Raw genomic sequence first — 57,671 nt, forward strand, 5'->3', positions numbered from 1 at the left:
TGGCGGAGGGGTTCCACACGTACCCATCCCGAACACGACCGTTAAGCCCTCTAGCGCCGATGGTACTTGGACCGCAGGGTCCTGGGAGAGTAGGATGCCGCCAAGCAAAGAACCACTGCCGATGATGTTCGGTGGTGGTTTTTATTTTGTTCATTTATATGAAAGTATAAAAGATAGCTCCTATCAAAGCGTAAAGCTCTGACAGCTTCGTTATGGGAAGGTAACATTTTTGTTACGGATGGCAGGGATAAAACCAGTATAATAGGACTATGTTAAATATGCTAAAAGTACCTGACCGAAGAGCTGGATTGTGCAGCTGTGAAAAGGAGGGTGTGTGTGTTAAGTTGGCGGAGAGTTGGACTCCACTCGCTTCTGTTGCTTTGTCTGGTAATTGTTCTTGCAGGATGCGGTGAAGCTTCAGGATCTGTATGGATCTCATATGAAGGTGCAGTTAACGAAAAGAGTTTCCCTGTACCCAAAGTAGCAAATAAATCTGACCAGTCCGAAAACAATTCGGATATGGATTATGTTCGATATACGTTGTCTGGAATCAGTGAAAGCACAAGTTTGCCTGAGGTATATCTTAACGAGATTAAAAGTTGGGGTTGGACAGAAAGGCAAGCAAAGCGTTCATCGAATGCTTCAAGTAACGTTCATGTTTTCTCAAAGGATGGCCATATTGTACAGTTGGCTGTGCATGATGGTTCGTTTACTTTAATGGTTCCCAGAAATGAAACGACCCAGACGACAGTAAAGTCACTGGAAGAAGAGAACTAACGTATTGTTTGAAAGCGTACGAGTTAACATTGTGATGTTCTTATAAAGTGAAGTTCTCATCAATACGATGAGGGCTTTTTTTGTGTTACTACAAGTTGAAAGATTCCAGTACATGCTAACTTTGTTAGATATAAGTTATATTGAAGGCTAGAGTGAGTTAGCGGAGCTGAGTAATCATTCAAAATGGATAAGGATGAACACACTTATATTTGTGGATAGAAGAGAGGAGAGAATAAAAAGGTTATCCACAGTGGATAACCTTTTTGGAGAAGGACAACGAATAGAACTATTTTACTGCAAGTAATAAGAGACATCTTGATCATTTAATTTAATAAGACCATCTTTACGTCCACGAGATAGAATGAGTATTACGTATAGGCGTGGTCCAAGCAACCACAGATGCCAAAATATAAGGGAAAGTGTAAAGGAGACTGGAGACCATAGCATGCACACGGTAATGATACACAATCCAATCCAGCTCATATTCAGATGAACTCGGACAAACATGCGGTAACTAAAGTGCTGATCTGGTATATAGCCAAACCAAGGCATACGCAGGTTCCAGTGCCAACGCTTGGCATACGAGGTGCGAACGAGTAACAATATAGTTCTGGCAATGACATAATGGATCCAGACGGTAATCGGCCCTGCCAGTAAAAAGAAGAAGAGGCCGTTCCAGGAGAAGGCAAGCAGATTAAAGATGAGCATGATAACAGGTAGACACAGGTAGCTGTATATAACGCTACGAGCGATAGCTTTTTTTTTCAGAAGGCGATACTGATAAAAGGTTGCCTTATTCTCCGGTTCGGCGATCATACGATTTTAAATCCTCCTTCAAATTTACGAGTACGTGATAGATTGGTGTATACATATGTATGGAGAGAGATAAAGGTGTTGATGAAATAATTAGTGTTGCAGATAGGACTTTGTTATCGTTATCATATCTTATTTATCGGCTGAGTTTCCAAGTTTTTTTAAGGTTATTATATCGTAGTTTTAATCAGTTTGAATCTGCATGGAGAAATCCCTTGTTGTTTCATGGAAGCGGGAGAGGTTGCAGGTCAAGAATAAACGTGACTTGGGACAGTACTATGTATATTTTCTGTACAGACACCTATTAAGGGATAGGCGAATATATATATTTTATAGAAAGAAAGCACTATGAAAATGTTTAAAATAATAGAAACTGTGCAATACTGATAGTAAACGTAAAACAAGGTGGGATGGTTCATGGAAGAACATGCCGAACACACATGTATCATTTGCGAGCAACGGAAGAGAGAAGGCATTTTTATTGTATCTGAATTCATATGTGATGCTTGTGAAGCAGAGATGGTTCACACCGATGCGCAGGATGCGAAGTATAACTTTTTTATTCATCAGATGAAACAGATTTGGGTGCAAAAGAACGCTTAAAGGACGTTATATGCTTCACTGTGAAGTTAGAAATTTATATGATCAATATGAATGATTATATAGGGGCCCGAGAGGCCTTTTTTTGTTGGAGAGGGGATTACCTTGTCTGACTTGTGCAGAAAGCGTATGCTGAAATAAAGAGTGGAGATTTATGTTTTACGAAAATAACAGTTACAGGATGGATATCTTATGAATGAACATAATACATCAGGTGTAGGAAAAAAAAGGGCTCCTCTATATGAAGCACTGCTTGCATATCGTGATTCGAAGCAGCGTTCATATCATGTGCCAGGACATAAAAATGGACAAGTCTATTACCAATGGATGCAACAATTCAATACAGTTGAAGATGTTCAAAAAAAAGAGATAGGAGATATTATAGAAACCGGTAAAGAGGGAGAGCAGATCTCTGTTGTTGCAGATTACTCCTTGAAGGATACAGATCAATCCAGACATGTTGTACCCGTGCGTGCTTATCTGGACATGATGGAGATGGATGTTACGGAGATTACGGGTACGGATGATCTTCACCATCCTGAGGGAGTGATCAAGGAAGCACAGGACTTGGCGGCGGATTGTTTCGGTGCAGAGGAAAGTTTTTTTCTAGTTGGAGGAAGTACAGCAGGCAACCTGTCTTTATTACTAACGATCTGTGATGAGCCAGGTAGTATTGTGCTGGTGCAGCGTAACGTACATAAATCGGTTATTCATGGACTGATGTTAGCTGGCGCAAGGGCAGTATTTCTGGAGCCGTGGGTTGACCCTGAATCTGGACTTGCTGTCATGCCGTCTATTGAGACGATCCAGGCTGCTGTCCAGAGGTATCCTGAGGCAAAGGGTGTATTCGTCACGTTGCCAAATTATTATGGCATGGGTGCGGATCTGACACCCATTGCCGAGGTTTGCCACGAGGCAGGCATGCCACTACTCGTGGATGAAGCGCATGGCGCCCATTATGGGCAGCATCCGGAGCTGCCTGTATCTGCACTGTCCTGCGGAGCGGACGGTGTAGTGCAGTCGACGCATAAGATGCTGGCCGCATTCACCATGGGAGCCATGTTGCACATTCAGGGGCCGCGATTGAATCGGTCCCTGCTTCGGCAACGTCTGGCCATGGTGCAAAGCTCAAGCCCATCCTACCCGGTGATGGCTTCGCTTGATCTATCGCGCCGGCTATTGCATGTGCACGGCGCTGATGCCTTCACGGCAGGGCTTGCTGCCGTGCAAGCATTGAAGCGCGGTCTCGCGGAGCTACCGCGCTTCCAGTTGTTGCAGCCTGCGGATTCGCTGCAACAGGAGCCGGCCTACGGCAATGAAAATCCGGCGGCGATGCCTGGCCGCCAAGGATACACCGCTCAGGACCCATTCAAGGTCGTCATATATGACGACACAGGTATACTGAGCGGTTATGAGCTGCAGCAACAGCTGGAAGCTTGCGGCTGCGTGCCAGAGATGAGCGACGAACGGTACGTCGTCCTGCTCTTCAGTCTTGGCTCCACATTGCAGGATGCGGAGCATGTGTTACAGGCTTTACGGCATATTAACGTTTCCTACAAGCTACAGCATTCACTGGAGTCAACTGCGTCTGTTAGGACGGCTTCTCAAACTCAGACTGATCCTCCAATCTATGTTTCCACGTGGAACAATATAGAAGATCGTGAACGCTTATCAGAGCCTGTTGCTTTCTCCCTGCAACCGATAATAGAGAGGGATACGATCGGAGTTCCAATCGAAGACTGCGCAGGATATCGGTCGGCGGAGATGGTTATTCCATATCCTCCAGGTATTCCGCTGGTGTATCCCGGCGAGCGAATAAGTTCAAAGATTGCTGAGCGAATTCGAATTCTACGCGATGGAGGAGCCAAATTTCAGGGGATCTCAGATCATATGTATCAGAAAATAAAAGTCATGAAACCTGAGTCATAGAAAAAGTAATCTTGCAGCTCCCAGCGAGCAGTGCCCTGCTTGACAAGGGGGGTCTTGAAACTAAGTCGTATGGTTGAAAAAGGACTAACGTTTCATGTTGGAGGAAAAGCCACCTTATAGTATGATAGAAAGAAAAACTAGCTTGGTTTATTTTTGTGTTATTAAATGCAGTTGTTTAACAATACACCTCTGGGCGAAGGAAATCATATCTTGAAGCAAGAGGGTCTAGGCACATGCATAATAGCCATGAATGGATGCAGCAATGAATACAGAAAGCAGGGAAGCATATGCAGGGCAGAGGTAAATTCATTACGCTGGAAGGAGGAGAGGGATCGGGGAAAACAACGATGATCGGCAGGATCGGTTCGTATTTTGAAAAACGGGGTATACCCTACGTAGTTACAAGAGAGCCTGGCGGAATTGAGATTGCAGAAAAAATACGTAGCATCATCCTCGATCCTCTTCATACGGCGATGGATGCACGAACCGAAGCACTGCTCTATGCTGCGGCACGCAGTCAGCATCTGGCGGAGAAGGTAGAGCCTGCACTGGAAGCTGGCAAAACCGTGATTTGTGATCGGTTTGTAGACAGCAGTCTTGCTTATCAAGGGTATGCGCGCGGCCTCGGAATTGAGAATGTATGGGCAATTAATCGTTTTGCTATTGGAGATCTGATGCCGGACATGACACTTTATCTGGACATTGAGCCAGAACAGGGGCTTGGTCGAATTGAAGCTCATGATGGTCGTGAAGTCAATCGTCTTGATCTGGAGAACCTGGAGTTCCATCGTAAAGTACGTGAAGCTTACTTCTTGCTTCAGAAACAGTTTCCGGAGCGTATCCAAGTTATTGATGCTTCACAGACCCCGGATGAGGTAGAGAAAGCGATGATTTTGTCGCTAGAAGCCGGGATTTTGAAGGATTTTGACGAGTAATTGTCTAATATATAGACAGGGCATGTTGTTAGAAGTGCTTATTATAAAGGAGGTTATGCAGGATGAAACTGATTGTTGCGATTATACAGGATAAAGACAGCAACCGATTATCCAGTGCATTGGTCAAAGCGAATTTTCGGGCAACCAAGCTTGCCAGTACCGGTGGATTTTTGAAGGCAGGCAACACGACGTTTATGATCGGTGTCGATGATAGTCAAGTCGAATCCGTTATGAATGTCATTCGCAGCAGCTGTAAGGTTCGTGAACAGCTCGTAACTCCGGTTACACCGATGAGCGGAACGACCGACTCTTACCTGCCGCTGCCTGTTGAGGTCCAAGTTGGTGGAGCAACTGTATTTGTTCTTCCAGTAGATCGTTTCGAGCATTTCTAATCCGGTTTCGCAGATGAACTCCATGAGTGTTTTTCATTTATCGATAGCATGACTGCATCTTGCATGATGATAACGAAGGATGTAAAAGGACGTATCCGGTATGCATACGTGCCACTTATGGAGCGCCCTTCTTGATGACAAGAACCGGCACACTCTCTCCCAAAGGAGACTTTATTCCGAAATAATATGCTTCTTCTGGGAGAGGCGACTTAGAATACAATCGTAGATAAGACTATCTTTCTACCATTATATATACAGTGTATCTCAACCTATAAGGTCCATCTTACGCACAGGCGCAATGCGCTCTGTGCTGATGTGCGATTGGCCTAACGATGATAGAAAGCAGGCGTGTCCATGAAAATCAATCCTGGATTCAGACCGCTACAGACTGGAATCAATACGAATGATTCAGGCTCAAAGCCGGTTCAATCCAAAAACTTCTCTGATATGATGAATCACCAGGGAGAACGTGCTTCCCAAGCAGAGCTCAACCGCCGATTAAGCGAAATCCAGCTTCAGGGTGATCGTTTGGCTCGATCCATGACGATTCGTGAACTGAAAGCATATAAACAGCTTGTCAAAAGATTTCTGGAAGAGACGGTCCGCCGTGGTGTATCTATGAAAGAGACAAGGGGTTGGGATCGCCGGGGCAGGGGTAAACGATATAAGCTTATTGATGAGATTGACTCTGCTCTGTTATCTATGGCAGATGAATTACTGGATACAGAAGAGGGGAAAATCTCTCTTTTGCAACAAGTAGGAGAAATTCGGGGAATGCTTATTAATTTAAGCTTCTGAGGAGGAAGTATGTCCTTTCAACAGATTATGGGTCAGCAGGCAGCCAAGCAATTGTTACAGAGCAGTTTGAGACGTCAGGCCATCAGTCATGCATATTTGTTTAGCGGTCCATCTGGAAGTGGGCAGTTACAGACAGCAATGGCGTTTGCCAAGGCAATCTTCTGCACAGAGCTTGAGGATGACGCTTGCGGGCAATGTCTTGAATGCCGCAAAGTAGAACATGGAAACCATCCAGACCTGACGATGCTTGCGCCGGATGGAAATAACATTAAAATAGATCAGATTCGGGATTTGCAACGCATTTTCTCTTACCGTTCAGAGGCGGGGCATCCCAAAGTATATATTATAGAGCAAGCTGAGAAAATGACGGTTCAAGCGGCAAACAGCTTGTTGAAGTTTCTGGAGGAACCTCAAGTTCCGGCGGTTGGAATTCTGATTACAGATAATGGACAAGCCATGTTGCCTACCATTCGCTCACGTTCTCAGATGGTGCCGTTCAGTGCACTGAATCCGGAGGAAATGCTTCAATCGTTGATCGAGGAAGGTTATCCTGCGAATCTTGCACGGTCTGCCGTCCATTTAGCGTCAGGATTGGAAGCATGTAGAGAAATTCTCCAGCAGAATTGGTTTGCAGAAATTAGAAACGTAATGTTACAATTAGGGAAGGAGTCCCTGGGCAGAGGAAGTACATCTTTGATCTCGGCACAGCAGAAGCTTTTCAAAACAGGACTCTCGGAACACCTGGACATGCTGCTTAGTTTGTTCCATTTGTGGTTTAGGGACATGCTGTATGTTCAGTATGGTAGGCATGAACATATCGTTTTTATAGATCAGTTAGACATGCTGTCTCAGTTGGCAAATACCCGCAGCACAGAGCAGTGGGTCTCCTATATGGATTTGGCCGCGGCATGCAGAAAAAAATTGCGTTTTAATGTCAATGGCCAGCTTTGTCTGGAGCAATTTTTGATCGGTTTGGCATAAGAGTGGAGGATCGCGTGAGTTCCAATCCTATGCAAACGGTTATAACTTCGGCGGGTTCCCTAAGAAGTCAGGGCTTCAGACGAAGTGGGGTTGGCTTACAAGGGGGTTAATTTTTTGTACAGTGTAGTGGGTGTCCGTTTCAAAAAGGCGGGCAAAATTTATTACTTCGATCCCCTGGACCTTCCCATTGAGAAAGAAAACTGCGTGATCGTGGAAACGGCGCGAGGGGTTGAGTATGGTAAGGTTGTCGTGGGCAAGAAGGAAGTGGGCGAGGCTGATGTGGTTTTGCCGCTCAAAAAGGTTATCCGCGTTGCAGGCGATACAGATGCCCGTGTGGTGGATGAGAACAAGCGTGCAGCCAAAGAAGCATTCGGCACTTGTTTAAATAAAATCAGAGACCATGGCCTCAAAATGAAGCTGGTCGATGTAGAATTCACGTTTGATCGCAATAAAATTATTTTTTATTTTACAGCAGAGGGCAGAGTCGATTTCCGCGAGTTGGTCAAGGACCTGGCAAGCATCTTCCGGACACGAATTGAACTGAGACAGATTGGTGTTCGCGACGAAGCAAAAATGCTTGGTGGAATAGGGCCTTGCGGCCGTGTGTTGTGTTGCTCCTCTTGGCTGGGAGATTTTGAGCCTGTGTCTATCAAGATGGCTAAAGATCAGAGCCTGTCACTGAATCCGACGAAAATTTCAGGGTTGTGCGGAAGACTTATGTGCTGTCTGAAATTTGAGCATGATAATTACGAGAGCGTGAGAGAAGAGTTGCCAGCTGTAGGCAAACTGGTCGTCACCTCAATGGGTGAAGGCAAAGTTGTCGGAATTAATGCCGGTAACCGCACGGTGCATGTTCAACTGTTCGACATCAGTAAAGTCAAAGAACTTCCGCTGGATGACGTCGTTATCAAGTAAACCATAAAGGTTGCTTCGGGGTGGAAACTTGGAAAAGAAAAATCTGTTTACGCACATTCATGAAATGGAAACCCAAATGGGTCAGTTGCACGGTGATTTAGCAGAATTAAAAATGATTGTGAAAGAGTTGCTGGAAGATAATCAGCGGCTTACCATCGAAAATGAGCAGTTACGCAAACTGCTTAAGCGTGAAGCGCCAGCAGATCTGCCGATCTCATCTGCTCTTGCTCCTGTCGCAAGACCTGCGGGTCCAGCTCCAGGTGAAGATGTAGTGGGCGAGGGTTATGACAACCTGGCTCGGCTGTATCATGAAGGATTCCATATCTGCAATGTCTATTATGGACACTTGCGGACGGAAGGCGATTGTCTGTTCTGCCTGTCTTTTTTGAATAAATGAAGTGACCGTAGGGATTCCCTACGGTTTTTTTTCAAGGTTATAAACGTTTAACGTACCGGAGGATGAGAGTACCCTATGACAGACCAAGAAGTAATTTTAAAGGAATCGGAGCGGGTCGATGATCTGCTTTCTCATAATTTGCGAATTATTCAAAGTGATGAAGTATTCAGTTTTTCTATGGATGCTGTATTGCTGGCCCGATTTGCTTCTGTGCCGAAACGAGGACGTGTTCTGGATTTGTGCACAGGAAATGGGGTCGTGCCTATATTACTGACAACACGTACACAAGCAAGCCTGGAAGGCATTGAGATCCAGCCCAGATTGGCCGATATGGCACGCCGGAGTGTGCAGCTGAATGAATTGGGTGAGTCCATCCATATTCGTGAGGGAGATTTGCGCGAATTGGTTAAAGAAACAGGACATGCAGTATATGATGCCATTACGGTGAATCCCCCGTACATGCCGCTGAATGGAAGTGACCTCAAGATGAACACCCATCAGGCTATGGCACGTCACGAAATCGGGTGTACCCTAGAGGAAGTCATCCAAGCATGCAGTCGTCTTGTGCGTAATGGTGGCAAAGTATCCATGGTTCATAGACCGCAACGCCTAGGTGAGATCATATCATTAATGCGTGAATACAAGCTGGAACCCAAACGTATTCGTATGGTGCACCCGCGTGCTCATCTGGAAGCGAACATGGTGTTAATTGAAGCGATGAAAGATGGCAAGCCGGAGGTACGCATGTTGCCGCCACTTATTGTTTACAATGAACAGGGAAGCTACTGTGATGAGATTATGGAGATCTACTATGGTCAGCAGGTTGTTGAACGCTCGAAGGAAGGAGGAAACTAGATGTCTTTACAAGTGCAGAAAAGCTTTAATGAGCAGGCCGAACATGCAGGTAAGTTATATCTGGTTGGGACACCGATTGGAAACTTGGAGGATATGACCTTCCGGGCCATCAAGACGTTACAGGCCTGCGATATTATTGCCGCTGAAGATACTCGTCAGACGCGAAAGTTGCTCACTCATTTTGAGATTACACCTTCAATGTTGTTCAGCTATCATGAGCACAATAAGGGGGCAAGTGGCCCTGAACTGATACGCTATATAATAGAAGGAAAAAATTTGGCACTGGTAAGCGATGCCGGTTTACCGGCTATTTCTGACCCAGGTTCTGATCTGGTAAAGCTTGCAATTGAAGCCGGAATTACGGTCATACCGATTCCTGGTCCGAATGCAGCATTATCCGCACTGATCGTATCCGGATTACCTACGGAAAGGTTTACCTTTGGTGGTTTTTTGCCACGAGAGAAAAAGGACATACGTAAGGTGCTGGAAGCTTTCAATGAGTCCAATGGTACGTTGCTTTTCTATGAGTCCCCTCACCGGATTCGTAAAACGTTAATGCATCTGGAGGAAATTTTGGGCGAACGTTCCATTGTACTGGCTCGTGAGTTGACCAAACGGCATGAGGAATTTGTTAGAGGTAGTCTGAAGGAATGCATAGAGTGGCTCGAAGAGCACCCGCCTCTAGGTGAATATTGTTTGTTGGTTGAAGGAATCAGGGAAGAGGAACGTAAGGCTGAACGGGAAGCTTGGTGGCAGGTTTTGTCGCTGGAAGAACACGTGGAACACTATGAAAATGAAGGAAACAGTCGTAAAGATGCGATGAAAAAAACAGCAGTAGATCGAGGTTTGGCAAAACGGGACGTATATAATGCGTTAATTGGGTAGTCTAAAACTTCAAAAATACCAAATTTAGTTGTAATTACCTTAAAGAGAGATTAAAACCAAGCTTAATATAACCTTAAAATGTAAAAAGAGCAGCACACCAAAATGTGAAAGATATGTGTCTGCTCTTAAGGTTAGAAAAAAACCTTCCAAGGTGATATTACACCAGGAAGGCGATAAGGAAATATAAAAAGGTTAGAATTAACGATTTGAATAATTCCAGTATACTTGTTTTTCTTATTTTGCTACAGGTGCAGGGATTTCAGAAATACATTCGTTACAAACGATTTTACCTTTGAAGTAAGTTACGTTCTCAGCGTTACCACAGAAGATACAAGCTGGCTCGTATTTTTTGAGCATGATGCGCTCACCATCAACGTAGATTTCCAAAGCATCTTTTTCGCCAATACCGAGTGTACGACGCAATTCGATTGGAATAACTACCCGTCCCAGTTCATCCACTTTTCTTACAATACCTGTTGATTTCATCATTATAATCAGTGCTCCTCTCAGCTAACTATCATTGTCATTATTCGACATTATTTTATGTTTTATGATACCCATCATACCAACGATTCCCAAAACAGTCAACCTTAAAATTAGCTTAAAATAAAGGGTGTTTTTCTTAAGTTTGCTGGTGGTAAGGGATTGAAAGCAATTTTTCGTATTTAAACATCCATGTCAGCTTTGTCGATTTGGAAAACGACAAAAGTGCTTTATTCGACAAAATTCGTCATTACATGTCGAATTGTTGGTGAAAATTGAAGCTGGACGCGCTATTCTTTATGGCAAGAGAACAATTTATAAGGAGTGAATCGAAATGGAACATCGTCTGACGGAAGAAAAAGTATTTAAAGATCCGGTACATAATTATATTCATGTGCAAGAACCGATTATATGGCAATTGATCAATACACCTGAATTTCAGAGGCTACGCCGCATTCGTCAATTAGGGACATCTTATCTTACTTTTCACGGGGCAGAGCACAGTCGGTTCTCCCATTCGTTAGGTGTATACGAAATTACCCGAAAAATCATCTCTCAGTTTGAACGTAGCCACTATTCGGACTGGCCCAAGGAAGAAAAGCTGGTGACGTTGTGCGCCGCCTTACTTCATGATCTCGGACATGGACCATTCTCTCATTCAATTGAAGAGGCTTTTGACATGAATCATGAGGATTGGACATGCCGCATTATCAAGGGTGATACCGAAGTAGGGGCGATTCTAAGACGGTATGCTCCTGATTTTGATGAAAAGGTGGCTTCCGTTATCCAGAAGACGTATGATAAACCGATTGTCGTGAACCTGGTAACCAGTCCGCTTGATGCAGACCGAATGGATTACTTGCTCAGGGACGCCTACTTTACAGGAGTAAATTATGGCACGATCGACTTGGATCGTATTCTGCGCATGCTGCGTCCATTTCATGGACGAATTGTAGTTAAAGAGTCTGGTATGCATGCTGTGGAAGACTATCTGATGTCACGATACCAGATGTATTGGCAGATTTACTTCCATCCTGTGACGCGTAGCTCCGAGATTATATTGCGACAAATCTTTAAGCGGGCAAAAGAACTTGTGAAGCAAGGCTTTCCATTCCGTTTCATGGTAGAGCCTCTGCCCAAACTGTTTGAAGGAGAAATTTCAGTTCATGAATATCTGCAGCTTGATGAATCGTTAATTCAAACAGCCTTTATGCAGTGGCGTAAGGAGGACGATTCTGTTCTAAGTGAGTTGTGCGAACGTTTTATGGATCGCAGGTTATATAAGTATGTGGAACTTGAACAGATCGACTTGGACATCATTGAAGAGATTCGGGAAGCATTTGTACAAGCAGGATTGAATCCCGAGTACGATCTTGAAATTGATTTTCCGACGGATAATCCGTATGATGTGTTTCGTCCAGATCAATCCACAGATAAGCAAATTCTTCTGCTCGATCGGCAGGACAAGTTGCATGAGCTGTCAGAAGTTTCTGATATTGTTCGTTCCATCAGTGGACTTCATCTGGGCAAACATCATCTGTACTATCCGCAAAACAAGGTGGATGCCATCCTTCATGAATTACCGTCCCATATACGCCCCTATTTTCTATAAGCTTGAGTCGATGCAGCAGGGTGAAACACTTTGATATCAAAAGACTTTCTAAGAGAGCTATTTTACATGATACAGTAATCTGCTTTAATGGGGAGGATGTGTAGATCGACATAATTTTGTAATTCGAGTGAGTAATTATACAGTTTCTAACGCCTTTCTTGCAAGATGTTGATTTGACTTTTTATTTTCCTTCTATATATAGTAGCTTGAGTGCTAAAACTGAAAATACTGAAATTGTTGCTTGTCCCAATCATTTAATGATGCAAAAAAATAAATTTGAAATTCAAACGCAAGAATTCCTGTACAAGAATAAGGGAGTTCCCATGAAAAAATCATCGGCATTTGACTTTCGACATGAAGGGAGAACGAGAAAGCATGTTATTCGACACACATACTCATCTGGATGCACCACAATTCGACGAAGACCGAGAGGACATGATTAAACGGGCCGTTCAGGCCGGAGTTACTCGCATGATTAATATCGGCTTTAACCGGGAGACGATTCCAACAACGATCAAACTGGCCGAAACGTATGATTTTATCCACGCAGCTGTAGGCTGGCACCCGGTGGATGCCATTACGATGCAAGAGGGAGATCTCGAATGGATTGCATCATTGTGCAAACATGAGAAAGTGGTAGCAATCGGAGAAATCGGTCTAGACTATCATTGGGACACTTCCCCTAAGGAGGTACAGCACCGCGTATTACGACAACAAATTGCATTGGCACGTGAATTGAGTATGCCTATCGTCATCCATAATCGGGATGCTCATGAGGACATTGTGCGTATTTTACGTGAGGAGAAGGCTGGTGAGGTTGGAGGTGTGATGCATTCTTTCTCCGGTAGCTGGGAAACGGCGAAAATGTGTCTGGATTTAGGGTTCCATCTGTCCTTCGGAGGACCGGTCACTTTCAAAAATGCCAAGCAACCGAAAGAGGTGCTCGCCAAGGTTCCGATGGATCGATTTTTCTTAGAAACGGACTCCCCGTATCTCACACCGCATCCTTATCGTGGAAAACGAAATGAGACAGCGCATGTACGTCTGGTTGCTGAAGCAGCTGCGGAAATTAAAGGCATTTCGGTAGAGGAAATTGCTGCAATTACCACCAAAAATGCCATGGAACGATTTGGGATTCGATAAGAAAATGAGTAAATCGGGTGAAAAAGGGAGATACAGAGAGGTAATTTGCTCTTTGTCTCGAATAATTGCAGAATATTACAATATTTTAACCAAATATTTAGAAAAACGTACTTGATCCGTGCTTTACAACATGCATCAAAACAGGATATCATCTTTTCAGTGAATTGTTGCGCGGAAAATTGGACAGATGTTCGGGGGATGAACAAAGGGACACTTTCCGATGAGACAACATTACTTTCATGAATCAATCTCGCTGAGTCTCCGTTAACGGAGAGCGGGGGAACCAATAGGGCTTAAACATCGGTGATTCTAGCCGGTGCGCATCGTTCGCTGACCCAAAAGCAGCGGAATGTTCTGCGAAGCCGTATTTGATTTCTTCTTTGGGTCTCGGGGTGAATTCAAGGGCGTCCGCCATGAGCGGGTGACCTAAGATAGGGCGGCTCTCTTTCGCCCGAACCCGACAGCTAACCTCGCAAGCGGAAAAAGAGAGGCAACCTCGTGCATGAATTTCCGATATTCAAAATCATTCGGAAGCCACGAAAGGGTCTCTTACACTCTTTCTTTGGCTTTTTTTGTTTTGAATAAAAGAAATATTGTCATCATACGGTATGTATTCAGGAGGATGACATCATGTTGCGAAGAGGGGTTCATGGTGCAGAACCGGTCATTATCTCTGATCTGTGTTCTGTAGAAAAATTGTTATAGTCGCGTCAAAGACATCATGCATTACTTTAGACGGCGAGGCTATGAAGGAGGACGGAGAAGTGGGCATATTCCAACCAGAAGAGACCCATGAGTCACGATCATCCAGTAAGTCTTTCGCGTTGCGGTGGAAGCATGAGAACTTGCGTCAAATGGCATTGATCGCGATATTCTCAATTGCGCTTGCAATCATGATCTTGTTAGTCGTTTACGGTCAGGCCGGGAAGCAGGTTTCACTGGTTATTGACGGCAAAGCTCAAGTGGTAGAGACTCGTACAGGAATGCTTCAGGAAATGCTGGAGGAGCAGTCAATCACAGTCAGCCCTCACGACAAGGTATCCATGCCCATGAATGGGGCGATTACCGACGGAGACCGAATCGTTATTGAGCGGGCCGTTCCAGTTAAAATCACGGCAGACGGAGACACCAAGACTCTTTATACAACCGATTCATCGGTACAGGGTGTAATTCAGCAATCAGGTATTCAAGTTGAAGATCATGATAAAGTGTATCCAGCGCTCGGAACCGCAATTAAAGCGGATATGAAGATTCGTGTAGTGCGTGTAACAAAGCATACAGTGGATGTGAAACAACCGATTGCTTACAAGGTTGTAAAAACGGCAGACCCAAGTTTGTTCCAAGGGGATAACCGTGTTGTAGTGAAAGGCAAGGAAGGCACAATTGTGCAACATATCGAAAAGGTATTTCAAGATGGAGAACTCGTCTCCAAAAAAGTGGTAGGTAAAACGGTCGCCACCAATCGTGTAGATAAAGTGATTGCGGTAGGTACGAAGGCTAAGCCGGTTGTGAAGGAACCTGAGGTTCAATTGGTATCTGCCAAAACTTCAACGACCAAAAAAGCTGTAACAACGAACTCGAAGAAAACATCTGCCTCGGGCAGCAAGGTGATTACGGTCTCCGGGAATTCTTTTAAATACTCTAAAGTTTTGAAAAATGTATCGATGACAGCCTACTCTTCTGAAGAGCCGGGTATTGGTACAAAAACAGCTTCCGGTACTCGTGTAACGGAGGGGCGCACCATTGCAGTTGATCCCAAGGTCATTCCAATCGGCTGGTGGGTATACATTGAGGGCCTCGGCTTCCGTCGTGCGGAAGATACAGGCGGCGCTATTAAAGGCAACAAAATTGACGTTTATTACGACAGTGTGAAGCACGCCCTGAATTTCGGACGTAAAAAAGGCAAAACGGTCTATGTGATTGGTCCAGTTAAGCCGGAAGCGAACTAAAATCGTTTTACTTTGAAATGGGAATGCTATAAAATAGTTGCATGAATGATTCATGCGGAATATGCGGCGGAGGGGTCTGAATTCAGTCTCCTCCGCCGTTTGGCAGAGAAGAGGATATTCCTCTTCTTTTTGCGTTAGAAAGGAAGAAAAGGAACATGATAAAAGAAGTGATTGTTGTGGAGGGTCGTGACGACACGGTAGCGATTCGTCGGGCGGTCGAAGCGGATACGATTGAAACCGGAGGCTCTGCCATTAATCAGCGTATTCTGAAGCGAATTGCACTTGCTCAAGAGAGACGTGGCGTCATTATCCTGACGGATCCGGATCATGCGGGAGAGCGTATCCGTAAAATTATTGCCAATAAGGTTCCTGGTTGCAAACATGCCTTCATCCCAGAAGCGGATGCAACGCGCAAAGGAGATATCGGAGTAGAGAATGCTTCACCGGAAGCGATTCGTCATGCACTTGCTCGCGTACACACATCCTATGAGGGCGCACCTAGTCTAATCGATTGGGAGGACCTCATTGAAGCAGGATTGATCATACACCCGCAAGCAGCCGCACGACGTATGGAGATGGGTAATCTGCTTGGTATTGGGTATTGTAACGGCAAGCAGTTCCATAAACGGCTGAGTGTATTTCAGATTACAAGAGAAGAGTTCTCCACTGCATTAGCGCAAATCGAACGTGAAGGAATGTGAGCATATGAAGGATATAGAGCAAACCATTGAAATAGCAACACCCAAACGTACCAAAGAAATTATTCAAAGGCATGGATTCTCCTTCAAGAAAAGTCTGGGTCAGAACTTCTTGATCGATCAAAATATTCTGAACAAAATCGTAGGCGCGGCTGATTTGGACGAGTCCAAGGGAGCGCTGGAGATTGGTCCGGGTATTGGAGCACTTACAGAGCGCCTTGCGCGTATAGCGGGTCCTGTTACAGCGGTTGAGATTGACCAGCGCCTGTTACCGATTCTTGGAGAAGTGATGGAACCCTACCCTAACGTACGCGTTCATCATGGAGATGTACTTAAGCTGGATCTGGCAGAACTGTTTGCCACGGACTTTGCCTCCGTTAATAAGGTAAGCGTAGTAGCGAACTTGCCCTATTATGTAACGACTCCGATCATGATGAAGCTCTTGGAAGAAAAGTTGCCAGTGGATAGCATTGTGGTCATGATACAGAAGGAAGTAGCTGAACGCATGGCGGCTGCACCAGGTTCCAAAGATTATGGTAGCCTAAGCATTGCCGTGCAGTATTACAGTATGCCCGAACTGGTCTGTGTGGTGCCGCCTACGGTATTTATCCCACAGCCGAATGTAGAGTCTGCAGTAATTAAGCTGAAGGTGCGTGAGCACCCACCAGTACAGGTTCCGAACGAAGCACACTATTTCGAGGTAGTACAGGCTTCTTTTGCCCAGCGGAGAAAAACAATCTCCAATAATCTCAAAGCTCGTTTCTTCACCAAGGAGAACAGAGAACAGGCAGACATCCTGTTAGAGCAGGCAGGTATTCAACCTTCACGGCGTGGTGAGACATTGAGTCTACAGGAGTATGCAACTCTTAGCACCGTAATGTGGGAAGCTGGGGTTCGCGGCGAGCTTTAATTTCGATGAACCAATCCGGGTCTCTGCCCATACGATGGGGTAGAGGTGATAATGGTGATGAATATCGGAGACTTGGTCGTTCGGAAGTCATACGGCGGCGATGTGACTTTCCGGGTAGAAGGACTCCAGTCGGACGCTGCGGTCATTAAAGGGACTGAGTTCCGGTTGCTGGCAGACTCCCCGGTGAACGATTTGATACAGGTTCCTTATGAACCACAGAGCGCTAAGACACGCCAGGCACATATTAAAGCTCATCAGACGCTCTCACGCTTGCAGCAGAATCGCATGGAGCAGGCTGAGCGTAATCGGGAAGGCCTGATGCAAGAATGGACTGCACAGCAAGAGCCCGCCTATTTTGAAATGCCAGGTAAGGTACTGCATTTGGATGGCGACCCGAATTATCTGAAGAAAAGTATGAATCTGTATGAACAGCTTCGTGTTCCCGCAGAAGGGCAGTATGTACACGAGTCAGCGATGGCTGATACGTTATATCGTCTGCTACCCAAAGTTCGTCCGGATATCGTTGTGATCACGGGTCATGATGGTGTGTTAAAGACACGTCAGCCCTATGACCTCTACAGTCTGGGGAGCTATAAAAATTCACAAAACTTTGTCTCGGCTATTCAGGTTGCAAGGCAATACGAGCGCCATTTGGATGCGCTGACGATTATTGCAGGAGCATGTCAGTCTCACTTTGAGGCATTGCTACGCGCGGGTGCGAACTTTGCTAGTTCGCCGGGGCGAATTCTCATTCATGCGCTTGATCCGGTCTACGTAGCTGCTAAGGCTTCCTTCACGTCTGTTCGTGATACCTTGAACATGAATGATATACTGCATAACACGATTAGCGGCATCCAAGGTGTAGGCGGTGTGGAAACGAAGGGAAGTTACCGGGTAGGATTGCCGGGACTTAATGATCTATCTACGTTAAAAGTGAATCCATCCGCAGTATGATTTATTCATGTGGCAGTACAATAATGAAGTCATATGAAGTTCACATTGCGATTCGAAAAAGGCCCTGAAAAGGGCTTTTTTATTTTGCGAAAAAATTCATTGACAATGACTTTTTAGTGCTGATATAATATTTAGCTTTGATTTGACAATGACTGTAAAATACAGTATAATGGACAAGAAAAGAGGTGGACGTCCACAATGGCTAAAAATACGCTGTTGGATATCAAACGCAATCTCGATGCACATATTGGTCAGAAAATCACGCTGCGGGCTAATGGTGGCCGCCGTAAGACGATTGAGCGTACGGGTGTATTGGAAGAAACGTACCCTTCTGTTTTTATTGTAAAGCTTGATGAGGAACAAGAAACCTTCAAGCGAGTATCATACAGCTATGCGGATATACTTACGGAGTCTGTGGAAGTCATGGTCTTTGACCCGGGCAGTGAGACTAGCTCTTACAACATGGAGACGTAAGCATTGGTTTACGGGCGATTCACCTATAGGTGGGTCGCTTTTTTGTATGCAGGAATGACTACGGAATGCAGGCGGCATACTATGTGGACAGGTCCTGGGAAAGCTCCCTGTTAAGACGGGAATGTTAAACCAGGATTTGGGGCTTGGGGATGAACAATCCCGAACTGCAGGGACTCATTGTGTCTTGAATAAGATCTGGAGGAGGATGGTTCATGAGTCGAAGAAGAAGAAGTGTCATGTCGGAGGAACTGAAGTACGAGCTGGCGAAGGATCTGGGTTTCTATGATATCGTTCAGCAGGAAGGCTGGGGCGGAATTAAAGCCAAGGATGCCGGTAACATGGTGAAACGAGCGATTCAAATGGCTGAGCAAGCAGCGCGTAAATCATAATCAGGTTCATCCAGTTTGGAGAGCGGGGCAATTCTCAGGAATCACCCCGCTTTTTCCCCATAGATGTGGAATACAAATGACTTGACAGCCCCATTTTGATATAATATGTTAAGTTGTCTTAGGGAAAAGGTGAGGACGGGTGAACGTCTTGAAAATTTACGAAAAAGCGCCTGCTAAAATTAATTTGATGTTGGATGTTCTACATAAAAGAAGTGATGGATTTCATGAAGTTGAAATGATCATGACGATGGTTGATCTGGCGGATCGACTGGAGATGTCGGAACTTCCTCGAGATACAATTGTCATCTCAAGCCAAGCGGGTTATATTCCGCTGGATGAGAAGAATCTGGCCTTTCAGGCGGCAAGACTAATTAAAGAACGTTACAACGTGCGTACAGGGGTCCACATTCATCTGGATAAAAAAATTCCGGTAGCTGCTGGCCTTGCCGGCGGTAGCAGTGATGCAGCCGCAACGTTGCGTGGATTAAACCGTCTATGGCGGCTGAATATACCGGATCAGGAGTTGCAAGAGCTTGGTGCAGAACTGGGCTCGGATGTTCCGTTCTGTATTACAGGCGGCACTGCACTGGCAACAGGGCGGGGGGAGAAGTTAACCCCGATTCCTAATCCGCCTCAATGCTGGGTTATTTTAGCCAAACCCCCAATCAATGTGTCCACAGCAGATGTATATGGACGATTCCGCAGTGACAAGATTGTTCGGCATCCAAGTGCATCCCGAATGGAGCAGGCGATTCGCAGCCAATCCTTTACAGAGGTGTGTAGTCAGCTGGGTAATGTGCTGGAGGATGTGACGCTCAAGCTGTATCCGGAAGTGCAGCATCTCAAAGATGCGATGATTCGTCTTGGAGCAGACGGAGTGTTGATGTCTGGGAGTGGACCAACGGTATTTGGACTTGTGTCCAAAGAAGCCAAAGTTGCACGTATTTATAACGGACTTCGGGGGTTCTGCAAAGAGGTATACGCTGTACGGTTGTTAACGTAAATTTACTATTTATAATGTACAAACACGTATAAAGGTGGTATATTTTTAAATAATTATTCGGATTTGGATGTTTCCGTGATCGTGAGGATGGATCTCTGTGAAGAAGTTAAAACGAAGCGCAAGGCTGGTTGAAATGACGCAATACTTATTATCCAGACCACATACGGTGATTCCGCTCACCACATTTGCCGAACGTTATGGTGCTGCCAAGTCGTCCATTAGCGAGGACCTGGCTATTATCAAGGAAGTGTTCGAAGAAGGTGGGTCGGGAGAACTGCATACGCTGGCAGGAGCTGCTGGTGGGGTCAAGTGGATTCCGAAAGTATCGGAAGAACATGCTCTTGCTTTTGCTGAGCGGCTGTCTACACAGCTTGCGCAGCCGGATCGGATTTTACCGGGAGGGTATCTGTATATGTCAGATCTTCTTGGACAGCCGGCCCTGATGAATGAAGCGGGCAAAATCTTTGCAACGGCTTTTGGCGATATGAATATTGATGTAGTCATGACGGTGGAAACCAAAGGCATCCCGCTAGCTTATGCGACTGGAGCCCAGCTTAACCTTCCTGTTGTACTCGTTCGCAGGGACCATCAGGCTACGGAAGGATCGGCCGTAAGTATTAATTATGTATCGGGATCGCACAAAAGTCTGCATACCATGTCCCTATCTCGCCGGGCGATGAAAGAGCATTCCCGTGTACTGATCGTGGATGATTTCATGAAAGCCGGAGGTACCGTTCAAGGCATGATTGATCTGCTTGCTGAGTTCAATGCAATGGTGGCGGGAGTTGGCGTGTTGGTGGAATCGGGTTCTGTAGATTCAGAGGAGCGTCTGCTGACGGATTATGTATCTCTCGCGAAGCTGACAGCGGTTGATGCCAAGAGCAGACACATTTCTGTCTCGCCGGGTAACTATTTCGACCTGTAGAATAATGACGAATTACATGTCGGGAAAGGTTCTTTTCCATCGACCTGGCACTAACGTTGTCGAATTGTGTATTAAATAAAAAAATTCCTGAAATTAGGATATTTTTATGGTCGTGAAAAGAAGGAGTTCGTATAGGCTGTGTGGAATTATACACCAAGTTCTGATGGAAAAAGGTGGTGAACACACACATGCAAATTACGGATGTCAGACTCCGCCGCGTTAACTCGGAAGGGAGAATGAAAGCTATCGCATCCATTACCATCGATAACGAATTCGTCGTTCATGACATTCGTGTCATCGATGGTAACAACGGAATGTTTGTTGCAATGCCGAGCAAGCGGACTCCTGACGGAGAGTTCCGTGATATCGCCCACCCGATCTCTTCTGGTACGCGTGAGAAGATTCAGGCAGCAGTATTAACTGAGTACGATCGTGCAGCTACTGAGGAAGAAGTCATTGAAGAAGGTGCCTGAGAACATTATTGGGGTTCGAAGGAAAAGAGAGCCATGTCTTATGGCTCTCTTTTCTTTTTGATCGGAATAAGATATATTCAGTATTGAGTTTATTCAAAAGAGAACCGGAGCGCATCCTGCGTTCGGTAGCAGAGCGGCATCTTAGGAATCGTGGGATTCAGTTAAGCTCACAGGTACACGGCGTTACTTATGAGGTCATGGTCCACTCGTGACTATGTTGTTACGCGTGATTACAGAGACAGCAGGCGATGAACAAGACCGGCTTGAAGCCGGCTGAATGATTCTCATTGGAGATGAATGTGTAAGGAATTCAATGGGGTTTTCAGAACAGGAGGTCGTTAATTTTGAAACGCATGGCAATTGTTCTAGCCGCAGGGCAGGGCAAACGAATGAAATCCAAATTGTACAAGGTACTGCATCCCGTATGCGGTAAACCGATGGTCGGACATGTGCTGGATGCAGCGCTTCGCGCAGGCGTTGAACGCAGCGTAGTTGTTGTCGGACATGGGGCCGAAGCGGTGCAGTCATTTTTAGGTTACAGAGCGGAGTACGCTCTTCAAGCGGAACAGCTCGGTACTGGTCATGCCGTGAAACAGGTCAAATCCCTGCTCGGTAATGAACATGGGTCAACGATTGTAGTCTGTGGCGACACACCTCTCGTTACCAGCGAAACGTTGGAAGGTCTGATGAAGTTGCATGAGGAAAGTGGCGCAGCCGCTACAGTACTCACAGCTGAGCTCGATAATCCTAAGGGATACGGACGCGTAATCCGCGGGCAGGATGGTTCCGTACAGCGTATTGTTGAACAAAAGGATTGCACACCGCAAGAAGATGCCGTAAAGGAAATTAATACAGGCACGTATTGCTTTGACAATGCAAAGCTGTTTGCGGCACTGGAGAAGGTTACGAACCAGAACGCGCAGGGCGAGTATTATCTGACAGACGTTGTCGGCATTTTCAAGAGCGAGGGCGAAGTCGTCGAAGCTTATATGTCTGACGATATCGCGGAGTCCATTGGAGTTAATGACAGACTTGCTCTTTCACAAGCAGAAGCATATATGCGGGAACGTCTGGCTGTGCGCCATATGTTGAACGGGGTAACGATTATTGATCCTTCATCGACATATATCGGAGCAGATGTTACGATTGGAACAGACACTGTGCTGTATCCGGGAACCGTTCTTAAAGGCACTACTTCGATTGGTGAAGCATGTCATATCGGTCCTCATGCAGATATTGAAGACAGTATCATCCAAGATGGTGCTGCGATTAAACATTCGGTGCTATCCCAGGCAGAAGTTGGTCCTGATGCAACCGTAGGTCCTTTTGCCAATCTGCGCCCTGGCACCAAGTTAGGTCGTAACGTAAAAATTGGTGACTTTGTTGAAGTGAAAAATGCTACAATTGATGAAGGATCTAAAGTGTCACATCTCAGTTATATCGGGGATGCGCAGGTAGGTAAGAACGTAAATGTTGGTTGCGGGGCAATAACGGTCAATTATGATGGATATAATAAAGCTATAACAACCATTGAAGATGATGCTTTTGTAGGTAGCAACGTTAATTTGATCGCACCGATTACGGTTGGTAAAGGCGCTTATGTCGTTGCAGGCTCTACCGTAACACATTCCATTCCTGAGAATGATCTGGCGATTGCTCGTCCACGTCAGGAAAACAAAGCAGGTTATGCGGAGAAAATCCGCGGACGTGCAAAAGCCAAGAAACAAAACGCCAAACCCGAATAAGGGGTTTTGATAACCAATTGCCTCCCGTTACCCGGGAGGTGCCGACATGTCGCAGACGCTTATAGATTCCAATGAACCAGCACGGAGGGTTTTTATTTTATGACTTATTTTGACTCGAAATTAAAAATATTTACTTGCAATTCTAACCCCAAGCTTGCTCATCAAATTGCTGATTATATCGGGATTCCTATGGGTGAATCTCATACAACCAGCTTTAGTGATGGCGAGATTCAAGTGAAACTCTCCGAGAGTGTTCGTGGCTGTCACGTATATATCGTGCAGTCAACTTGCTTGCCGGTTAATGACAATCTGATGGAAATGCTGGTCATGATTGATGCATTGAAACGTGCATCGGCCAAAACAATCAACGTAGTTATTCCGTATTACGGCTATGCGCGCCAAGATCGCAAAGCACGTTCACGTGACCCGATTACGGCAAAGCTGGTTGCCAACCTGATTGAAAAAGCAGGCGCAACACGTGTAATCGCAATGGATTTGCATGCGATGCAGATTCAGGGATTCTTCGACATTCCAGTCGATCATCTGCTGGGTGTGCCGATTCTGGCGCAATATTTCCGCTCGAAACAGATCGAAAACCCGGTTGTGGTGTCACCTGACCACGGTGGTGTGGTTCGTGCGCGCAAACTGGCTGATTTCCTGAATGCACCGCTTGCGATTATCGACAAACGTCGTCCTGAGCCGAACGTCAGCGAAGTTATGAATATTATCGGTAATATCGAAGGTAAAACAGCGATTCTGATAGATGACATCATTGATACTGCCGGAACAATTGTACTGGGAGCGAATGCTCTCATGGAAGGCGGCGTGAAGGAAGTATATGCATGCTGTACTCACCCGGTATTGTCTGGCCCTGCGATGGAACGTTTGGAAAATGCACCGCTGAAGGAAGTCATCGTGACGGATACAATTCCAATTACACATGCAAATCCAACAAGCAAACTTAAAGTGCTTTCTGTAGCACCATTGCTTGGGGAAGCCATCATCCGGGTTCATGAGGAATTGTCAATCAGCAAGCTGTTTGAAATTGAATAGGATGTCTGCATAAAGTAGTAGAGGGGTTACGTCTTCCGGTTGAACGGAAAATGTAACCCCTGTCGGCGTGCCGTTTTTAATGTGATAGAAAACCGCCTGGCGCATTAATATCCCGGGCGGGAAATAAAACGGAAGCGGCGTCTGTGAAAGAGTGTATCGGCAATTTCGACAAATTGACTATCGAAACGGGTAATCACACCAATCTCGATATGGGTATCACGGTCGTACACCTGCACAGGCACGTGATGTTCCAGATGATAAATAAAGTCACTATGTTGAGTCAGTTGTCCGTTATCTTCGCGCAAAACCCGCTCACCTTCCTGGGTGGATAAATGTTCAATACGTACTTTCCTGATATTATATGAAATATAACATTCGAAGTCTATGCCTCACCTAATGGATGCTCGAAGGAGGGAACAAGATGAAGTGGATTGTCGGACTTGGGAATCCAGGTTCAAACTATGCCAAAACCCGGCATAATATCGGTTTTATGGCACTGGATCGATTGGCAGATCGCCATAACATTTCGGTTACACAGAACAAGTGTAAAGCACTGATCGGAGAAGGCAACATTGGAGGCGTCAAAACAGTACTGATCAAACCGATGACCTATATGAACCTCTCGGGTGAATCGGTACGAGCTTACATGGATTTTTATAAAGTGAACCTGGAAGATCTAATCGTTGTATACGACGATATGGATACAGAAATAGGCAAGGTAAGATTGCGTTATCAGGGTAGCGCCGGTGGACATAATGGAATCAAGTCCATTATTCAGCACACAGGTACACAGCAGTTCAACCGGGTTCGTATGGGGATATCAAGGCCTGATCCGGGACATGCCATTGTAGACTACGTACTGTCAACGTTCATGAAGAAAGAAAAAGAAGCGCTGGAGCAGACGATTGAGCAAACATGTGATGCACTGGAATATAGTTTGACGAATACGTTCGAGCAAACGATGGCGAAATTCAACGGCTGATGCATTCCAGTAATATGGCATTTACACTGAAAAAAAGATTAAAGTGACGACTTTGATTCGGACAACCTGGGCATACTGGATGTATAAACCATGTTCAGGAGGCATAACTATGTCAGTGAATTATGTATGTCGGCATTGCCGTACCTTTATTGGCCAGATTGATTCGGCTAAAATTACGGAAGCACAGCTCGGTTTTCATTTCTTGACCCCCGACGAGCGGAGGGATATAATAGCGTATAATTCCGGTGGTGATGTTACCGTTCGGATTACATGCGATTATTGTAAGGAAGCGTTGGAACACAACCCCGAGCTGAGCCTGCTTGCAAATCCGCTCCAGTAGCTATTGCCTGTAGGGATTTAATTAATCTATTGAATGGATAAATGTTGAAAAATGACAGAGAGGATGACCGCGGTTACAGCGGTTTGCCCTTTTTATAGCCTTGGCAGCCTGCTGAGGCTTCTTTTCAGTTGGGACAGAATCAAGGGTGTATTCAACTTTGTAATAGAACTCAGAGTGGTCCTGTAGGAACAGATGTGGAAATATTTGGAGTAATCCTTTATGATGAAACAGGACAAAAAGGAATAAGTATCCAGTTTTAAAAAAATTCCAATGACCGAAGATGCTGCACATCGATGTGCAATAATCTATAATCAAGAAAGTTATAAGAGAGGTGCCCCTTTTGTTACAAGCACTCATACAGGCTTTTTCCAAAGATCCGGACTTTGCGTCCATTACAGCCGGGGTTAAATCCGGCATGAAGGAGCAATTGGTTTCGGGCCTATCCGGTTCGGCTCGTCAGATCATGCTGGCTACGCTGCACCAAGAGATGGATCGACCACTGCTCGTCGTGACACATAATATGTTTGCCGCACAAAAAATAGCGGAAGATTTACAGGAAGCGCTTTCATCAGATCAGGTGTTGATCTATCCTGCGAATGAACTTGTTGCTGCTGAGGCAGCGGTATCTAGTCCGGAGACACTTGCTCAGCGCATTGAAGTATTGGTTCGTTGCGCCCAGGGTTTCAGGGGCATTGTTGTCATTCCTTTTTCAGGGGTAAGACGTTATGTTCCGCTCCCGGAAGTCATGGCAAATGCACATATCCAGATTAAGCAAGGCAGCACGCTTCAACTGGATTCGTTCTTGCTTGAGATGGTAACGCTTGGCTATGAACGGGTTGAGCGAGTTGAATCTCGCGGAGAGATGAGTGTACGTGGAGGCATTATCGACTTCTATCCAGTGACTTCATCGATTGCATATCGGGTGGAGTTATTTGACGACGAAATCGATTCCATTCGTACATTTGACCCTGCGGATCAGCGTTCCATTGAACGGATAGAGGAAATTACTGTTTTGCCATGTAAAGAATTAATCGCTGATCAGGAGCGTATGGAGAAGGCAGCGGATACGGCGGCAATTTTGCTTGAACAGCAGCTGGAGAAAATGACGGATCGCCAGGCCAAGTTGCGCCTTCGGGAAGAGATGCATCGAGAGATTGAGTTGCTGCGTCAGCATGTCTACTTTTCAGAAATGTACAAATACATCTCCCCGCTTTATCCTGAAAATAAAACGATTTATGACTATATGCCAGAAGATACCATTCTAGTGATGGATGAGCCGGCGAGATTGTCGGAAACCTCGAAACAACTGGACAGAGACGAATCGGAGTGGAACTTGCATCTGATGCAAAATGGTAAAACCTTGCCGGATCTGCCGTTATCGGCAGATGGGGATGATTTGCTCTATGAGCGTCCATTCCAGACCATCTTTATGTCGATCTTTTTGCGTCAGGTTCCGCATACCCAGCCACAGAATATTCTGAACTTTATCAGCCGGGGCATGCAGGATTTCCACGGACAGATGAACGTGCTGAAGGCGGAGATGGAACGCTGGCAGAAAGCCGGTGTTCAGGTGTTGATGCTTGCGAATGGTGAGGAACGGATGGACCGGATGCGCCGGGTATTGCAGGATTACGACATTCCTGAGCCGGAGATGCTGAATGGCAATTTGCAAACGGGATTCGAGATGCCGTCCATTCATTTGGCGGTGATCACAGAAGGTGAGATGTTCTCACAGAAGCAGCGTAAAGCCCGTAAACCGATTCGAAACATCGATAATGCCGAGCGTATCAAATCCTATAGCGAGCTGAAAGTGGGCGATTATGTCGTTCACCAGAACCACGGAATTGGTAAATACCTCGGGATTGGTACGCTTGAGGTTGCTGGTATTCACAAAGACTACATGCACATTCTGTATGCAGGCGGCGACAAATTGTCTGTTCCGATTGAACAGATTGATCTCATTCAGAAATATGTGGGTTCCGAAGAGAAGGAGCCGAAAATTTACAAGCTGGGCGGTAACGAGTGGACACGGGTTAAAAATAAGGTTCGTTCATCCGTTCAGGATATCGCCGATGATCTGATCAAGCTGTACGCAGAACGTCAAACATCTAAAGGCTATGGGTTCGACAAGGATTCCGCAGAGCAACAAGAATTCGAAGACATGTTCCCTTACGATGAGACACGTGATCAGATGCGCGCGATTGAAGAAATCAAAAAAGATATGGAACAAAACCGTCCCATGGATCGTTTATTGTGTGGAGACGTTGGTTACGGGAAAACTGAAGTTGCGATTCGGGCTGCATTTAAAGCGGCAATCGAGGGCAAACAGGTAGCGGTATTGGTTCCGACCACAATTTTGGCTCAGCAACACTATGAAACGTTCCGTGAGCGGTTCTCCGGTTATCCGTTTAACATTCATGTCCTTAGCCGATTCCGTTCCCGCAAGGAACAGAATGAGACCGCCAAAGGTATCAAAGCCGGTACAATAGACATTGTTATTGGTACACATCGCTTGCTGTCACAGGATCTGGTGTTCAAAGATCTGGGATTGCTTATTGTCGATGAGGAGCAACGTTTTGGCGTAACACATAAAGAGAAGCTCAAGAAGCTCAAAACCAACGTGGATGTGTTGACCCTCACGGCAACCCCGATTCCGCGTACTTTACACATGTCCATGTTGGGTGTACGTGACTTGTCCGTTATTGAGACACCGCCAGAGAACCGTTTCCCCGTTCAGACCTACGTGGTAGAGCATAGTCAGGCTCTTGTTCGTGAAGCGATTGAGCGTGAGTTGGCGCGTGGTGGTCAGGTATATTATCTCTACAACCGGGTACAAGGCATTCAGGAGATGGCAGCCGAAATCTCGGATCTGGTGCCAGAAGCCAAAGTGGGTGTTGGGCATGGGCAGATGACAGAAACCGAGCTGGAGAAGACGATTCTCGACTTCCTGGACGGAGAGTATGATGTACTGGTGAGCACGAGTATCATTGAAACAGGTGTGGACATTCCGAATGTAAATACACTCATTGTGCATGATGCAGACAAAATGGGACTTTCCCAACTGTATCAGTTGCGTGGAAGGGTAGGACGGTCTAACCGGATTGCCTACGCGTATTTCACATACCAACGGGACAAAGTGCTTACGGAAGTTGCCGAGAAGCGTCTGCAATCCATCAAGGAATTCACAGAGCTTGGTTCAGGCTTCAAAATTGCAATGCGAGACTTGTCCATCCGTGGGGCCGGTAACCTGCTCGGAGCAGAGCAACATGGCTTTATCGCCTCCGTCGGGTTCGATCTGTATTCACAGATGCTGGCGGAAGAGATCAACAAACGTAAAGTTACAATGCTGGGCGAAGAGCCTGTACCTTCCGATCAGTGGAATACAACGCTAGATCTCAGTATCGATGCCTACTTGCCATCGGATTATATTTATGACAGTATTCAGAAGATTGAGATCTATAAAAAGGTCGCAGTTATTGCTTCCTTCGACGATGCAATGGAACTGGAAGACGAACTGGTTGACCGCTTCGGTGATTTACCGGAAGCTGTAATTAATTTGATGGCAGTAGCCCGCCTCAAAGTGTATGGCAAAATCTATGGTATTGAGTCCATCACACAGCGTGGCGATGATCTTACAGTCAAGTTCTATGAAGGACGTGAACATGCCTTCGAGTTGTCAAAAATCGCACACATTGGAAATCAGTTCGAAAGACGTGTACAATTTGAACAAGGACCCCATATGCTGATTCATGTCAAAGGCAAGGGTCTTGGGGATAAGCAACTGATGGAGCTGGTAGAAAAGTTTCTGGAATCCATGAAGACTGCTTTTAAATCAAAGGGGGAACTAAAAGATGTTAGCAAAGTATAAAAAAGTGGGAAAAGTGCTGTCCGTAGGTATGGTAGCAGTACTGTCCCTGTCCTTGCTTGCTGCATGTGGCAAGAAGGAAGAAGCAAAAGCACCGGAATCAACAGATAAAAGTGCTGTTGTAGCTACGTATGATGGTGGCACAATTACAGCGAATGAATTCGACATGGAACAACGTGTCATGAAATTCCTCTATCCGGAATATGCACAAATGATGGAGATGGATGATTTTAAAGAATATCTCGTGAAGCAAGAGATTGCTTATGAATATTTGAGTGGCAAAGCAAGTGAAGAAGCCAAAACGGCTGGAGCCAAAACAGCATCTGAACAATTCGACAAAATGAAGGCTTCCGTGAAGGAAGAGCAATGGACTGAAATGTTAAAGACTCAGAAATTGACTGACCAAAACATTAAAGATTACATGACTCGTATTATGACGGTAATCAAAGATAAAGAAACAGGCGTAACCGAAGATGCCATGAAGGCAGAATTTGAGAAAAACAAAGATCAGTATACAACAGCTTCTGTACGTCATGTGCTGATTACTTTTAAAGATCCTAAAACGCAAAAAGATCGTAAAAAAGAAGACACGTTGAAGCTTGCAAAAGAAGTAAAAGCGAAACTGGATGGCGGCGCTGATTTTGCCGAGATTGCGAAAAAATATTCCGAAGATCCGGGATCTGCTGAAAAAGGTGGACTTTATGAAAATACACCTGTTGCGAATTGGGTAGATTCTTTCAAGGAAGCTGCAAAAACATTGCCGCTGAACAAAATCAGTGATCCGGTTGAAACAGAGTACGGTTATCACATCATGAAAGTGGAAGCACGTACGGAAGCAGATTACTCCAAGTTGACGGCAGAGCAAAAAGAGACACTGAAAAGCCAACTGGCGGCTGCTCAAATCGATACGTTTATGCAAAAAGAGCTGGATAAAATCATCAAAGAAGTGAAACTTCCAAAAACGGAGAAAAAAGAGGAAGGCACTACTGAAGGTTCGACAGGTACTGGTACAGAAGGCACGAAAACAGATGGATCAAAAACCGATTCTAAAGGTACGGATGCGAAAACAGATCAAGGTACAACAGGAACAGACAAAGATGCAAAAACCGAAGAAGGTACAAGCAGTAAATAGTTTGACTCACAGTGATTTTAACATGCGTTTCAGAGAAGCCTGAGAAGCTTGCTGAACCGGGTTATATTCACCGTAATATGGACAACCTATAACGAAGTACAGGGAGAACTACGGTTCTTTCTGTTGCTTCGTTTTTTGGTTTACATGGAGCGTAAACGACTGGAGATACAATTTTTATTACTTTATAAAAAAGTTAATTCACGATATTCCGCAAAGCATGTATAAGGATATGGGAACAGATGAATACTATGGTCAAGAAATCACACTAAACGTTCTGGGACTTTCCTCTACCCATTAAGGAACAGTAGTTGAAAAATCTTCTCGAGAAAGTGGGGCAACATGTAAATGAAAGCTACTGGTATTGTCCGCCGTATAGATGACCTGGGTCGTGTGGTCATTCCTAAAGAAATCCGTCGTACGTTGCGTATTCGTGAGGGAGATCCGCTTGAAATTTTTGTGGATCGGGATGGAGAAGTTATTCTTAAAAAATATTCGCCCATTGGGGAACTTGGTGATTTTGCCAAAGAATATGCAGAATCGCTGTATGAGAGTACAGGTCACGTTACGATGATTTCTGACCGGGATACCATTATCACGGTGGCAGGCGGATCCAAGAAAGAGTATTTGGATAAACAGGTTGGCAGCCTTGTGGAGAGTTGCATGGAAAACCGTAAGACAATTATGGAAGCAACCAATGGTACTTATGAGCTTAGCAAAGATCATGACGAGACGTTATCCTCTTTTGTTATCGCGCCAATTATCTCTGGTGGTGATCCCATCGGAACCGTTATCCTGTTCAACAAGGATGAATCCGTGAAGATGTCTCAGATGGAGACTAAAATGGCTGAGACGGCTGCTGGCTTCCTTGGCAAACAAATGGAACAATAGATAGCAGATGGACTCCTGTGAGCCTGAACCGGGCATACGGGAGTTTTTGCTTTTTACATATAAGTTGAACTATAAGTGTTTACACAAGTACTCCGATGACAGAATAAACTTTCAATCGCTGTTATCCCCAGATTTTTTTGGATTCCCTTTTCCAAAGGGGAAAATCCGGTGATAAAGGCGAGGCATATGCTTCCGATGCAGCTTTCTTTCAGGGAGGCTAGAGGTTTTGATCTGATCACAGGTTGTGGCTCAAAGGATGTTCGTATTGTGTGCCTTCTGGCAGGTATAATAGCAAAGGAAGCTTTATGCTTCGTTTGAATGCCAGAATACACATGGAAGGAACCGGGAAATTGATAAAACAGCCATCTTCAGGAACAAGGCTGCTACAGGGTGCTTTTATCCTTGGGCTTGCCGCCATTATCTCCAAAATCATTGGTGCTTTTCAAAAAATTCCTCTTCAAAATCTGGGGGGAGACGGTGTCTTTGGTATCTACAATACGGTCTATCCGTTATATATGCTCATTATTACGCTGGCTGCGGCTGGGTTGCCCTTGGCTGTATCCAAATTCGTAGCTGAACAGAATGCCCTCGGCAGACCAGACGAGAGCCGAAGAATTATACGATTATCTTCGATGTTGCTTGGCGGATTAGGTATGATTACCGCGATGGTGATGTATGGAAGTGCACCGTGGATCGCAGGTCTGATTGGAAATCAGCATGTGATTCCTTCCATCCGTGCAGCATCCCTGGCCTTGTTATGTGTACCGCTGATGACAGGTTTACGTGGATACTTCCAGGGGATGCAGCAGATGGTGCCTACAGCCGTATCTCAGGTGGTCGAACAGACGGTGCGGGTCACGGTCATGATTGTGGTGTTATTATGGCTGATCCGCCAGGATGCTTCGCTTGAAACGGTTGCTTCCGGGGCAATGTTAGGCTCGGTAGCCGGAGGATGTGCAGGGCTCATCGTCATGTTGGGATTCGTAAATAGACATCGGCGGAAAGAGCAGGAAGTACATTCGATGGATAGAGAGCCGATGTACACAGAAGATCGCAAGAAAAAGGGAGAGACAGTATGTGAAGAGTCTTTGGATTCAGGGGCAGATCGGCATACTGGAGTAGTGGAACATGATGTTGCAGTAGTTGGAGGAAGCGGTCAAGCTCGGAAGATCAGACGCTCAAATACCGAATGGATGCGTACTTTGCTTGTCTATGCCATTCCGGTTTGTCTTGGATCACTGGCAGTGCCCCTGATGAATCTGGTGGACACCTTTACCGTTCCACGTCTGCTACGCGGTGAAGGGCTGGATGATATGCAAACGATGGTATCCTTCGGCATATACAACCGCGGATTGCCACTGGTGCAGCTGGTGACGATGCTTGCCACGTCACTCTCGGTGCTGTTTATTCCGGCGATGGCCGAAGCGCGCCTGAAGGGCGGGCCAGAAGCCGTCAGGAAGCAAGCGGGCATGGCGCTGCGCTGGTTCTGGCTGATCGGTCTGGCAGCCTCTGCAGGACTTGCGGTGCTGGCAGACCCGATTAACCGCATGCTGTACGGGGATGCCGCAGGCACCGAAGCATTGCGGTATATGGCGCTGACGGCTGCAGGTAGCACCGTCAGCATCATCGCGGCGGCGCTGCTGCAAGGCCTCGGCGCCGTGCGTGCTCCTGCGTTCAGCATGCTGGCCGCCGCAGGCGTCAAGGTGCTGCTGAACGTCATGCTTGTGCCAGCGCTAGGCATCAGCGGCGCGGCACTTGCAGGTGCAGCCGCCTATATGCTGGCGGCTGGCCTGAATGTGGTGCTTCTGGCGCGGCTCACCGCCATGCGCCCTGCTCTTGGCGCCGTCTTGGCGAAGCCGGCGCTGGTGATCGCCGCCATGAGCCTGGCGGCGCTAGGCATGGCCTGGGCCGCCGAAGCAGTGCTCGGCGGCTTGGGCATCGCAGCCACGCATCGGCTGGCTGCGATGGGCGTGAGCCTGCTGGGCATTGCCGCAGGCGCAGCCGTGTTTGTGCTGGCCGCGGCCCGGACAGGGTTACTGACCGCCGCAGAGCTGGCGGCCTTGCCGAAGCTGGGGCCGCGTCTGGCGCAGCTGTTGCGCAGACTGCGTGTACTGCACTAGCCAAATCATAGTTGCTATGGTGTCTAGATGCTGCCGCGCATGCTTATGGTACCGTTGCGCCTGTGGATACCTTTACAGTCTGTCTAGCAACCTTACAAGTTGATAGAGAGCCAGTACGATTGAACAGCGATGAAACAGCTACGCGGATGCAATTATAGGATGTAGACAGATTCTGGTATAATACGTTTAATTATTGAGCGCCATCCTGTTCAGATAAAAAAGAGAGATGCTCATGCGCACATTGAAATGGTACATGAGTTAGAGGTCGCTCGGAAAAGCAGGATGGTTCGGATGGAGGTTAAGTGTAATGAGTGCAGCTTTGACAGTGGTAGGTCTTGGATCTGGAGATGCGGACCAACTGACTTTAGGTATTATTAAAAAAATGAAACATGCGGCTACATTGTATGTACGCACATTGGATCATCCTGTCTTGAATGATTTACAGCAGGAAGGGCTAGAGATGACGTCGTTTGACACAATCTATGAGTCCAAATCCTCCTTCCCGGAGGTTTACGATGAGATTGCGAACCAATTAATCGACGCGGCTCGTAGCAGCGATGCAGGCACCGAGATTGTCTATGCTGTACCAGGCCATCCAATGGTGGCCGAAGCCAGTGTACGACTTTTGAAAGAACGTTGTCCGCAGCAGGGCATTTCCTTACGTATTATGGGCGGAGAGAGCTTCCTGGATGAAGCCTTTATCCGACTTGGATTCGACCCTATTGAAGGCTTTCAACTGCTTGATGCAAGTAGCCTCAGCCCCGAATTGATACAACCCCAGCTGCATACGTTGATTGGACAAGTCTACGACGGTTTTACTGCATCCGATGTGAAGCTATGTCTAATGGAAGTATACCCGGATGATTATCCGGTGTTTGTGGGTCATGCACTTGGTGTACAAGATCAGGAAGTCATCCATAAGGTACCACTGCATGAGTTGGATCGTACCCCCGGATATGGGAACCTGTCGCTGATCTATGTGCCGAAAAATACAGATGATGCACTACGCCGCCGTTCTTTCGCGCGATTGCACGAGATCGTAAACATTCTTCGCAGTCCGGGTGGCTGCCCATGGGATCAGGAGCAGACACATCAGTCGATTCGTAAAAACCTGATTGAAGAGACATACGAAGTGATTGAAACTATTGATGAGGATGACCCGGATCACATGAAAGAAGAACTGGGTGATCTGTTGTTGCAAATTATGTTGCATTCTCAGATGGAGGAAGAGGTTGGCACATTCAACGTATATGACGTTATAGAAGGACTTAATGACAAGTTGATTTTCCGTCACCCGCACGTATTTGGCGATAATCAAGCCGAAGACGCGAATGAAGCCCTGCAAAACTGGGAACAGATGAAAGCAGAGGAGAAAAAACGTAAAGGCCAGGACGTAGAAAAAACTTCCGTACTGGACGGTATCCCCCGTGATCTGCCTGCACTTATGAAAGGATATAAGCTCCAGAAGAAGGCCGCCAAAGTTGGCTTTGACTGGGATGATGTGGAGGGCGTTTTTGCCAAGATCGAAGAAGAACTGGCTGAACTCAGAGAAGCGGTACAACAAGGGCATGATGCAGAAGCACGCAAGCTTGAACTCGGTGATGTGTTATTTGCCACGGCGAATGTGGCACGTTTTATTGACACAGATCCGGAGGAGGCTCTTGCCGCCACGAACCGCAAGTTTGTGGCAAGGTTTCAGTACATTGAGGATCGGTTGCGTGAACAGGGCAAAACACCTGCGGAAAGTACGGTAGAAGAGATGGAACGGTTCTGGCAACAGGCAAAGAAGGCCGGGCTCTGATTTTACTGATTTGTAAAAATACCCAGACACCGTATTCCATCAGGCTCGGCAGTGTGTTATGATGATACGAACGTGTGTTCAGCATTATATTGAGTCTGGTGTTTGAAGAGACATCATATCGGGTACTGGACTAAGATGATTCTCTGTCATGCAACGGCATAAGTTAAAAAAAGTCGTTGGTCAAGGCAGGAATTTAGCATGAAAGCCAGAATACATGTGTAGTAACCGTGCGAGAATCAACTTGGTTATTTTAAAACAGCCAAGGCTCGCAGATACTTTTTTTTCAATTTGGGAGGCTTTTAACATGAACAAAACAGACCTGATCAACAACATTTCAAACAAAAGCGGTTTGACAAAGAAAGATGTCGAGTCCGTATTGAACGGCTTTTTAGGAGAAATTACAGATGCACTTGCCAGCGGAGACAAAGTACAATTGATCGGCTTTGGCACTTTTGAGACCCGCAAACGTTCTGGTCGTACGGGACGTAACCCACAAACAGGGAATGAGATTGTGATTCCTGAGTCCACTGTTCCTGCATTCAAAGCAGGTAACAAACTTAAAGAAGCTGTAAAATAATGCGTCTTGATAAATTCCTGAAGGTATCTCGGTTGATCAAACGCCGTACTGTAGCCAAGGACGTTTCTGAACAGGGACGTGTTCTTGTAAATGGACGGGAAGCCAAGCCCAGCGCTGCTGTAAAGGTAGGCGATGAGCTGACGGTTCAGTTCGGTCAGAAGCTAGTCACCGTGAAGGTGGAGCGTCTTGCTGAGAGTACCAAGAAGGATGAGGCAAGCAGCCTCTATACCTTGGTTAAGGAAGAGCCGATTGCCAAGGATAACGGGATGGATTGGTAACAGAAATTTCTGATACATCTTTAGATCATTTAAATGAAGCGTTCTCCCAGTAAAGGGAGGACGCTTTTATGTTTTTTCCCAGAGACAAATGGAAAGATCAAAGAGACAGGAGTTCTAATCTGGGTATCTCATCCATAAGCTAGGTACAAAAGAAGGAGGGGTACATGCCATGGCTGAGCACGGAAAAGCTAAACAACACTATCTAAACATGCAAAATAGGAAACTGCTGGATCTAACAGGGGTTTCGAATGTGGAGAGCTTTGACAGTGAGGAGTTCTTGCTACAGACCGAACTTGGGCATCTGACGATCCGGGGGCACAATTTACATATCAAGAACCTGAGCCTGGAGGAAGGTCTTTTATCCATTGAGGGTACGGTTAGTTCACTTCAGTATCTCGATCCCGGTTCCCAGTCCAAAAACAGTAAAGGCCTGTTTGGCAAGATGTTCCGATGATTCTGGATGCGCAGTGGATCACACTGACCTGGATGGTGTTATCGGGAGTTGTGATGGGTGTAGCTTATGACAGTTACCGGGTACTGTCAGGACAGCTGCGATTTCCGAGGTGGAGCATCCACACGTTAGACCTGTTGTATTGGGTCGCTTCCGCACTGTTCGTTTTCCGGATGTTGTATGCCGGAAACCACGGACAGTTGCGGTTTTATGTCTTTTTGGGGCTGATTATCGGAGTTTGCTTCTATTTTTGGCTTTTAAGTGTTACAACCCAGCATTTTGTGGTAATGTTAATTAAACTCGCGAGAACACTCATCCAGTGGTGTGGACATATCCTTAACATCCTGATTGTTGTGCCAGCGAAGGGAATATACAGATTGGTTCGTGTAATATTTGGTTTCATCATCGCGATCCTGCTATTCCTGGGCAAGCTGGTGTTGCAATGTTTAATCCCTTTCGGCAAGTTGTTCCGCTGGATGTTTAGGCCGCTACTGAGATATTGGGTAACGCCTCGATGGATGATCCAAGCGGGTACAAGAATTGCAGCGATATGGAAACGCTGGTTTCAAGGAGGTCGTCCGGGGAATGAGTAGAACACCTGTGGGTAGTAAGAAGAGCCCAGCTAACCAGGGAAAATCTGCTGGTGCACGAAGGCGTCTGATGCTTTGGTTGACATTTGTTGCTGTATTCGCGATCTGGGCAGGATATACGTTTCTTGTACAGAATGCGCAAATTTCGGACAAGAGTGATTACTTGGCCACACAGCAAACTTCGCAGCAGGATACGCAGAAACAGCTCGAGCAGCTGAAGTATGAGGTCAGTCGGTTGAAGGACCCTGAATACATAGGACAGCTGGCACGAAAAAAAGGTTACTATCTTCCTGAAGAAACACCAATTCAGGTCGAAGGGTCAGGGAACTGATGGAATCCAGTCTTTTGCTAAGCAAGGTTTGTTTTCCATGAGTCTTATGCGCGTAAACCGGAAAAAATAGGCGTTACAATGGGGTAGTGCTCAGTTGACCTTGGTTTATGGCATAAGGTATAATTACATTTAGCACAGCATGATTTTGGCATTCAAAAAATCGGGTTGTATATTTTTAAGGGAGGATCATTTTATTCTATGGCAATTGAAGTGGGCACCAAGTTAGAGGGCAAGGTGACAGGAATCACGCATTTTGGAGCATTTGTGGATCTGTCAGGAGGTGTCACGGGTCTCGTTCACATCTCGGAAATCGCCGACAATTACGTCAAAGATGTCAACGACCACCTGAAGCTGAATGACCAAGTCACAGTAAAGGTTATCAACGTTGACAAAGACGGCAAGATCGGACTTTCCATCAAACAGGCTGTTGACAAACCGGTAGAGCAACAAACTCAATCCAGACCCCCAAGAGCTCCTAGACCGGAACGCAGTGGAGGAGATCGCGAACGATTCAGCGGCGGAGGCCCAAGTGGTGGCCAAGGTCGTGGTGGTGGCGGCGGTGGATTTAACCGTGACCGCGGAGGCCGTTCTTTCAAGCCCGCAGCAGGCAAACCTTCATTTGAGGATAAAATGTCACGCTTCCTGAAAGATAGCGAGGAACGGATCTCTTCGCTCAAGAAGAATACAGAAGGCAAACGTGGTGGCCGCGGCGCTAAGCGTGTGTAATCTGTTTCAACCTGATTTGAATATATAAGTAAAACCGTTAGCCTACTGGCTAACGGTTTTTTTGTGCTTATTTTATATAATCTGATGACCATTTCATATTTCGATGAAACATCGGCTAGGAGTTTATTTTTAGGTGAAACGCGACATGATTTCTTCATGATTTACATTGTGCAGGGGAGAATAAGAACATTTGTCGTCTCCCATTTTTTACCGACAGGTTTCCATGGCATTCTCCAGTTATTCTGCTCAGATCATGACGACACCCTCTAACTTCTCGTTCAAAATCAGACATGCCACCGTTCAACAGTTTGCTCAAAAATGCTGGAAAGCACAATAAGGCCGAGGGTTTCACACCATCGCGCCGCAGCGGTTTCTTTTGTCGTAAACTTTTTGAAGCTCGTCCAGCTATTCTGACAAACTATGTCTTCTATTCTATCTATAATCAGAACCATCGAGAGTGAAACACGAAATCAAATAATCGAATGGGGTGCCTTGAGCATGATGGAGAAGTGGAATGTCATTCAATTTCCGGGGATGAAAGCAGGCAAGGGGGGTGCTGCAGCTCGGGAGGAGCTGTCGGTACGTCTGAAACAGTGGCTGGGTTCCCGCAAGGCTGTCCAGGCTGTGGCATCTCGCAAGTGGGTGTTGCTACTTACTTTTATGGGGTTCTTATTGGGAAAGGCGATGATCCTCAATGAATTAACTCCTTTTGCGATTGCATACTTTGCCGTGATTGCTTTTATGCGCAGGGATTATATGATACCCGTTGGTGCGGCATTACTCGCAGGGAGTCTGTTTGCACCATTCCCGGTTTCGCTAATTGTAGCCTCTGAGATTGCCATCTTCTATCTGCTGTTCCGAGGGCTCGAGTCTTACGACCGTGCTGAATTATCTTATGCACCAGTGATGGTGTTTACGACAACTTTTATGGTGAAGCTATTCGCCGTTGTGATTGGGCCTTCGTTCAGTTGGTATGCGATGTTGATGCTCACCATGGATTCCGTGCTAAGTTTCGTATTAACCCTTGTATTCATTCAGGCTATCCCCATTTTTACGTATCGCAAAAAAAAGTTCAGCCTAAAGAACGAGGAGATTTTGTGTCTGATCATCCTGCTGGCTTCCGTGATGACTGGGGCAGTTGGGTGGACCATTCAGTCTCTTTCGGTGGAGCATATGCTTTCCCGTTATCTCATTCTCGTCTTTGCGCTGGTGGGCGGAGCCCCCCTGGGTGCATCGGTTGGAGTGATTACGGGGTTAATTCTGAGTCTCGCCGATATGTCTGCCGTGTATCAGATGAGTCTGCTTGCTTTTGCCGGGATGTTGGCAGGTATGCTTCGTGAGGGGAAACGTATGGGGGTTGCCCTAGGAATGTTGCTAGGTTCATCTATTCTATCGATTTACTTGGGCGGCCCAAGTGACGTGATGAATTCCTTGTGGGAGACGTGTGCAGCTATCGTCCTGTTTATGTTAACACCCAAAAGCATGTTCACAGCAATCTCCAAATACGTACCAGGCACACAGGATCATACCAAATCCCAGCATGAATATGCGAAACGCATTCGGGATATTACGGCGGAGCGAGTAACACGCTTCTCACAGGTATTCCGTCAGTTGTCACGCAGCTTCGATCAGATGTCCGGCACGGGGGAGCCGGTACATAAAGAAGGCGGGATGGATCACTTCATGAACGCGGTTGCTGAGGGTACTTGTGCGGGGTGCTTCAAGCGTGCGCAATGCTGGGATGCGAAGTTTATTCAAACGTATAGCTATATGACCGATGTGATGAGTTCCATTGAGACAAACCCGGAGATGTCAGGTGACCAAATTCCGGTGGAATGGAACCGGGTGTGTGCCAAACCGGAGGAGGTACTCGAAGTGATGCGTGCCCAATATGGCCTGCATCAGCATAATATGCAATGGAAACGCCAGATTATGGACAGCCGTCAGCTGGTTGCTGAGCAATTGTCAGGTGTATCACAGGTGATGGAGGACTTGGCCAAAGAAATTCAACGCGAAAGTGAGGAGATGGTACAGCAGGAAGAACAAATTCGGGATGCACTGGAGTCATTGGGACTATCTATTCATTCTATAGAAATTATTAATCTGGAAGCTGGCAATGTGGAGATTGAGATTGTACATGCATATACGAGAGGATTCGATGAATGCCGTAAAATGATCGCTCCGCTGATCTCTAACGTGCTGGACGAGCATATTGCTGTGTTGCATGAGACCATGACTGATCCCCGTCAGGGACTGGCAACCGTAACCTTCGGTTCAGCGAAGACATTCGAGATCACGACAGGTGTAGCTGCCGCCGCTAAAGGAGGCGATGTGATGTCGGGAGACAGCTTCAGCACTGTGGAACTTGGCAACGGTACGTTTGCAGTGGCACTTAGTGACGGGATGGGCAACGGGGAACGGGCTCGTATGGAGAGCAGTGCTGCATTAAATATTTTGGAGCAACTGCTTCAATCGGGCATGGACGAGAAATTAGCAATCAAATCTGTCAATTCTGTGCTGATGCTGCGTTCTCCAGAGGAGATGTATGCCACCGTAGATATGGCATTGATCGATGAATATACGGCAGAGACAACGTTTATGAAAATCGGTTCGACCCCAAGCTTTATTAAACGTGGGCAGGAGGTTATTCAAGTTTCAGCGAGCAATCTACCGATTGGGATCATTAAAGATATTGAGGTCGATTTGGTCACCCTTCAGTTACAGCCGGGTGATATCTTGATCATGATGACGGACGGCATCTATGATGCTCCAGGATATGCAGTCAATAAAGAGCTATGGATGAAACGACTTATTCAGGAGATTCATACGGATGATCCGCAGGAACTCGCAGATTGCTTGCTTGAGAGTGTTATTCGCTATCAGCAGCAAGAGATTTTGGATGACATGACCGTCGTGGTTGGCAAAGTTGAACATTATCGCCCGGAGTGGGCCACCTTACGTGTGCCTGGTATTAATCGTATGGAGCGTCCTCGCACCGTAAGTTAAACCTATGCGAATCCGTTTGAACTCTCTTCAATCTGGCAATGCTAGTCATAGAGTTGGAGAGTACGAAAAACGGAGGGATATCGGATGAAACAAATCTTATTGATCACTGACGGTTGTTCCAATGTGGGGGTAAGCCCGGTACTGGCAGCGGCTGAGGCACGGGAAGAGGGGATTACAGTCAATGTCGTAGGTGTAATTGATTATGGCACGATTGGCGAGCTGGGTAGTCGGGAGATTGAGGATATTGCGAGAGCTGGCGGAGGCATCAGTCAGACTGTAGGCACAAGACAGCTTGCCCATACGATGCAGATGATGACAAGAAAAACAGTGGTTCAGACCATTCAACAGGCGGTTAATAGAGAGTTAACACAAATTTTGGGAGAGAAGGGGACCAAGACAGTAACGGATCTGGAACCATCCCAGCGCTCGCAGGTTGTGGAAGTGATTGACAATCTGACGGAAAATGCCGCCCTGCAGGTCACACTTCTGATTGACGTCAGTGCTAGTATGAAACCGAAGCTGGCAGCAGTAGAAGAAGGGATTCGGGATTTGATGTTAAGCCTGCAGGCACGAGTAGGCAAAAGTCGGTTATCTGTATTTCATTTCCCAGGCCGCCACAGCGGAGAGGATGCAGTAATGGATATCGACTGGACCGATGATCCCGGGCGTGTTCGTTCTTTGTTCGGACGGTTGCAGACAAAGGGGGCAACGCCGACAGGCCCTGCAATTCAGAAGGTGATTGATTTTTACCGTTATGGTACACTGGAGGAACAGCAGGAAATAGAAGGGAACTATCGCATTGAAAGAGAAGGGATGCTCGGTGACAACGTTGTCTGATGCCTCTTTCCCGCCAGGAACCGTCATTACGGGGAAATGGAACCGAAGTCGGTATACGATTCGAAAGTTGCTGGGCAGAGGCGCCAATGGGGTTGTTTTCCTCGTCCAGCGTGGAGAGAATGGCAGACATTATGCGCTCAAAATGGGATTTGACCCGGTTGATTTGCAATCGGAGATCAATGTACTCAAATCATTTCAATTACAGCGTAATCATGAAGCCCTTCGGCAGAGCGGCATTCCTTCCTATCTTAAAGATGTGGATGATTATGCCGTTCGTGGACGGGATATTCCTTTTTATGTGATGCGCTACGTTCGGGGTGAGGCTCTCCATCATTTCATTCGGCGTCAGGGAACAGACTGGACACTGCTGGTTGGATTACGATTGTTGCAGAGACTCGCTCAATTACATCAGGCAGGCTGGGTATTTGGCGATCTCAAACCTCAAAATGTACTCGTGTCGGATTACGGTCATGTCGAGCTGATTGATTATGGCGGGGTAACGTCCATTGGACGAAGTGTTAAACAGTTCACGGAATGGTATGACCGGGGATTTTGGAATGCAGGTAGCCGAACTGCGGATGCTACATATGATGTGTTTGCCTATGCGCTTTTGATGATTCACATTTTGGAAGCGGACGCGCTGAAGTCTTTGGCTGCAGATGGCCTCCCACAATTGCGGAATGTGAGTCAACTTGTGATGTTGGTGGAAAAAAGCGAACGGCTGGCCCCTTTTCGTGAATGGATTATAGTGGCCCTACGGGGACAATTCCAGAATGCAGACCATGCTGCAAAATCGTGGAAGGAATTAATGGCACGTCCTACACAGATGCGCCGGCGTTCCAGAAGCAGCACACCGCGATGGCTGAAAAATGCATTTGCTCTATCGGTAATTCTACTTATCGGTGTACTTATCTATGCACTACGTTTTTGATGTTGGGCGTGCATATACATAACGCAAGGAATGAGGAACAGGTATGGAAGCTTCACGCTGGGAGACACTGGTGGATAACGTACTGGATGCAGCGGAAGAGCATCAGTTATGGGTTCCCGGAGACCGGATTGTCATCGCTGTATCGGGCGGGCCGGATTCGGTAGCTTTTTTGCATATCATGCATGAGATCAGCAAGCGACATGTGCCGCTTGAATTGATCTGTGCCCATGTACATCATGGATTTCGGACGGAGTCGGATGAAGAGGCCCGTCAGATGATGGATGTGGCACGTCAGCTTGGCCTTGCATTTGAGTGGGTCAAAGCCGATATACCTTCCTATATGAAACAGACAGGTCAGGGTCCACAGGAGGCAGCGAGGAACCGGCGTTACGCCTTTTTGCATGAAGTGGCTGACAAATATGGGGCAGCAAGTATTGCCTTGGCACATCATGCCGATGATCAGGCCGAGACTGTTATGCTTCATTTGCTCCGAGGTAGCGGGCTTTCGGGGCTGGCAGGTATGAAGTTCAAACGTCGTGAAAAAAATGTGGAACTTATCCGTCCATGCCTTCGTATAAACAAGACAGACCTTGTAGAAGCTTGTATTACACAGGGTTTTACTTATTTTCATGATGAGAGTAATGATCAACGAAAATATCGGCGTAATGCGATTCGTCTGGATGTGCTTCCATTTTTGGGGCAATATAATGGACAACTCACGCCGTCACTGAATCGACTTGCCGAAATTGTGGGTGACGAAGACGATTTCATGGAGCAGAGTACTCATGACACATACAGGTGTCTAGTGCAGGTGAACGGCGGAAGGCAGACCTTTGAGGTGCCTTCCTTCTTGAAGTTACATGTCGCTTTACAACGAAGGTTGATTAAACTAATATTGAATTATCTGCCTTTGGACAGTGATTTTGTCGACTTTACCCGTATTGAAACTATTCGGCGCAAGGTCATGGAGACCGAGGTGACGACCTGGAGCCTGGATATAGGACAGACACTCGTATGTGCCCGGGAGTATGATCTGATTTCTTTTGGCGAACGGGCAAGTGCACAGGGTCAATCTTACGAGTATCGTCTTGCACAATGGAGCGGAACTTATGAGCTTTCACTCACCGAGATTAACCGATATATCCGGTTGATGCCGATGAGTCCCGAAAACTATCATGTACCGGAATCGGCTGATCAGGCCGCATTTGATGCGAATGGGCTTCAGATGCCGCTGGTTGTACGTTCACGGTTACCTGGAGATACCATGAAGGTAATGGGATTAAACGGGAGCAAAAAGGTGAAAAATATTTTCATCGACGAGAAGATTCCCCCATCTGTCAGACCACGCATTCCTGTGGTTTGTGATGGAGCAGGCAATGTCATCTGGTTACCGGGTGTTCGCCGGTCCGATATGGCTCCTGTCAGGGAGAGCACTTCCGCAATCCTGTACATGACTGTAGGCGATTCAGCGATTCAGGGGTAGTGGTTATGGTTCAGGTAAGGCTTTCATAGTATAACTTAGGAGGTTCGCACAGTTGCAGAACGACATTCAAGAAGTATTGATCAGTGAAGAAGAAATTCAGAGTAAGGTTAAGGAATTAGGCGCAACACTTAGTGCCGATTATGCTAACCGGAACCCTTTGGTCATTTGCGTGCTCAAAGGTGCGTTTATATTTATGGCTGATTTGGTTAAGAACATAACGGTACCGGTTGAGATGGATTTTATGGCCGTATCCAGTTATGGTGCATCTACCAAGTCATCCGGTGTTGTCAAAATCATCAAGGATCTCGATGTATCCGTTGAAGGACGTGAAGTTCTGATTGTCGAAGATATTATCGACAGCGGACTGACCCTCAGCTATTTGATTGAATTGTTGGAAAACCGCGGTGCTGAAACCGTACGTGTGGTGACATTGTTCGATAAACCATCCGGCCGTAAAGTGGAACTGGAAGCTCACTACACGGGCTTTGATATCCCTGATGCGTTCATCGTGGGGTACGGTCTGGATTATGCCGAGCAATACCGGAATCTTCCTTATATCGGGATTCTGAAACCAGAAATCTACACAAGCTGATATCTAGTAAGGCCGAAGCCTTGAGCTGTTCTTGGCTTCTATTGAGAAGCCATGTCGGGCTATGTTAAAATAATTAAAGTGTCTCGAGAGGAGGTAGGGGATGAATCGGTTCATCCGGAATTCTGGTTTTTATTTGATTCTTTTTTTAGTTGTGGTGGGTTTAGTTAGATTTATCACAGATGGAAACGATGTTATAGAAAACCCTAGATATGATCAGTTTCGTGCTGAGGTTAAAGCCAACAATATCGCCGAAGTGACTGTTCAATTCAATGGTCAGACATATCTCGTGACCGGCCGATACAAACAAGCACCTGATGGGGCCAAATCAGAAAATTTCTCAACGTATATTCCTCCTACGGATGAGGCAATTACCGAACTTGTAGCTGCAAGTGAAGCTAACAAATTTGAATATCATCAGGAACCAATGAAAGGTGACAGCATCTGGTTGACGTTGCTGACTTCCTTTATTCCTTTGATCATTATGTTCCTGCTGTTCTTCTTCCTGTTTAATCAGGCTCAAGGCGGCGGCGGTAAAGTAATGAACTTTGGTAAAAGCCGTGCTCGCCTCTACAATGAAGAGAAGAAGCGCGTTACATTTGAAGATGTGGCGGGTGCAGACGAGGAGAAACAAGAGCTTGTTGAAGTCGTAGACTTCCTCAAGGACCCTCGGAAGTTCGCAGCCGTTGGGGCACGTATTCCGAAGGGCGTATTGCTCGTAGGTCCTCCAGGTACAGGTAAGACATTGCTTGCTCGTGCTGTAGCCGGTGAAGCAGGTGTACCATTCTTCAGCATTTCCGGTTCCGATTTCGTTGAAATGTTTGTCGGTGTCGGTGCATCACGTGTACGTGACTTGTTCGAAAATGCAAAGAAAAATGCGCCTTGTATCATCTTTATTGACGAGATCGATGCAGTAGGACGTCAGCGTGGTGCTGGTCTGGGCGGAGGTCACGACGAGCGTGAACAGACCCTTAACCAATTGCTCGTTGAAATGGACGGATTCGGTGCAAACGAAGGTATTATCATCGTTGCCGCAACGAACCGTGCAGACATTCTGGACCCTGCGTTGTTGCGCCCAGGCCGTTTTGACCGTCAAATTACAGTGGATCGTCCAGACGTCAAGGGCCGTGAAGCTGTACTGAAAGTACACTCCCGTAATAAACCGCTCACGAAAGATGTGAAATTGGACATCATCGCGAAGCGTACAACAGGTTTCTCGGGTGCAGACCTGGAGAACTTGCTGAATGAAGCGGCATTGCTCGCAGCACGCCGTAACAGAAAAGATATTTCCATGCGTGAAGTGGATGAGGCGATTGACCGAGTCATCGTTGGTACGGAGAAGAAAAGCCGTGTCATCAGTGATCGGGAGAAACGCATTGTTGCTTATCACGAAGCAGGCCATACCATTGTAGGATACTTCCTGGAACATGCTGATATGGTACATAAAGTGACCATCATTCCGCGCGGACGTGCGGGTGGATATGTAATCATGTTGCCAAAAGAAGACCGTATGCTCGTTACCAAACAGGAGTTGCTGGATAAAGTAACCGGACTTCTCGGAGGTCGCGTGGCGGAAGAATTGTTTATCGGTGAGATCGGTACCGGTGCATACAGTGACTTCCAACAAGCGACAGGTATCGTTCGTAGCATGGTTATGGAATACGGTATGAGTGAGAAACTGGGTCCAATGCAATTCGGAAGTTCACAAGGACAGGTATTCCTTGGACGGGATATCGGTCATGAACAGAATTACTCGGATTCCATCGCATATGAGATCGACCAAGAGATGCAACGCTTTATTAACGACTGTTATGAGAAGTGTAAAGCTCTCCTTACCAAACATACAAGAGAGATGCATCTGATCGCTGAAACACTGCTTGAAGTGGAGACACTGGAAATGGATCAGATCAAGCAATTGATTGAAACAGGTTCCTTGACACCAAAAGCAGAAGGCGATAACTCAGGAGAAGGTACGCCAAATGAAGGCGGCGAGCCAATCATTGATAACATCGGTGATGTTCGCGTTCGCATTCAAGGCAAAGATGAAACATCTGAGCCACCAGCTGGAGATATTCCAAACGAAGCTCCTGACCTGGATAAGGGCAGCAATGATCCGAATGATGGTGGCTCAAAGCCAACATCTTAATATGTAACATGTCTGGTCATGTGACCGGAATGAAAAGAGAGCCCTTGTGGCTCTCTTTTTTTTGTAGGATTTATTCAAGATCAGAAGAAACAGATAATCAAGAGCTATATGGCGAACCGGATAGCATAAGGGGGAAAAGGCAGTATATCCTGCCTTTTTTCATTTATTGACAGAGTCGTGAACGTTGTGTACATTAGTTGTTAAACCGCTTGTGATTCGTTTCACCAGCGAACATAACGACATAGGTTAGTCCATGAAACAGCGCTTGACGCTGTCCCGATAAGGAGAGGATCACAGGTGGAAGCTCTGGCTTTAGAGCGCAAGGCTGAGATGAATCGTGAGCTGCGTGAGCGGCTGATGGAACTCAAGAAGGAACGTAATGCTATTATTCTTGCTCATTATTATCAACGTGATGAAGTACAGGAAGTCGCAGATTTCCGCGGAGACTCTTTCCTGCTGGCCCAGAAGGCAGCGCAAACAGATGCGGATGTTATTGTATTCTGTGGTGTTCATTTTATGGGTGAAAGCGCTAAAATTCTGGCTCCGGGCAAAACCGTTTTGATCCCTGATGAACGTGCCGGGTGCCCAATGGCAGACATGGTGAACGTGGACGGATTACGTAAGCTGAAGGCACAACACCCGAACGCCAAGGTAGTCACCTACATTAATTCCTCGGCTGAGATCAAAGCAGAAACAGATATTTGCTGTACATCAGCAAACGCTGTTCGTGTAATCCAGTCTGTGGATTCCGAAGAAATCATCTGGGTACCGGACAAAAACCTGGGGCATTATGTACAGCAGCACACAGACAAGAAGATGATCATCTGGGAAGGTTACTGCAATACACACGATATGCTCACGGTAAAAGATGTTGTTGAGATGAAGGCTAAATATCCGAATGCTGAGTTTGTGGTGCACCCCGAGTGTCGCCCTGAAGTTGTAGAAATGGGGGATTTTGTAGGCAGCACAACAGCCATTTTGGAATATTGCAAGAAATCCTCCACTAAGGAATTCATTGTCGGCACGGAGGATGGCACAGGATATCAGCTTCGCCTCGACAGTCCGGATAAACAGTTCCATTTTGCGACCAAGTTCCTGGTATGTCCGAACATGAAGGTGAACAACCTGAAGAAGCTGGTCAAATGCCTGGAGACGATGAAGCCTCAGATCTATGTCCCACCGGCTGTTGCTGATAAAGCCAGAGAATCACTAGAGCGCATGTTACTGGTGAAGTAACATGCGTTACTCTTGCTCCGAGACAGGTGAATAAGATGATACCGCAATATATATATGATTTTGACCTCTCTGCGCTGCCAATGGTGGAGACCGATGTACTGGTGATCGGTTCAGGCATTGCTGGTTTGTTTACCGCAATTAAGGCTAGCGAACAGCATCGTGTTCTGATGATTACGAAGAAGTCTTTACTTGAGAGTAACACCAGATATGCGCAGGGCGGGATTGCGGCTGTTATTGCTGAAGATGATTCTCCTGCGTACCACTTGCAAGATACTCTTGTTGCCGGAGCCGGTTTGTGTCGATCCGAGGCAGTTGAAGTATTGGTTAATGAGGGCCCGGACGGTGTCAGAGAACTGATCCGTCTGGGAACATTGTTCGATCTGGAGAACGGCGAGTTGGCGTTGACGCAGGAAGGTGCGCACAGCCACCGCCGTATTTTACATGCCAATGGGGATGCGACTGGATATGAGATCGTAAGGGCACTCGCTGTTGAGGTTCACGAGCATCCAGGCATTGACGTTTGGGATGAGCACTTTGTGGTGGATTTGATTACGGATCGAGGAGAATGTATCGGTGCTCTGATTCTGAAAGAAGACGGCTCAAAGGTGTTTGTCAAAGCAAAAGCAACAGTGCTCTGCTCAGGCGGTGCGGGACAGCTGTATCGTTATACGACGAATCCGGATGTAGCTACAGCTGATGGGGTAGCTATGGCATACCGTGCGGGGGCTATAGTTCGTGATATGGAATTCATCCAGTTTCACCCGACATCCTTATGTTACCCGGGAGCACCCCGCTTCCTGGTATCTGAAGCGGTACGCGGGGAAGGTGCTTGCCTCCGCAACGTGAAGGGTGAACGATTCATGGAGAAATATCATGCCCAGCTTGAACTGGCACCCCGTGATATTGTAGCTAGAGCGATTGTCAGCGAGATGGAACTGACGAATAGTACCTTTGTTTACCTCGACATTACCCATGAGCAGCCGGAGATGGTGAAGCATCGTTTTCCTACCATTTATGAAACTTGTATGCGTTACGGTCTCGACATGACTACAGATTGGATTCCGGTTGCACCTGCCGCGCATTATATGATGGGCGGAGTAAAGACGGACTTGAGTGGTGAGAGCAGTATCCCCCGTTTATTTGCCTGTGGCGAGGTATCCTCTACCGGCGTGCACGGAGCTAATCGACTAGCGAGCAATTCCTTATCTGAAGCGATTGTATTTGGACGCAGAATCGTGGATCGTATCCATGCGTTGCCGGCCATCGAAGAACCACTTGGAAGAGATGTGAAATCTCAGAGCATGGAGAATCAGAATATTAGCCGTGCAAAAGAACAGCAACATTCCAAGCCGGTATCGGAAAGACGTTTACGTCTGCAAAAGATGATGGTTCGTCAAGTGGGACTGCGAAGAAACGGAAAGAACTTGCAACAGGCAATGGATAAATTGCAACAGGAGTTGTCTTTTTTTGATCAAAGACTTACCCAAAGAGAAGAACTGGAGTATGCGAACCTTCTGACTTGTGCGTGGCTTGTAACCAGCGGAGCGCTGCACCGTGAGGAGAGCCGAGGAGCACATTACCGTGAGGACTTCCCTGCACGAGACGATATAATATGGCAGAAGCATAGTCTGCAGCAGCGAGAACAAGCGATTGTGGAGGAATGGATGTCATGATACTGAACGGATATAATGAGGAACTAATTGAGACGATCAAAGGCTGGCTGCGCGAGGATGTAGGTGCAGGGGATGTCACAACGAATGTGACCATTCCAGCAGGTAGTGAATCCAAGGCTGTGATTCATGCCAAAGATCATGGAGTCATAGTGGGCATGACGATTGCTGAGCTTGTTTTTCAAGTCGTAGATCCAGAGCTCCGTTATACGGCAAAGGTAAAAGACGGTGATACAGTCACTCCTGGCACCATATTGGCTGAAGTTGAAGGGAGTACACATTCGCTCCTGACTGGGGAACGGCTCGCACTTAATCTGTTACAGCGTATGTCCGGTGTTGCTACCCGAACACGTTCCTACGTAGATGCTCTTGATGGATTGAAGACCAGACTTGTCGATACGCGCAAAACAACACCAGGCCATCGCTTGCTGGAAAAGTATGCTGTACGTGTGGGGGGCGGAGCCAATCACCGGTTTGGACTGTATGATGCCGTTATGATCAAAGACAATCATATTAAAGGTGCAGGTAGCATTACAGAAGCTGTGCAGCGAGCACGGGCAGTTATTCCGCATACGATGACGATTGAAGTTGAAACGGAAAACATTGCTCAAGTACAGGAAGCCTTGCAAGCTGGGTCAGATATCATTATGCTGGATAACATGCGGCCTGATCGGATGCGAGAAGCAGTCGCTCTGATTCGTGAACAGGCTCCGCATGTGAAGATAGAAGCATCCGGCAATGTGTCACTTGAAACGATTCGAGGAATAGCGGAAACGGGTGTGGATGTAATTTCGGTTGGCAGGTTAACCTATTCTTTTGAGAGCCTGGATATCAGCCTGGATTTAAACGAAAAGAAAGAGGGGTGAACCTCCTTGATTCTAGTCGTAGACGTGGGCAATAGTAACATCGTGCTCGGGGTATATCAGGGCCGTGAACTGTTGCATCATTTTCGTCTGAGCACATCTCGTCAGTCCACAGTGGATGAATACGGCGTATTGATTTATAATTTATTTCATATGTCCGGTATTTCTGCCCGAGACATTGAGGGTGTCATTATTTCATCAGTGGTTCCGCCACTGGTGAGTGTCATCGAAACGATGTGTGTGAAATATGTGGGCAAAAAGCCATTGCTGGTTGGGCCCGGTATCAAGACCGGCCTGAATCTACGATATGAGAATCCGCGTGAAGTAGGGGCGGATCGGATCGTGAATGCTGTGGCGGCCGTGGAAAAATACGGCGGCCCGCTTGTGGTCGTTGATTTTGGTACAGCCACGACGTTCGACTGCATTGACGAGAAGGGCCATTACCTTGGCGGTGCGATTGTACCCGGTATTCACATTGCTACCGAAGCTCTTTACGAGCGAGCAGCGAAGCTACCGCGAATTGAGCTGGAGAAGCCGAAGAAGGTGATTGGGCGCAATACCGTGCATGCCATGCAGTCCGGCATCATCTATGGTTATGCTGGCCAAGTGGACGGCATCGTAGAACGAATTCGCGAAGAGATGAAGGCTGAACCTATGGTTATTGCCACAGGAGGTCTTGCTACTCTGATTGCAGAAGAAACCCGTAGCATTGAGAAAGTTGATCCACTGCTTACGCTTGAGGGGCTACGTGTCATCTACGAGCGGAACCGGGAAAGGTAGACATACAAAGGGCGGCATACAGCAGGCTGGGATTACAGCTTAAATGTTGAGCCGTTTTTTTCTGTTAGGATATTAAAATGACACGCCAAAGGAGGCTGAATGACTTGGAAAACAACAACAAACATGACCGGTTGATCCGTGGTACAGCGATGAATGGAAAGGTAAGAGCGTTTGCCGTTCAGACCACAGAACTGGTAGAAGAACTGCGTAGAAGACATGATACGTTTCCCACGGCTACAGCAGCTATGGGGCGTACAGTAACGACAGCAGCCATTATGGGTGCCATGCTTAAAGGTGATGAGAAACTAACTATACAAGTGAACGGAGATGGCCCAATAGGCCAGATCGTAGCGGACGCTAATGCCAAAGGTGAGGTGCGCGGTTATGTTTCCAATCCGCATGTACATCTGCCCAGCAATCGTTTTGGTAAATTGGATGTAGCTGGGGCGGTGGGTACAGAAGGTTTCATAAATATAACGAAGGATCTGGGACTGAAAGACCCGTACCGTGGTAGCATTCCGATTATCTCGGGCGAACTGGGCGAAGACTTTACTTATTATTTTGCTCAGTCAGAACAGACGCCTTCTGCTGTTGGAGTGGGTGTGCTGGTTGATACGGATAACTCGGTTATTGTTTCGGGCGGATTTATTATTCAGCTTCTCCCAGGCCTCACTGATCCCGAGATTACAGAAATCGAGAATGCCATTGGTGCACTGCCTCCGGTGACAACCTTGTTGAACGAAGGACTCGAGCTAGAGGAATTGTTGCGCCGTCTCCTGCCGGATGTGCAGGTCATGGGCGAACTGGATATTCGTTTTAGATGTAGTTGTTCTCGTGAACGTCTGGAACAAACCTTAATCAGTCTAGGCCAGTCCGAGCTGGAGCAATTAATTGAAGAAGAGGGGCAAGCTGAAGTGGTCTGCCAATTCTGTAATGAAGCGTATGATTTTAACAAAGAGCAGCTAGAGGCCATCCTAGAACAAGCCAAGAATTGATCGATGCGGGGACGGGATGAGGTATGACCAGACAGGAAAAAGGATTATGGACGGCGGTCGTTATTTTGACACTTGGCGTGCTCGTGATGGGTACATTCATGGCGATGCAGGTGCTTCATCAGGGGAAAGAAGATGCAGAGACACCTCATGATGCCAACAAGGAAGAGGGAAGTACGGTTGCAACGATTAACGGTGAAGTGATTACGGATAAAGATTGGACAGATGCATTAAAACGACGTTATGGCAGTGAAATCCTGCTGCAGATGTTGAATCGAAAAGCGGTTTATGCTGAAGCCCTTCAACGCAATTTGGTGGTTACTCCGAAAGAGATTGCAAGAGAAATGGCTGGAGCGATGGATGGGTATGATTCAGAGAAGTCATACTATGATGCCATGAAATCACAGCTTGGCCTGTCGAAGCAGGATCTCGAATTAGAGGCAGGTTACCGTCTACTGCTCGAAAAGATTGCTACCGCAGGTATCCAGGTGAAGGATGACGATATTCAAAAATACTGGGTAGAGCATCGAGAAGACTATATCACCCCTGAGAAATATGATCTGTCTATTATTGTGGTAAAAGAAAAGTCTGATTCAGAGGCTATATTGACGGAGCTTCGGAACGGGAAAGATTTCGAAGAAATGGCTCGTTCCGAATCAGAGGATAGTTACTCCCGAGATGCGGGAGGTAAACTAGGGTGGATTGATCAGAACGACCCTTTCCAACCTAAATCCATTTTGCAAAGGGCTGCCAATATGTCAATCGGTGATATTGCTGGTCCAGTGAAAGTTGAGGACGGTTATGCCATCATCAAACTGAATGACAAAGCCGAACGCCAGGAGCAGTCAGCAAAGGAAGTACATGAAGAGATTCGTATGGAGCTGGCCTTAAGTCAGGCTGATCCACTTCCGCAGGTAGAGCAGATGCTGCGCGATAAATACGAGGCTGTGATCATCTCCGAGATTCCTGCCTCCTGAAACGAAGATTGACAATTTTCCTGTCTTATAGAAGTTGCATCTTGATAAAAATACTTTGTCTACGGTCTCAGGGCCCAAGGCAAAGTATTTTTTTGAGTACTCATATTGACAATGGCGTGTAACGTTGATAAGATGAAAATAATCAAAACCTACTCGTTTACTCGGATATAAATACATCATGACATGAGATGCATGAATTCAAATGTTTTTTCAATGTAATAAAGAAACTTTCGGAAAACTCGGCGCTACCTACACCTGTTTGCGTGGTTCTTTATGCAGAAAGGATCGGATAACCACCGGATTTCCGCAGTTCTTCATAAACATCCAGAGGCTGACTTGCAGAAACCGCATAAGTTTACAGGAGTTAAGTACCATTTATACCATTAAGGAGGGCATTCATATGGCTAAAGTAGTTAATAACGTAACTGAACTCATCGGAGGTACTCCGCTTGTTCGTTTGAACAATATCGTACCTGAAGGTAGTGCTGAAGTATTGGTGAAGCTGGAATACCAGAACCCAGGATCAAGTGTTAAAGATCGGATCGCAGTTAGCATTGTTGAAGAAGCGGAAAAAGAAGGCAAGCTGAAACCGGGTGGTACGATCATTGAGGCAACAAGCGGTAACACGGGGATCGGCCTCGCGATGGTTGCTGCTGCTAAAGGCTACAAGTCTGTTATTGTAATGCCTGAGACGATGAGCTTGGAGCGTCGTAACCTGCTTCGTGCTTATGGTGCTGAGCTTGTACTTACACCTGGAGCAGAAGGAATGAATGGTGCAGTCAAAAAAGCCGAAGAGTTGTTGAAAGAAAACCCGTCCTACTTCATGGCGGAGCAGTTCAAAAACAAAGCAAATGTGAAGATTCACCGCGAAACGACTGGTCCTGAAATCGTTGAAGCGATCCAGTCTGTAGGCGGCACGCTTGATGCATTTGTTGCGGGCATCGGTACTGGCGGAACAATCACAGGTACAGGTGAAGTGTTGAAAGAAGCGTTCCCTGGAATCAAAATTGTGGCTGTAGAGCCGGCAGCATCACCAATTCTGGCTGGTGGCAAACCGGGTCCTCACAAAATTCAGGGAATTGGAGCAAACTTTATTCCTGAAATTTTGGATCAAGAAGTATATGACGAGATCATTCACATCGAGAATGATGATGCATTTGAAACGGCTCGTGCTGTTGCAAAAGAAGAGGGTATTCTGTCCGGTATTTCATCCGGTGCAGCGATTCGCGCAGGACTTCAAGTAGCCAAACAACTGGGTGCAGGTAAACGCGTTGTCGTTATCGTGCCAAGTAATGGCGAACGTTATCTGAGCACACCGCTTTACAATTTCGAGGCGTAATTCAGACATAGGACCTATCTTTTACCGGATAAGCTTAATGTTTCTGAACAGTTTATATCAATCCTTCCTGCCCTGACGGGTAGGGAGGATTTTTTGCGTAATGCTTTTAAAAGCAACGGCGCTTTAGTATACTATCAAACAATAAGAACTATATAAGTTGAACACTCGGTTGCACAACTTATATAGTGACACAGGAAAGGGCGGCGGGCCGCAGTGACACATCTGATGACAACATACGCCGACTGGGAAGCATGGGCTGGACAAGGCTGGACAATGTTACCATATATAACGAAGTCGGATGAGGGACCGTATCATGGTGGTTTACCGCTAACGTGGGAGGCAGCGTGGCAGCAAGCATCTCCTAACGCAATTGTGCTGGAGAATGGTAAAGGCGGAAGGTATACTTTCCTCGGCTTAAATCCGGTATCCATCGTTTCCGGCAAAGGACAGGAAGCCACAATTCATGACGTGTTCCAAGGAACAAGTCGAACAGATCAGGGCAATCCGCTGGATGTGCTAAAACGGTGGACATCACCTTACCGAGCACCCAAGGTTGACGGAGCACCAGATTTTGCAGGCGGTTGCGCCGGATACCTCAGCTATGATGTAGCCAGATCACTGGAGAAACTGCCAACGATTGCTGAGGATAATCCCACACTTCCAGATTACTGGTGGATGCGCTTTGAGGAAATATGGGCATACGACCATGAGCAGCAGGCTCTTTTCTGTATGGTGCATCTGGAAGTGAGTGCTGAACAGCAGGAACAGGCCAATCTACAGAGTCTCTATGCTGCGGCTGGGAAACGTGCGGTAGCCATGCAGCAACGCTGGCTTCATATCATGGGTTTCGCTCAGGCAGAGGAGCAACAGCAAGCGTTAGAGCTCCGTCACAGGCGGGTTCATCTTGCCCTACGCACAGAAGAATCCGAACGGGAAACAGAGGGATGGAGGACGTCCTTCCCACAAAAGGATTTTGAACAAGCTGTTCTTCAGGTACAGGAGTATATCAGGCAAGGCGATGTATTTCAGGTTAATCTGTCCCTGCGACATGAAAAGCAGCTCCAATCCAGTAGCGAGCATATCTATGAATGGCTGCGTATCGTGAACCCGTCACCCTATATGGGAATGCTTCGCAGTCCCGAATTCCAACTGGTCAGTGGATCGCCAGAATTGCTCGTCAAAGTGGAGAACGGCAAAGTGAGTGCGCGGCCCATCGCAGGAACACGAAGAAGAGGACGAGATGAAGCAGAGGATCAGGCGATGGCAGATGAGTTGCTTGGCAGTGAGAAGGAGCGAGCCGAGCATATTATGCTGGTTGATCTGGAGCGCAATGATATCGGGCGAATTGCTGCGTATGGATCGGTTCATGTTCCTGAATTAATGACAATCGAGAAATATTCGCATGTTATGCACCTGGTTTCACAGGTGGAAGGCAAGCTGGCGGAAGGATTAACTGTGTTTGATGTCATTGCCGCAACGTTTCCTGGCGGAACGATAACGGGTGCTCCGAAAGTACGCACGATGGAGATTATCGAAGAGCTTGAGCCAGTACGACGGGGGCCATATACAGGGTCAATCGGATGGATAGACTACAGTGGCAATATGGAGCTGAATATCGTTATACGCACTCTTGCGATTAAGGATGGGACGGGGTATGTGCAGGCTGGTGCAGGTATTGTCATTGATTCCGATCCATATCGCGAGTACAAGGAGTGTTCCAACAAGGCTAGAGCAATGATGCGAGCTGTGAACTACAGTGAACGAGTGGAGGCTGACACAGCGCAGGCATCAGCAGGAGAACCCCAACGCGAGCAGAAACACACGAACAGAACAGAATGAAGCAATGAAATGGAATAAGTTAAAATAAACAAGGCATCCGCCGTAATCTGCGGTGGAATATGAGGAGGAGCAGACCTATGATTCTGGTTATCGACAATTACGATTCCTTTACCTACAACCTGGTCCAATATCTGGGTGAATTGGGGGAGACGGTGGAAGTTCGCCGCAATGACGAGATTGATCTGGCAGGTATTGAAGCACTGGCACCGGATCATATTCTGATCTCTCCAGGTCCATGTACACCGAATGAAGCGGGGATCAGCTTGGCAGTTATCGAACATTTCAAAGGAAGCATACCCATCTTTGGCGTCTGTCTTGGACATCAGGCGATCGGGCAGGCGTTTGGAGGCAATGTCATTCGAGCGGATCGGATGATGCACGGCAAAACATCGGAGATGCATCACCAGGGTACATCGGTATTTACGGGGCTGCCTTCTCCGTTTACGGCAACTCGGTATCATTCATTGATCGTGGAACGTAGTAGTCTGCCGGATTGTCTGGAGATTACAGCGGAAACAGCTGAAGGAGAGATTATGGGTCTGCGTCACAAAACGTATGCGATTGAAGGGGTACAGTTCCACCCGGAATCCATCATTACAGATCATGGTCATCAGATGCTTCGCAATTTCCTAGCACAGCAAAAAGCGAACGTATAATATGCAATATGCCGCGATTAACGGGGAACTGGTTCAACTGGCGTCCGCTGTGGTTCCTGTAACGGATCACGGCTTTTTGTACGGACTGGGGCTGTTCGAGACCTTTCGAACATACCAAGGAGTACCCTACCTTCTGGAAAGGCATCTGGAGCGCATGG

General features: G+C 46.7%; 56 protein-coding genes, 1 rRNA gene and 1 riboswitch (1 of these 58 running past the window's edge). Of the genes, 54 read left to right on the plus strand and 3 right to left on the minus strand.

Annotation, left to right across the window (positions count from 1 at the left end):
• Both rrf and J2T16_RS26845 read left to right on the plus strand, forming a co-directional pair.
• Positions 1-106 (plus strand): 5S ribosomal RNA (rrf, locus tag J2T16_RS26840); the annotation flags it as partial.
• A 230-nt stretch (positions 107-336) separates the two neighbouring features.
• Positions 337-777, plus strand: a complete 441-nt coding sequence (locus J2T16_RS26845; RefSeq protein ID WP_090924588.1) for a hypothetical protein — start codon at positions 337-339, stop codon at positions 775-777.
• A gap of 291 nt (positions 778-1,068) precedes the next feature.
• Here the strand turns inward: J2T16_RS26845 and J2T16_RS26850 are convergent, their stop codons facing one another.
• On the minus strand, positions 1,069-1,593 hold the full coding sequence (locus J2T16_RS26850; RefSeq protein ID WP_090924589.1) for a hypothetical protein: 525 nt from the start codon (positions 1,591-1,593) through the stop codon (positions 1,069-1,071).
• A 414-nt stretch (positions 1,594-2,007) separates the two neighbouring features.
• On the opposite strand from J2T16_RS26850, the gene J2T16_RS26855 reads away from it, so the two are divergent.
• From J2T16_RS26855 to rsmI, 10 genes are all read left to right on the plus strand, one after another.
• On the plus strand, positions 2,008-2,193 hold the full coding sequence (locus tag J2T16_RS26855; RefSeq protein ID WP_090924590.1) for a sigma factor G inhibitor Gin: 186 nt from the start codon (positions 2,008-2,010) through the stop codon (positions 2,191-2,193).
• Positions 2,194-2,382: 189 nt separating this feature from the next.
• Entirely contained in the window at positions 2,383-4,119 is a 1,737-nt protein-coding gene (locus J2T16_RS26860; RefSeq protein ID WP_499019872.1) for an aminotransferase class I/II-fold pyridoxal phosphate-dependent enzyme, read from the plus strand.
• 287 nt (positions 4,120-4,406) lie between these two features.
• Positions 4,407-5,054: a dTMP kinase gene (gene tmk / locus J2T16_RS26865; RefSeq protein ID WP_090924592.1), complete on the plus strand. Its 648-nt coding sequence runs from the start codon at positions 4,407-4,409 to the stop codon at positions 5,052-5,054.
• Positions 5,055-5,116: 62 nt separating this feature from the next.
• A complete protein-coding gene (gene darA, locus J2T16_RS26870; protein WP_047914178.1) occupies positions 5,117-5,446 on the plus strand; it encodes a cyclic di-AMP receptor DarA in 330 nt (109 codons plus the stop codon).
• A 354-nt stretch (positions 5,447-5,800) separates the two neighbouring features.
• Positions 5,801-6,244 carry a YaaR family protein gene (locus J2T16_RS26875; protein WP_090924593.1) on the plus strand — a complete coding sequence of 148 codons (444 nt, stop codon included), beginning with the start codon at positions 5,801-5,803 and terminating at the stop codon, positions 6,242-6,244.
• A gap of 9 nt (positions 6,245-6,253) precedes the next feature.
• A complete protein-coding gene (holB, locus tag J2T16_RS26880; protein WP_221788843.1) occupies positions 6,254-7,225 on the plus strand; it encodes a DNA polymerase III subunit delta' in 972 nt (323 codons plus the stop codon).
• A gap of 114 nt (positions 7,226-7,339) precedes the next feature.
• Positions 7,340-8,140: a PSP1 domain-containing protein gene (locus J2T16_RS26885; protein WP_090924595.1), complete on the plus strand. Its 801-nt coding sequence runs from the start codon at positions 7,340-7,342 to the stop codon at positions 8,138-8,140.
• Between the two features lie 28 nt (positions 8,141-8,168).
• Positions 8,169-8,537 carry a DNA replication initiation control protein YabA gene (yabA, locus tag J2T16_RS26890; protein ID WP_090924596.1) on the plus strand — a complete coding sequence of 123 codons (369 nt, stop codon included), beginning with the start codon at positions 8,169-8,171 and terminating at the stop codon, positions 8,535-8,537.
• Positions 8,538-8,612: 75 nt separating this feature from the next.
• Complete coding sequence (locus J2T16_RS26895) at positions 8,613-9,392, plus strand: tRNA1(Val) (adenine(37)-N6)-methyltransferase (protein WP_221788844.1); 780 nt, start codon at positions 8,613-8,615, stop codon at positions 9,390-9,392.
• Positions 9,393-10,277 carry a 16S rRNA (cytidine(1402)-2'-O)-methyltransferase gene (rsmI, locus tag J2T16_RS26900; protein WP_154892097.1) on the plus strand — a complete coding sequence of 295 codons (885 nt, stop codon included), beginning with the start codon at positions 9,393-9,395 and terminating at the stop codon, positions 10,275-10,277.
• A gap of 234 nt (positions 10,278-10,511) precedes the next feature.
• Here rsmI and J2T16_RS26905 read toward each other — a convergent pair whose 3' ends face one another.
• The gene (locus J2T16_RS26905) at positions 10,512-10,766 is read right to left on the minus strand and encodes an AbrB/MazE/SpoVT family DNA-binding domain-containing protein (RefSeq protein WP_017691383.1); all 255 of its coding nucleotides are present in this window, start codon (positions 10,764-10,766) and stop codon (positions 10,512-10,514) included.
• A 328-nt stretch (positions 10,767-11,094) separates the two neighbouring features.
• Between J2T16_RS26905 and J2T16_RS26910 the strand changes: the two genes are divergently transcribed.
• From J2T16_RS26910 to J2T16_RS26970, 13 genes are all read left to right on the plus strand, one after another.
• A complete protein-coding gene (locus J2T16_RS26910) occupies positions 11,095-12,372 on the plus strand; it encodes an HD domain-containing protein (protein WP_090924599.1) in 1,278 nt (425 codons plus the stop codon).
• Between the two features lie 375 nt (positions 12,373-12,747).
• Positions 12,748-13,515: a TatD family hydrolase gene (locus J2T16_RS26915; RefSeq protein ID WP_154960451.1), complete on the plus strand. Its 768-nt coding sequence runs from the start codon at positions 12,748-12,750 to the stop codon at positions 13,513-13,515.
• 241 nt (positions 13,516-13,756) lie between these two features.
• Positions 13,757-14,010, plus strand: a riboswitch (cyclic di-AMP (ydaO/yuaA leader).
• Between the two features lie 269 nt (positions 14,011-14,279).
• The gene (locus J2T16_RS26920) at positions 14,280-15,464 is read left to right on the plus strand and encodes a resuscitation-promoting factor (RefSeq protein ID WP_090924601.1); all 1,185 of its coding nucleotides are present in this window, start codon (positions 14,280-14,282) and stop codon (positions 15,462-15,464) included.
• A gap of 155 nt (positions 15,465-15,619) precedes the next feature.
• Positions 15,620-16,165 (plus strand): ribonuclease M5, encoded by a 546-nt coding sequence (rnmV, locus tag J2T16_RS26925; RefSeq protein ID WP_090924602.1) that lies wholly within the window; start codon positions 15,620-15,622, stop codon positions 16,163-16,165.
• Positions 16,166-16,169: 4 nt separating this feature from the next.
• Positions 16,170-17,072, plus strand: coding sequence for a 16S rRNA (adenine(1518)-N(6)/adenine(1519)-N(6))-dimethyltransferase RsmA (gene rsmA, locus J2T16_RS26930; RefSeq protein WP_090924603.1), 903 nt, complete (start codon positions 16,170-16,172; stop codon positions 17,070-17,072).
• 57 nt (positions 17,073-17,129) lie between these two features.
• A complete protein-coding gene (yabG, locus tag J2T16_RS26935) occupies positions 17,130-18,026 on the plus strand; it encodes a sporulation peptidase YabG (protein WP_090924604.1) in 897 nt (298 codons plus the stop codon).
• 198 nt (positions 18,027-18,224) lie between these two features.
• The gene (gene veg, locus J2T16_RS26940; RefSeq protein WP_090924605.1) at positions 18,225-18,500 is read left to right on the plus strand and encodes a biofilm formation stimulator Veg; all 276 of its coding nucleotides are present in this window, start codon (positions 18,225-18,227) and stop codon (positions 18,498-18,500) included.
• A 212-nt stretch (positions 18,501-18,712) separates the two neighbouring features.
• Complete coding sequence (locus J2T16_RS26945) at positions 18,713-18,889, plus strand: small, acid-soluble spore protein, alpha/beta type (RefSeq protein ID WP_499019884.1); 177 nt, start codon at positions 18,713-18,715, stop codon at positions 18,887-18,889.
• A gap of 148 nt (positions 18,890-19,037) precedes the next feature.
• Entirely contained in the window at positions 19,038-19,892 is an 855-nt protein-coding gene (gene ispE / locus J2T16_RS26950) for a 4-(cytidine 5'-diphospho)-2-C-methyl-D-erythritol kinase (protein ID WP_154892105.1), read from the plus strand.
• Positions 19,893-19,989: 97 nt separating this feature from the next.
• On the plus strand, positions 19,990-20,817 hold the full coding sequence (gene purR / locus J2T16_RS26955) for a pur operon repressor (RefSeq protein WP_499019886.1): 828 nt from the start codon (positions 19,990-19,992) through the stop codon (positions 20,815-20,817).
• Between the two features lie 188 nt (positions 20,818-21,005).
• Positions 21,006-21,290 carry a septation regulator SpoVG gene (gene spoVG / locus J2T16_RS26960; RefSeq protein WP_017691372.1) on the plus strand — a complete coding sequence of 95 codons (285 nt, stop codon included), beginning with the start codon at positions 21,006-21,008 and terminating at the stop codon, positions 21,288-21,290.
• Between the two features lie 353 nt (positions 21,291-21,643).
• Positions 21,644-23,035, plus strand: coding sequence for a bifunctional UDP-N-acetylglucosamine diphosphorylase/glucosamine-1-phosphate N-acetyltransferase GlmU (gene glmU / locus J2T16_RS26965; RefSeq protein ID WP_499019922.1), 1,392 nt, complete (start codon positions 21,644-21,646; stop codon positions 23,033-23,035).
• A gap of 99 nt (positions 23,036-23,134) precedes the next feature.
• Positions 23,135-24,088 (plus strand): ribose-phosphate diphosphokinase, encoded by a 954-nt coding sequence (locus tag J2T16_RS26970; RefSeq protein ID WP_017691370.1) that lies wholly within the window; start codon positions 23,135-23,137, stop codon positions 24,086-24,088.
• A 104-nt stretch (positions 24,089-24,192) separates the two neighbouring features.
• Here J2T16_RS26970 and J2T16_RS26975 read toward each other — a convergent pair whose 3' ends face one another.
• Entirely contained in the window at positions 24,193-24,393 is a 201-nt protein-coding gene (locus tag J2T16_RS26975) for a hypothetical protein (RefSeq protein WP_090924609.1), read from the minus strand.
• Between the two features lie 116 nt (positions 24,394-24,509).
• Here J2T16_RS26975 and pth point away from each other — a divergent pair, with 116 nt between their 5' ends.
• The 29 genes from pth to J2T16_RS27120 all read left to right on the plus strand — a co-directional run.
• The gene (gene pth, locus J2T16_RS26980; protein ID WP_221788846.1) at positions 24,510-25,070 is read left to right on the plus strand and encodes an aminoacyl-tRNA hydrolase; all 561 of its coding nucleotides are present in this window, start codon (positions 24,510-24,512) and stop codon (positions 25,068-25,070) included.
• A 109-nt stretch (positions 25,071-25,179) separates the two neighbouring features.
• Positions 25,180-25,410 carry an anti-sigma-F factor Fin gene (gene fin, locus J2T16_RS26985; protein ID WP_090924611.1) on the plus strand — a complete coding sequence of 77 codons (231 nt, stop codon included), beginning with the start codon at positions 25,180-25,182 and terminating at the stop codon, positions 25,408-25,410.
• 340 nt (positions 25,411-25,750) lie between these two features.
• Positions 25,751-29,278 carry a transcription-repair coupling factor gene (mfd, locus tag J2T16_RS26990; protein WP_154960448.1) on the plus strand — a complete coding sequence of 1,176 codons (3,528 nt, stop codon included), beginning with the start codon at positions 25,751-25,753 and terminating at the stop codon, positions 29,276-29,278.
• A complete protein-coding gene (locus J2T16_RS26995) occupies positions 29,262-30,407 on the plus strand; it encodes a peptidylprolyl isomerase (protein ID WP_221788847.1) in 1,146 nt (381 codons plus the stop codon). The genes mfd and J2T16_RS26995 overlap by 17 nt, the downstream gene beginning before the upstream one ends.
• A 345-nt stretch (positions 30,408-30,752) precedes the next feature.
• Positions 30,753-31,295: a stage V sporulation protein T gene (gene spoVT / locus J2T16_RS27000; RefSeq protein ID WP_090924614.1), complete on the plus strand. Its 543-nt coding sequence runs from the start codon at positions 30,753-30,755 to the stop codon at positions 31,293-31,295.
• 353 nt (positions 31,296-31,648) lie between these two features.
• Positions 31,649-33,415 carry a putative polysaccharide biosynthesis protein gene (locus J2T16_RS27005; RefSeq protein ID WP_499019925.1) on the plus strand — a complete coding sequence of 589 codons (1,767 nt, stop codon included), beginning with the start codon at positions 31,649-31,651 and terminating at the stop codon, positions 33,413-33,415.
• 307 nt (positions 33,416-33,722) lie between these two features.
• On the plus strand, positions 33,723-35,216 hold the full coding sequence (gene yabN / locus J2T16_RS27010; protein ID WP_341181446.1) for a bifunctional methyltransferase/pyrophosphohydrolase YabN: 1,494 nt from the start codon (positions 33,723-33,725) through the stop codon (positions 35,214-35,216).
• 304 nt (positions 35,217-35,520) lie between these two features.
• The gene (locus J2T16_RS27015) at positions 35,521-35,793 is read left to right on the plus strand and encodes an HU family DNA-binding protein (protein ID WP_090924617.1); all 273 of its coding nucleotides are present in this window, start codon (positions 35,521-35,523) and stop codon (positions 35,791-35,793) included.
• Positions 35,793-36,071, plus strand: coding sequence for an RNA-binding S4 domain-containing protein (locus J2T16_RS27020; protein WP_090924618.1), 279 nt, complete (start codon positions 35,793-35,795; stop codon positions 36,069-36,071). Before J2T16_RS27015 ends, J2T16_RS27020 begins: the two co-directional genes overlap by 1 nt.
• 169 nt (positions 36,072-36,240) lie before the next feature.
• A complete protein-coding gene (gene yabP / locus J2T16_RS27025) occupies positions 36,241-36,525 on the plus strand; it encodes a sporulation protein YabP (RefSeq protein WP_090924619.1) in 285 nt (94 codons plus the stop codon).
• Positions 36,522-37,115: a spore cortex biosynthesis protein YabQ gene (yabQ, locus tag J2T16_RS27030; protein WP_221788850.1), complete on the plus strand. Its 594-nt coding sequence runs from the start codon at positions 36,522-36,524 to the stop codon at positions 37,113-37,115. Before yabP ends, yabQ begins: the two co-directional genes overlap by 4 nt.
• Positions 37,108-37,443: a septum formation initiator family protein gene (locus J2T16_RS27035; RefSeq protein WP_090924621.1), complete on the plus strand. Its 336-nt coding sequence runs from the start codon at positions 37,108-37,110 to the stop codon at positions 37,441-37,443. The genes yabQ and J2T16_RS27035 overlap by 8 nt, the downstream gene beginning before the upstream one ends.
• Before the next feature lie 198 nt (positions 37,444-37,641).
• Entirely contained in the window at positions 37,642-38,169 is a 528-nt protein-coding gene (locus tag J2T16_RS27040; protein WP_090924622.1) for a S1 domain-containing RNA-binding protein, read from the plus strand.
• A 498-nt stretch (positions 38,170-38,667) separates the two neighbouring features.
• Entirely contained in the window at positions 38,668-41,175 is a 2,508-nt protein-coding gene (spoIIE, locus tag J2T16_RS27045; protein ID WP_221788853.1) for a stage II sporulation protein E, read from the plus strand.
• 84 nt (positions 41,176-41,259) lie between these two features.
• Positions 41,260-42,012, plus strand: a complete 753-nt coding sequence (locus J2T16_RS27050; protein ID WP_154960444.1) for a VWA domain-containing protein — start codon at positions 41,260-41,262, stop codon at positions 42,010-42,012.
• A complete protein-coding gene (locus J2T16_RS27055) occupies positions 41,996-42,943 on the plus strand; it encodes a protein kinase domain-containing protein (protein ID WP_221788855.1) in 948 nt (315 codons plus the stop codon). Before J2T16_RS27050 ends, J2T16_RS27055 begins: the two co-directional genes overlap by 17 nt.
• 43 nt (positions 42,944-42,986) lie before the next feature.
• Positions 42,987-44,426, plus strand: a complete 1,440-nt coding sequence (tilS, locus tag J2T16_RS27060) for a tRNA lysidine(34) synthetase TilS (protein ID WP_090924625.1) — start codon at positions 42,987-42,989, stop codon at positions 44,424-44,426.
• Between the two features lie 52 nt (positions 44,427-44,478).
• The gene (gene hpt, locus J2T16_RS27065) at positions 44,479-45,018 is read left to right on the plus strand and encodes a hypoxanthine phosphoribosyltransferase (protein ID WP_090924626.1); all 540 of its coding nucleotides are present in this window, start codon (positions 44,479-44,481) and stop codon (positions 45,016-45,018) included.
• A 100-nt stretch (positions 45,019-45,118) separates the two neighbouring features.
• Positions 45,119-47,161, plus strand: a complete 2,043-nt coding sequence (gene ftsH, locus J2T16_RS27070; RefSeq protein WP_221788856.1) for an ATP-dependent zinc metalloprotease FtsH — start codon at positions 45,119-45,121, stop codon at positions 47,159-47,161.
• Positions 47,162-47,458: 297 nt separating this feature from the next.
• Positions 47,459-48,397, plus strand: coding sequence for a quinolinate synthase NadA (gene nadA, locus J2T16_RS27075; protein WP_090924628.1), 939 nt, complete (start codon positions 47,459-47,461; stop codon positions 48,395-48,397).
• 35 nt (positions 48,398-48,432) lie between these two features.
• Positions 48,433-50,070, plus strand: a complete 1,638-nt coding sequence (gene nadB / locus J2T16_RS27080) for an L-aspartate oxidase (protein WP_221788869.1) — start codon at positions 48,433-48,435, stop codon at positions 50,068-50,070.
• On the plus strand, positions 50,067-50,933 hold the full coding sequence (gene nadC, locus J2T16_RS27085) for a carboxylating nicotinate-nucleotide diphosphorylase (protein ID WP_221788857.1): 867 nt from the start codon (positions 50,067-50,069) through the stop codon (positions 50,931-50,933). Before nadB ends, nadC begins: the two co-directional genes overlap by 4 nt.
• 6 nt (positions 50,934-50,939) lie before the next feature.
• On the plus strand, positions 50,940-51,710 hold the full coding sequence (locus J2T16_RS27090; protein ID WP_090924631.1) for a type III pantothenate kinase: 771 nt from the start codon (positions 50,940-50,942) through the stop codon (positions 51,708-51,710).
• Positions 51,711-51,787: 77 nt separating this feature from the next.
• On the plus strand, positions 51,788-52,705 hold the full coding sequence (gene hslO, locus J2T16_RS27095; RefSeq protein WP_154892085.1) for an Hsp33 family molecular chaperone HslO: 918 nt from the start codon (positions 51,788-51,790) through the stop codon (positions 52,703-52,705).
• A 23-nt stretch (positions 52,706-52,728) separates the two neighbouring features.
• Positions 52,729-53,679 (plus strand): peptidyl-prolyl cis-trans isomerase, encoded by a 951-nt coding sequence (locus J2T16_RS27100; protein ID WP_154892084.1) that lies wholly within the window; start codon positions 52,729-52,731, stop codon positions 53,677-53,679.
• A 400-nt stretch (positions 53,680-54,079) separates the two neighbouring features.
• On the plus strand, positions 54,080-55,018 hold the full coding sequence (cysK, locus tag J2T16_RS27105) for a cysteine synthase A (protein ID WP_090924634.1): 939 nt from the start codon (positions 54,080-54,082) through the stop codon (positions 55,016-55,018).
• 225 nt (positions 55,019-55,243) lie between these two features.
• Positions 55,244-56,857 carry an anthranilate synthase component I family protein gene (locus J2T16_RS27110; protein WP_154960454.1) on the plus strand — a complete coding sequence of 538 codons (1,614 nt, stop codon included), beginning with the start codon at positions 55,244-55,246 and terminating at the stop codon, positions 56,855-56,857.
• Positions 56,858-56,934: 77 nt separating this feature from the next.
• A complete protein-coding gene (pabA, locus tag J2T16_RS27115) occupies positions 56,935-57,513 on the plus strand; it encodes an aminodeoxychorismate/anthranilate synthase component II (protein WP_090924635.1) in 579 nt (192 codons plus the stop codon).
• 1 nt (position 57,514) lies between these two features.
• A protein-coding gene (locus tag J2T16_RS27120; RefSeq protein ID WP_336121453.1) for an aminotransferase class IV crosses the window boundary here: on the plus strand, positions 57,515-57,671 show its start. The gene runs 737 nt beyond the window's last position; the window shows 157 of its 894 coding nt (coding positions 1-157); its start codon is at positions 57,515-57,517; its stop codon lies beyond the right edge, outside the window.

It is taken from the genome of Paenibacillus intestini (assembly GCF_030803945.1).
In the GTDB taxonomy this organism is placed as follows: domain Bacteria; phylum Bacillota; class Bacilli; order Paenibacillales; family Paenibacillaceae; genus Paenibacillus; species Paenibacillus polysaccharolyticus.

Coding starts and splice junctions, on each gene's coding strand:
- veg (WP_090924605.1), top strand. CDS start 18,225: ATGGCTAAAAATACGCTGTTGGATATCAAACGCAATCTCGATGCACAT.
- J2T16_RS27100 (WP_154892084.1), top strand. CDS start 52,729: ATGACCAGACAGGAAAAAGGATTATGGACGGCGGTCGTTATTTTGACA.
- J2T16_RS26875 (WP_090924593.1), top strand. CDS start 5,801: ATGAAAATCAATCCTGGATTCAGACCGCTACAGACTGGAATCAATACG.
- holB (WP_221788843.1), top strand. CDS start 6,254: ATGTCCTTTCAACAGATTATGGGTCAGCAGGCAGCCAAGCAATTGTTA.
- yabQ (WP_221788850.1), top strand. CDS start 36,522: ATGATTCTGGATGCGCAGTGGATCACACTGACCTGGATGGTGTTATCG.
- hslO (WP_154892085.1), top strand. CDS start 51,788: ATGACACGCCAAAGGAGGCTGAATGACTTGGAAAACAACAACAAACAT.
- spoIIE (WP_221788853.1), top strand. CDS start 38,668: ATGATGGAGAAGTGGAATGTCATTCAATTTCCGGGGATGAAAGCAGGC.
- J2T16_RS26850 (WP_090924589.1), bottom strand. CDS start 1,593: ATGATCGCCGAACCGGAGAATAAGGCAACCTTTTATCAGTATCGCCTT.
- pabA (WP_090924635.1), top strand. CDS start 56,935: ATGATTCTGGTTATCGACAATTACGATTCCTTTACCTACAACCTGGTC.
- rnmV (WP_090924602.1), top strand. CDS start 15,620: ATGATAAAAGAAGTGATTGTTGTGGAGGGTCGTGACGACACGGTAGCG.
- rsmI (WP_154892097.1), top strand. CDS start 9,393: ATGTCTTTACAAGTGCAGAAAAGCTTTAATGAGCAGGCCGAACATGCA.
- yabP (WP_090924619.1), top strand. CDS start 36,241: ATGGCTGAGCACGGAAAAGCTAAACAACACTATCTAAACATGCAAAAT.
- J2T16_RS26895 (WP_221788844.1), top strand. CDS start 8,613: ATGACAGACCAAGAAGTAATTTTAAAGGAATCGGAGCGGGTCGATGAT.
- yabG (WP_090924604.1), top strand. CDS start 17,130: ATGAATATCGGAGACTTGGTCGTTCGGAAGTCATACGGCGGCGATGTG.
- J2T16_RS26855 (WP_090924590.1), top strand. CDS start 2,008: ATGGAAGAACATGCCGAACACACATGTATCATTTGCGAGCAACGGAAG.
- pth (WP_221788846.1), top strand. CDS start 24,510: ATGAAGTGGATTGTCGGACTTGGGAATCCAGGTTCAAACTATGCCAAA.
- nadC (WP_221788857.1), top strand. CDS start 50,067: ATGATACTGAACGGATATAATGAGGAACTAATTGAGACGATCAAAGGC.
- J2T16_RS26860 (WP_499019872.1), top strand. CDS start 2,383: ATGAATGAACATAATACATCAGGTGTAGGAAAAAAAAGGGCTCCTCTA.
- J2T16_RS27040 (WP_090924622.1), top strand. CDS start 37,642: ATGGCAATTGAAGTGGGCACCAAGTTAGAGGGCAAGGTGACAGGAATC.
- yabN (WP_341181446.1), top strand. CDS start 33,723: ATGAGTGCAGCTTTGACAGTGGTAGGTCTTGGATCTGGAGATGCGGAC.
- J2T16_RS27110 (WP_154960454.1), top strand. CDS start 55,244: ATGACAACATACGCCGACTGGGAAGCATGGGCTGGACAAGGCTGGACA.
- J2T16_RS27050 (WP_154960444.1), top strand. CDS start 41,260: ATGAAACAAATCTTATTGATCACTGACGGTTGTTCCAATGTGGGGGTA.
- J2T16_RS27035 (WP_090924621.1), top strand. CDS start 37,108: ATGAGTAGAACACCTGTGGGTAGTAAGAAGAGCCCAGCTAACCAGGGA.
- J2T16_RS26910 (WP_090924599.1), top strand. CDS start 11,095: ATGGAACATCGTCTGACGGAAGAAAAAGTATTTAAAGATCCGGTACAT.
- glmU (WP_499019922.1), top strand. CDS start 21,644: ATGGCAATTGTTCTAGCCGCAGGGCAGGGCAAACGAATGAAATCCAAA.
- J2T16_RS26970 (WP_017691370.1), top strand. CDS start 23,135: ATGACTTATTTTGACTCGAAATTAAAAATATTTACTTGCAATTCTAAC.
- fin (WP_090924611.1), top strand. CDS start 25,180: ATGTCAGTGAATTATGTATGTCGGCATTGCCGTACCTTTATTGGCCAG.
- cysK (WP_090924634.1), top strand. CDS start 54,080: ATGGCTAAAGTAGTTAATAACGTAACTGAACTCATCGGAGGTACTCCG.
- J2T16_RS26915 (WP_154960451.1), top strand. CDS start 12,748: ATGTTATTCGACACACATACTCATCTGGATGCACCACAATTCGACGAA.
- J2T16_RS26945 (WP_499019884.1), top strand. CDS start 18,713: ATGAGTCGAAGAAGAAGAAGTGTCATGTCGGAGGAACTGAAGTACGAG.
- J2T16_RS26905 (WP_017691383.1), bottom strand. CDS start 10,766: ATGATGAAATCAACAGGTATTGTAAGAAAAGTGGATGAACTGGGACGG.
- spoVG (WP_017691372.1), top strand. CDS start 21,006: ATGCAAATTACGGATGTCAGACTCCGCCGCGTTAACTCGGAAGGGAGA.
- J2T16_RS27020 (WP_090924618.1), top strand. CDS start 35,793: ATGCGTCTTGATAAATTCCTGAAGGTATCTCGGTTGATCAAACGCCGT.
- rsmA (WP_090924603.1), top strand. CDS start 16,170: ATGAAGGATATAGAGCAAACCATTGAAATAGCAACACCCAAACGTACC.
- tilS (WP_090924625.1), top strand. CDS start 42,987: ATGGAAGCTTCACGCTGGGAGACACTGGTGGATAACGTACTGGATGCA.
- J2T16_RS27015 (WP_090924617.1), top strand. CDS start 35,521: ATGAACAAAACAGACCTGATCAACAACATTTCAAACAAAAGCGGTTTG.
- tmk (WP_090924592.1), top strand. CDS start 4,407: ATGCAGGGCAGAGGTAAATTCATTACGCTGGAAGGAGGAGAGGGATCG.
- J2T16_RS26995 (WP_221788847.1), top strand. CDS start 29,262: ATGTTAGCAAAGTATAAAAAAGTGGGAAAAGTGCTGTCCGTAGGTATG.
- nadB (WP_221788869.1), top strand. CDS start 48,433: ATGATACCGCAATATATATATGATTTTGACCTCTCTGCGCTGCCAATG.
- spoVT (WP_090924614.1), top strand. CDS start 30,753: ATGAAAGCTACTGGTATTGTCCGCCGTATAGATGACCTGGGTCGTGTG.
- darA (WP_047914178.1), top strand. CDS start 5,117: ATGAAACTGATTGTTGCGATTATACAGGATAAAGACAGCAACCGATTA.
- ftsH (WP_221788856.1), top strand. CDS start 45,119: ATGAATCGGTTCATCCGGAATTCTGGTTTTTATTTGATTCTTTTTTTA.